A 51,819-nucleotide genomic window follows, 5' to 3' on the forward strand; every position below is an offset into this window, starting at 1 on the left:
TCGGCACAACGCGAACGAATGGCGAGCACAACTGGCACATGCCGAGCGGGACAATCCCGATCGTGGAAGCGCGTGTGCACGGCGAGCCCGAGGATCGGACGAAGATGGCAGTCACATGCATGGATCATGGAAAGCGAAGCCACGATGGCATCGATCTTTTCGTCCTGACGCTGAAGGTGCTCTTCGGCGGCGGCCGCGTTCACGTTGACGCGCTGTTCGAGAATCGAGAAGCGGCGGTCCCCCGCGGGCGGCTGTTGTGCGACGCTTTTGAACGGTCAGTACAACGGATACCAGGTCGCATTCACGCCCCGGCAGAGGTACCCGTGTCCTGCCCCTGCAGCGAGCGATGTCGCCGGAGCTGCAACTCTTCCGGATGCGGCAGTGAGCGAGAGTGCGGTAACGGCCTGCGTCGACGAGAACCGTGCGATCGAACCGTCGTAGCTCGACGTGCACGCCGGAAGAGTGATCGTCAGCGCAGCGAGTGTCGCGACCGGGTCGATCAGCGCCGTCTGCGTGCCCGATGCGATCGTCACGACCGCGCCGCTCGCCGGCGCGGAATATGTGTAGGCCTTGTCGATCTGCTGCTGGCTATTCGCGATCGACGTGCCCGAGATCGCGCCGCCAACATTCAGCGGGCCGAGCTTCACGTTGCGCGAGTAGTTCCCGAGCGTGTTCGACGCAACGTATTGCGACAGGCTGTAGATGTTGGTCGTCGGGACAGTCGCGTTCACGCCATAACCACCGTTGTAAGCGATGTGGCGCGTCGAATCGATGGTGATGATCGTGCTCGCGTCGTCGACGCGCATGCCGTCTTTCGTCGCGTTATAGAGCTGGCCCGGCCCGAGCGAGATGCGGCCGTTCGGCCATTTCTGCACGTAGATCTCGATCCCGTTCGGACCGCCTCCAAGCATGCCGGCCGATCCAAACGCGCCGTTCAGGACGATCGGCGCATTCGAGGTCAGTGAGTCGTTGATCCAGACGCCGTATCCGTACGAGCTGTCGGAAATGCTCTGGTCGCTGAAAAAGATCTCGCGGTTCAGGCGCGCGGTCAGCGAATTGTCGATTTGGTAGTTCGTGCCATTACCGTACGCGAGCACCTTGCCGAAATAGACGCCGCCCTGGCCGCCGCCCACGTGGTACCCGATGTTCGAGAAGGTCACGACACCGTCGTCGAGGAAGATGTCGGAGCCCTCGTCGCTGGTCGGCGCCCCGTTCATCATCAAGCCCTGGTTCCGGACCTGAATGTTGAACTTCGAGTACTTGAAAACGTTGACGTTGTCGAGCCAGATGCCGTTGTACAGCTTGCGCGACGGTTGCCCGAAGACGCCCGCGTCGACGTCGAACAGCTCACTGCCGTTCTGCATCCGTTTCAGATGCAGCGCGGCGCCGGCCGTCATCGTGGTGGTCGAGTCGAAGCGCAGTCCCGAGATCGACCAGCCGGTCATCGACGTCGTGCCATCGCCGACGGTCCAGAGGTCCGAGGTCGTATTCGAACCAGTGTACAGCAACACCGTCTGTCGCGCGCCCGCGCCGCGGATCGACACGTTCTGCACGATCGGGAGCGCCTTCGGCGTGCTGAATACGCAGGTGCCCGCCGGGAACACGAGCAGCTCGCCCGCGGTGAGGTTCGTCAGCGCCGCGTTCATCGCAGCGTCGTCGTTCGTCGTGCCGTCGCACTTGCCGCCGAAATCGCGGAAATTAACGACGTCCTGCAGCTTGTCGATGATCGTGCGCGAAACGCTGCCCGGCGCGGCGCTGCGGAACTGCGATACCGACGAGTACATGCTCTTCAGTTGCGCAGCCGTGGGGGCTTCGCCGGGCGCACTCTCTGCGCGTGCAACGAGCGATATCGCCAAGGCGAGTGCAAGCGCCGTGGCGGGTAGCAGCGCGAGTATTCGTTTCTTCATTGCTTCGGGTTCCGTGCGATGAATGGGAAGTCGGCGACAGTCATCGCGACCGCAACCATGTCGGCGAGTTCCTGTTGGTGCGTCAGCGCGGCAAGGATTGACGCCCTTCCATCCTGCCCGACATGCCGGATCTCCGCGACCCTTCGCGACTGAAACGTCCGAATGCCGTTCGTATTTCGGCGCAGTTTCTGAGTGCCCTTCTTGAAACGCCCCGGAATTCGCTTTCGCTGCCCGTGCAACATGCGTCGCCATCGCTACGCGACAGCAATGCCGATGAACGGAATGACAGCTGCTGCCTTTGCACGAAACAATTCGAGCACAGCACAGAGATATTTCCGATGACTTACGCGAAATGAATGAATGGCGAGCAGAACGCTCAGGAGATGGCGAGGCCCGAATCGGCGCTGTTGCCCGAATGGCTCGCACAAAGCAAAACAGGCGCCGAAGCGCCTGTTTTGTTCAAGAATTTTGGGGTGGCTGATGGGACTCGAACCCACGACGACAGGAATCACAATCCTCTCATCCATACATTCCCGGATGTTGACCGAAATTCCAGCCACAACGCAAGCCGTTGTCATCATTGAGTTTCCCCGGAAAATCGGTTACAGAATCCTGTTGACCTCTGTTGATTGATGTGCCAATAATGGGGTTACACGGCAGTTACATGGCTCTCATGTAACCCGAAACCCGGTGGGTGGCGCAGTGGCAAAGGTCAATTTCACGGCAGGTCGCGTCAACGGGCATAGCTGCCCGGCTGGCAAGTCGCAGGCGTTTCTCTGGGACAGCGGCGCGTCCGGCCTCGGCCTCCGTGCTACGGCTGCCGGCTCACTCGCTTACATCTTTCAAGGCAAGCTGAACGGGGCGACCGTGAGGGTCACGATTGGTTCGCCGAAGGACTGGAGCATTGACGCTGCTCGAGACGAAGCGCGCCGCCTGCAACGTCTGATTGACGCCGGCAAAGATCCGCGCGAAGAAGCCGCCGAGCAGCACAAAGCACGCGAAGCGCGTAAAGCTGAGGCGCGCCGCCAAGACGCGACGCTGGCAGACGCCTGGAAGGCGTACATCGACGCACGCCGTTCCAAGTGGAGCGACCTGCACTACCGTGACCATGTAGCACTCGCCAGTGCCGGCGGCCAGCCGAAAAAGCGCGGCAAGGGGCTAACGGAGCCCGGGCCCCTTGCCGCGCTAATGCCGCTGAGGCTTTCGGACCTGAACGCCGAGCGCGTCGGTGACTGGCTGGCCGAGGAAGCTTCTCACCGTCCGGCACGTGTCCGGCTGGCCTTCAATCTGCTGCGCATATTCGCGACGTGGTGCGAATCGCGAGCTGAATATCAAGGCCTCATCGACCAGCAAGCCGTCGCGACCCGCCTTTCTAAAGACGCGCTGCCAAAGCAGGCTGCCAAGACCGATTCCATCCAGCGCGAGCAGCTGGCCGCATGGTTTGATGCCGTGCGCCAGCTCAGCAACCCGGTGATGGAGGCGTATTTGATTGGCTTGTTGCTGACCGGCGCGCGCCGCGAGGAATTGGCCGAATTGCGCTGGGACGACGTGGACTTTCGGTGGCGCAGCCTGCGCTTAAAGGACAAGGTGGAAACCGAGACGGGGCGAGTAATCCCCCTCACGCCCTACCTTGCCGGTGTTCTGATGGAATTGAAGCGTCTCAATGACACGCCGCCGAATGTCCGCCAGATGCGCAGCCTGGAAGCCAAAGGTGAAACTTGGCAGCCGTCAGAGTGGGTATTTTCCAGCAAGACTTCAGGGGATGGCCGGCTCGCCGCGCCGAACAACGCTTTGCATCGCGTCTGCGGGATTGCCGGCATTGCACCCGTGACGTTGCACGGCCTGCGCCGTTCGTTCTCGAGTCTTGCCGAATGGACGGAAGTCCCGTCAGGCATCAAAGCCCAAATCATGGGACACAAGCCGTCTGCCATTGCTGAGCGCCATTACAACGTGCGCCCGCTCGACCTTCTGCGCAAGTGGCACGACAAACTGGAGGCGTGGATCCTCGATGAAGCCGGCGTTGAATTCACGCCGGAACCGGAGAGGCCGGGACTAAAGGCAATTACCGCAGCCTGACGGTATCAGGTAAAGCGGCGGCGCGGGTGCTGGAACACATCGCGCCGCCTGACCACAACCAAGCTGGAAGGAGCTTGAATCATGGCTGAAGTCGATTGTATCGCTCGCAATCAGGCAGCTACCGACGAGGAAGTCTCGCAGGTAGCGAACCGGATTGAACGTTTGCTCCACTCACTCGTGGCAATGCACGACCTTTGCGTCGAAAGAATCAGCAATCCGAGTCCCGACGAAACGTCGTCGTTCGTTCTCTTGCGGGAATTGCTGCGTTCCGCGGCGCGCGATACCGAAAACTGCGCGGAGATTCTCAACGGCGACCCAGGCGGCCTAGGTTATTTCGAAGGCCATTTCGGGCGCATCTAGTAACGAAGAGCGGCGGCCAAGGTGTTGGCGCACCAAGACCGCCTGACCACAGCACGACCTGTAAAGAAGGTTCGTATCATGGCTAACGCCGATTCTACCGAACGCGTTCTCATAGACGGATTTGTACCTGTGTCCGTCGACGACATCGAATACACCGCAAACATCACCTACGAGCAGGCCGAGGCGATGAGGGCAATCTTTCGCAGCATTTCCCGGCTGACGGATGACCGCGAAATCAAAGCTCTTTGTGAGCACGGTGCTCTGCAAGCAGACCTACAGGCGAACGACATCGACGGAATTCGTGAAAGAGCAGCAAAGGCAGGTTTCGACGCGCGCGGGGTTCGTCATGGCTAACAGCAATTCTACCGAGCTTGTCGCCACCGCTACACGAAGCGTGAACGATGCAGTCAGCAGCCTGCACACCTTATGGACCATAGTCGAAAAGTCGCTCGACAACGGAACGGACTGGGCTACTTGCGAAATGATTCATCAGTTGCTGCCGCTAATTGGTGGCAAGCTGGACGCAGCATTGGGAGCAATGGGCGGCAGCCCGTGCGGCTTGTTTGATGACGTGCTGGACAAACGCGGCATCAAAATCACGGCCCCCTCAACGGTGCGTACTGACGCCTTCCAACAATAACCCGTTACCTCGGCGCGATTGAGCGCCGTTTTTATTGAGGAGCCGGTTATGAGGCTCGAACAATACGAAATTCGCGACCGTGCATATGGTGTTTGGCACCGTGCACCGTCGATTAGCCGATATTTGCAGGCGGCTCAAGCTGAATCGCTCACAATGGTTGACCTCGATTCGGTGCTGTTCACGGAATACGACAACGGCGCCAAGGTTCCTTTGGCTCTCGTTGAAGTGGCTCGCGACATCGGCCAAGAGAAGCCAGCCGGCGTGATACAACATCTGGCGCAGCTTGCCGATGTGCCCGCCTATGTCGCGCTATACACACCATCCGATGCAGCGAATCCAGCCAACCCCAATTGGTCGGACATCATGGCTTTCCGCGTGAAGCGCTTGTGGCCCCGCCCCGAACCAGGCTGGCGCGTCCTCTCCCCGGCGCAATGGGCACGAGCGCTGGTGCAGATCCGCGGATGGCAGATGCGACGATTCGAAGTGCAAGCTGCGGCGAACGACGACCGTTATTGATGGCGCGTTAGCTGTAGCATCGTGGCTTGCTCCTGCCTAGCTCGACGGGGCGAAGAGCCGGATACCTTCACCGGCCTGGCAGGGGCTCCCAAATTGAAGGTTCGCACGTGAAGGTGTGCGGATGACAACGCCGAACTGGACTCACTGGGGGAGCCGGAACATGCAGTTCTGGACGCCCGAGCAAGCAATCTCCCTCTCGCTCCATATCGACCCTGACCAGCCAGTTCCAAAACACTTGCGCACGTCCTTCGCGGAGCGCCTGCGTGAGCTACAAGGCGCTATCGAGGAAAGAAACCCGCATCTCACGGTACGGCTCGGGAAGGTCGAGCGAAGCACCTTCGTTTTCTGGGCGAGCCAGTGCGAAGACCACGAAGATTGGAAAATACCGCGAGAATCACCCCTATACAAAATTGCGGTCGACGAACCGATTCCGGAGCAAGGCACACAAAATGCCGCCGAAATCCACGAGAACCGCTATCGGGCGGTCGGCGAGTATGCGCAAAGCGCGTCATTCGACGTGGCTGAATTGGATGCGTGGGCCGTGGCGAACCGAATCCCGGGCTCGTTTAGTACGCTGCTGACGCCGGACAGCGTAGGCGCGGATCTTCCTTCCGCACGCCGCTTTCAGCCCTGCTCATCCCTCTTGGTACTAATTGCATCGGCATTCGTGCCGGCAGACATGGAGCCGCATGAAGCGCAGGCGCAATTGCTGGCGGCCGGCGATACCGGCGAATACCCAAACGCGGTCAGCCGACTTCTCGACCTCGTCATGGGGCGTTACGAGCGCATGCTACTAAGCGCGGTCTTCGATGGTGAACTCGACCTGTACGACACGTTGACAGGTACAAAGATTGACGTGCATGCAGCCCGACTGGGCTACAAGGCGAATCCAGACGCCTATCTGCAAGCCGCAGATGAGCGTGTCATGGCTGCCCACGTTTACAGGATGGCCGAGCTCGTCAATAACAATGAGGAATTCATCGACTGGGATTACTGGGCCGGCAAGATGCCACGGTGGACAGCTAACCAGGCAGTACGTCTGATGGCAGCGCTCGACCCGGCGAAGCATACCGATTTGTCGTTTAAGCGGAATGAGACTGCGGGCGCTGCGAAGGAACAAGCTAAGCGCCTGGAAACGCTGGCTGCCTCGCATGAAATTACGGATGAGTCGCCGAGCAACTGGCTGAAATGGGCGGATAGCCTCCGCGAGCCGGTGCATGAGGGATGCCGTAATGCCGTATTCACGTCGGCTATCCCTGTCGCCTGGGCTGCCGGGCTTCCAGCAGAAACACCCGAACAACGTCAAAGGCGCCGGTTAGCCCGCTTCCGAGAATTGGGCGGGGATATTCGGAAGGCTGGCGGCGGCCAATGGCAACTGACGGGCACGCGCGGCGTGCTTGCAGCGTTGGCGCGTGAGGAAAAAAGCGCGGGACGTGCGCGCCACGACGCCAGCGACATACGCAAAGAACTCGAGAGGGCCGCTGCGGCTGAAAATCGGGAGCAAATCGGGAGTTGATTCGGGAGGCTCCCGAAATACGAATCTATCAATGCCGAAGCATAAAGCCGAACACGGCGGAACCTTGGGCGTTGAAACGAATTCGGCACGTTGTCAACGTCTCAAGGCCAGCCGCGCGAGGCTAGCAATTGGACGTTGATATGACCACCATCCATAGCACTCCCACCAGCCTCACCGCGCGCCATATCGAGGCAGTTCTGCCGACCGACGAAGCAGCCGCGGCGCTTAATCGCAAGCCACAGACCCTTCGCAAGTGGGCCTGCCTCGAAAATGGCCCACTCCGCCCCGTCCGTATCAACGGGCGCCTCGCTTGGCGTGTCTCAGACATCCAAGCATTGCTGAGCGGCGAGGTGGCGTAATGGAAAAGAAAAACGGCCGCCAACCGAAGCCGACGACCGCCAATACGCAGCGCGACTTTACCGGAACATCAAATCCACGTCACCTTCGGGTGCTGAACGCAGCACTGCACCGACCAATGTCGCGCGAAGAGGTCGACCGTGTGGCAGGCGCGTCAAACGGACCTGACTTGATTTTCGACCTGCGTGATAAGGGGCTGGATTTCCCCTGCCATCGCGTTCCGTGTTTCGACCGCGACGGCCTCGAGGTCAAGCGCGGTATCTACGCCCTTAGCGCACTTGACCGACGCAAAATCGCTCGGTGGCTCGCCCGCCGGGACAAGGGGGCAGCATGATGAATGGTCACGACGCCGCGCGCGCACGTGACGCCCTGTTCTCGCTCGATGCCGGGTGCCCGCGCAGTGAGTGGGTGAGTGCCGGCATGGCAGCGAAGGCAGCCGGCCTGTCCGAGGCTGATTTCCTCGAATGGTCGGCGACCGGTGCCAATTTCGGTGGAGAACGTGACGCCAAGTCCGCATGGAAGAGCTTTAACGAGGATGGCGGCATTGGCCCAGGCACGCTATTCAGGATGGCGATGGATGCCGGCTGGCGTGATACGCACCCGCGCAACGTCACGCCGGCGGCGCGCGTACCGGTCGCGAAGCCGACGAACGTCGACACTCCCCGGAAGCCGCGCACCGACCTGGCCGCGACGTTCGACAGCTATCCGCGCGCAAGCGCCGAACATCCCTACATCGTTGCGAAACGCGGCACGCCGGACGGCCTGCGTGTAGTGCCGAAAGATGACACGCTCGCCATCGGCGGGCAGCGCGTCGCCGGCTGGCTGGCGATACCGGTTCGCTCGTTCGACGGCATGCTCTGCACGGTCCAGTTCGTTCCACCCCCGGGTGCCGGGAAGAAGCTCAACGCACCAGGCGCGTCGTTCAACGATGGCTTGTTCATGGTCGGCGACATCACACCGGATGGAACGCTATACGTGTGCGAGGGCATCGGGCAGGCGTGGGCGTGCGCCAAGGCGGACTATCACGCCGCCGCTGCGGTCACGTTCGGCTCTGGCCGCACTCGCTCCATCGCGAAGGTGCTGCGCAAGCGGTTTCCGGCGGCGCGCATCGTCATCGTGCCGGACCGCGGCAAAGAGGCAGACGCCGAAGCTATCGCCCGCGAGCTTACCGGCGCGTGGGTCGAATTGCCCTCCGACAAGCCGGCGAACTATGACGCGAACGACTACGAGGCCCAGCACGGCATCGACGCACTGGCGGATCTTCTCCGAGCCGCCAAGACACCGCCGATGCGGTATCGGCTCCAATCGGCCGATGACCTGCTCACCGCGCCGCCGCTTCGCTGGATGCTTCAGGGCGTATTGCCCGCCTCCGGGTTCGCTGCCGTGTACGGGCCCTCTGGCTCCGGCAAATCATTCCTAGTGCTCGACCTCTGCACCGCCATCGCAACGGGCGCCGAATGGTTCGGGCGGCGTGCACATGCGGGTCCCGTGACCTACGTATGTCTCGAGGGCGAGGCAGGCTTAAGCAAGCGGGCACACGCATGGAACGCGCATCGCGGAATGCCGCTGCCGGACCGCTTGCACTTCGTCACCCAGCCGCTCGACTTGCGCCAGCCTGAAGACGTTGCCGACCTATGCGCGGCTATCTTGGCCGTCGGCGGCCGCAATGGATTGCTGGTCATTGACACGCTGAATCGTGCGGCCCCTGGCACGGACGAGAATTCGAGTGTCGACATGGGACACCTCATCGAAGCGTGCAAGGAAGCGCAGCGTCGGCTTTGCGGCGTGGTACTGCTCGTCCATCACACCGGCAAGGATGGCACGAAGGGGCTCCGCGGCCATAGCAGTCTGTACGCCGCTCTCGACGCCGCTATCGAGGTTTCACGCAATGACGGGCGCCGGGAATGGAGCGTCGCCAAGAGCAAGGACGACGCCGACGGTGGGCGCAATGCGTTCGCTCTACGCGTGGTCGAACTGGGTCACGACGAGCACGGCGAACCGGTTACCTCGTGCGTTGTCGAGCCCGACGAGAGCGCCAAGGAAGTGGCGCGAGTGAAGCTACCGCAGGGCGGCAACCAGCGCATCGCGTTAGACGCCCTCGCCGAACCGCTGCGCCAGTCCCAGGACTTCGGTAAAGGCGATGCGCCGCCGACCCATCCTTGTATCGAACTCGAGGCTGCTGTCCGCCTGGTGGCATCGAGCCTGACATGCGAGTCACGAAAGCGAAACGAGCGTGCCAGGGCGGCCGTGACCGGCCTTGTAGCGAACGGAATCTATGGTTCCAAGGACGGCTGGCTATGGCGCAAATGACCCACCTTCCCGCCCTTCCCGGAGTCCGTCCCGTTCCCGCCCGTATCTATATATACGGAGCGGGAAAAAACGGGACCCAGAAACTCCCGAAACGGGACAAAACGGGACATTTCGGGAATCAGAACCGCGAAGGATCCGCGCTAGCGTGGACGTGTATTGGCAACTCGGGCGGCGATAGCTGCCTACTGGAGGTGAAAGATGATTGATGGTCTGGTGAGCGGGAAGCTTCATGGGACAGCGGCAAGCCGAACGGGTCAGAGCGGCACGCAGTTTGTGACCGCCAAAGTGCGCGCCGCCGCGGGCGACGGCGAAGCGCTGTTCGTGAACGTGATTGCGTTCGCGGATGATGCGCAATCTGCCCTACTGGCGCTCAATGACGGCGATTCCGTGGCACTGGCGGGCACGCTGACGCCAAAGGTATGGACGGACAAGCGCGGTGACGCAAAGCCGGCGCTTGACATGGTGGCGCACGCGGTGCTGACCACATATCACGTGAAGCGCAAGCGCGCCGCCATGCAGGGCGAAGGTAAAGGTCCGGGGCGTACTGGCAGCCGGCCGGCGGATGGCAGCAGCCGGACGGCACGCGAATCCGAGCTGCCAGACGACGCAATCGACTTTTAACGGAGGTAAGTGAAATGGCAATCTTTGGCTTTGGAAACGACCCGACCGCTGGTCCCGGCGTTAGCGGGCTCAACGGCTTCTTCAACGGCCCCGCTGCCTATGGCGATACGGGTCTGACGGGAACCGTTACAGCGAACGGCTCAGGGCTCAACACGGGGATGAGCGGCAATCTCGGCGGCGCATTCGGTTTTGCGCCTACGGGGCTGTTCAGCGGCTTCCTACCGGGTGGCGGGATGAGCGCAACACAGAGCGGTGCGCTCGGCGGCGGACTCTCGGGTGCTGTAAATGGCGCTGCTCCGATTGGCGGCGCAACGATGGGCGGCTTCAATCCGGCGCCCTGGATGCTGGGTGCAGCCGGTCTAGCCGGTCTCGGCCTGTTAGCGGCGAGGGGAAATCAGCAGGGCACGATGGGCGGCGACCCAGTAGCGCATTTCGCCTACGGCAATCCGTCGGTGAAGTTCGCGCCGCCGCCCACCCAACTCCCTTACATGCACATCGGAGGGTGAGTTGCGCCACTAAAATAGGGAGAAATAGTGGTCGCGCTGCCTGAGAACAGGCAAAAAACAGGCAGCGCCCTGACTGCTTCAACAGGCGAAAACAGGCGGCGCGTTTGGCTGGTAACAGCCAAAAAACAGCCAAACAGCGGATGCTTTGAAATCAATCAGAGAAATTCAAACGCCGGACAGAGTCAGCCTGCGAAAAGCTATTGGCGTCAATTGGTTGGCACGACAGAACGGAATCATTCTCGGACAGATACGCGCGCGCGAGGGGCGAATTTTCCGAGTCCATAAAAAGGCCACGAGTTCTCGGACCAATACGCGCGTGCGTGCGCGAGGCGCATGGCCACGGTAAGTTATCGGTAAAAAACCGGTCGATACCGTGGGAGCGCCAATTAGTATTGGCCGGAATTGGCACCGAAGTTACGGCCCGATACGGGAAGCTACCCGCCTTTACCCGAATACGCGACGCAATAAGCCCGCGCGGAAGGATTCAGCATCGGGGCTGCGAGAGCACTACCCGGGCCTTTTGTTGCGGAATCCGCGGCGGATCCATCCGACCGCGAGGAAAAGAGCCCCGACCGTCACACTCACCCAGGCAACAATCGAAACAGACACGACTAGCGCGCCTCCCTTCGCCGTCGCAATCAAATCGTCACGCTGCTGCGCCTGTTGTGCGGCGTATTCGGCTCTTGGTTGCCTCGCAAAGTCACACGTCGCCGCTACCGCCGCTTCAAGCGTGGACACGAGGTCCGAAACAGGACCTGTATCACCCGGACGAGATTGCACACGCGGGGAGCTTGGCGCTGGTTGAGGGGGCGAGTTTCGGCAGTCATCGTAAGCGGAGAGTGCTTGCTGGTACGCCGTCGTCGCTTGCCGCTCAGCGTTTCGGACGGCGTCCGCGTAATTCACCACCGCAGCCACTCCGGCCAGAACGGTCACTACCACCCAAATACGAGTCCATCCGCCCATTTTGCTCCCCGCAGCTATCGTGTTTCACGGGGATGGTAGCGGATGTCGGGCGAGTTGCGTCAGTAGCTAGAGCTACCTCTCCGACGTTAGAGAAGAGTCATGCAGGGGCGCCAAGCTTTCCGACGTTAGACATGCCACCGAGAAACGCGGCAAGGTTAGATGCCTATTTGCCCATGCTTGCCTTTTCCGCCTCGCAAGGCTGGCATGGGGCGGCCCAGTCGAACCCGTCTCCCTTCTGGACAATCTTCGGAAATCCGTTGGAAGCTCTCACCGTGTTGCAGTTGGGCCAACGCTTATCGAACGTCCGCACAATCATCCGGTCAGGCGGTAAGAATTTATCTAGCCATTGTGGCCCGCCGTCCTTTTGTAGCAGGTCGATAGCCAGCACATGTACACCGGACAGTGGAATATCTGTCCAATTGCTTGGACACGAAGCCTCCAAAGCCTTCAATTCTGGCGTCGCGGCATACTCGGGATTCCCGCCGAATACATATCCCGCGTCAAACAACGCTTTCTTGGTCAGCGGTTCGCATTGAGCCCATGCCGTCGCCTCTGCCGCCGTCGTCGGAGCTTTGGTGTTGATTGACGCCCAACAGGTATCAAACCATTCCTGTCCCGTCTGGTAAAACCAGCCCCTACTTGCTCCCCATGCGACCACCGCCGCAATGACGATGACGCCCAACGCACTGCTTCCGCTATCGTTGCTGCTCACGTCGGCCCCCGCCTCTTTCTATTAATCGAAAGCATTATCGGAGTTGAGGAGGTAGTGAGCAATCGGACACCGGGTGGCGAAGCGACTGGGACGCAACGAGCCTAGTGACGAATTGACTAAATCCGGTTACACCAAGGTTACATGGAAACCAGAAAGCAAAAAGCCCAGTCGCAATGACTGGGCTAAGTGCTTGAATTCGTTGGGGTGGCTGATGGGACTCGAACCCACGACGACAGGAATCACAATCCAGTACTGAAAGTGCCATTTTTCCCGAAAAATCAATGCGTTAGGATTTAGATTTCGGAATAATTTGCATGTTTTGGGACCATATGTGGCAACGGTTTGCGAGCGGTCGTTCCGAAAATTTGGCGGCAGATTATGCGCTCCGGGGCGCCGGCTCGGATGTCATTTCGTCTGCCGGGTAGAGCTGCAGCATCGAGCGCGCAGCCTCGACGTCCGGTGTCGTCAACCATTCTTCCCAATCGTCGGGCCGCAGGATCACGACCGACCGCTTCTCGTCGGCCGGCTTGTGCATGCGCGACATCAGCGGATGGCCGTCGGCGTTGACCGTGATCATAGCCATCGCGCAGTGCTCGGTGCCGTCGCGGTTCGTCAGCGTGCGCCAGATGCCGGCAACGCACATCGTCGGCCGGTCATCCGCGCCGATCCTCTGCCACACGCATGGCCCATTGATCCATTTGCCTGCCGCGTCCTGCCGGGCGTCCGGATATGATGGCTCGATCACATATTCGGCCGGGATCAGACAGCGCCGACCGCTGCGCCACGCCGGCCCGTACAGAGGAGATTTCCCGACGTTGTCGTCGCGCGCGTTCATCGTGCTGCGCATGGGCGGCGACGGCCTCCCCTCCTCCTTGGCCTTCTCGATATTGGCCTTCTGGATTGCGCACGGCCAGTACCCGAAGCCGGCTACCAGGGGCGTGAACCGGCCGTCGACGTGCACGACGATCGGCGCGGGGTAGTCGGTGTACACGTCGAGCTTCCATGGCGTCTGTCGGAACAGGTCGCCGAAGCTGTCGATCTTCAGCTCGCTAAGGCCAGATTCCTCGCCTGGCGCGCGATAGGTTGTGCACATCTGCCGTCCCCTATTTTCGTTCTTGACGGCCCTATCTTACCCCGCGATACACTGTACATCCATACAGTATGTATTTCGATGCCATGCTCAGCAAGACCCTTCCCGCCTTCCAGTCTCCCAGCAATCACGAGCTTCGAGAAATGTGGCGACGCTACCCCGAGGACCACGAGGTGCGGCGCCTGATCCTCGAAATCGTCCGATGCCGACTGCAGTTCAGGGACGCGAACGACCTGCGCGAAACAGTCCAGAAAGTCTGGACCGAGGATGTCGGGGGCCACCTCGTGGCCCTCTACCAGCTACGTCTGATTTTGCAGGATGAGGCCAGATTGGCCAAAGGCTGAATGCGCGCGGATGCCGGCGCGTAACCCGAATGTTCAATCGAAATCGGCCGCCGGCCCGCGGCGAGGCCAATGCTCGGCGCCTCAAGTGGCGCCTCCGATATTACGAGACGTAAGACAGTTGATGCGGTAAACTCACGCGAAAATGTGATGGGTAAGGAATGAAAACTCGGCTCGAAATTCAACACCTCGTCAAGATCATCAAAGACGAGTTCAAGGGCGCTCCCCTCGAAACGCAATTGAAAGAATTGCGCCGCGGGGTCGAATTCCTGTCCTATGCGTTTATTGTGGCAGTGATTACCCTGTTCGTGATCGGCCCGTTGAATTTCCAACGGGACATCATCGAACCAATTAAGGCGATGCTCTAGATGACGTACGCCTTGATCCCTTCGTCGAACGGGTCTGCCCTCGGCAACTCTTTGAAGCCGAATCGCGACATCGTTTCCCGGATAGTCGACTCCGACTCTCCGGGGTTAAGTGCCCGAGTAACCGAAGGCTCGTCAGATGTTGCGATCTCCAAAACCGCGTCGCCTTCGATGCTGTCCCGGAAACGAAATACGCCGGCAAGGCAAGTATCGCTATCGTTCAGATCTTTTGTCATTTTCGTTTATCAAATAACGCTGCACCAAAAACAAAGACCCTTCAAATCAAATGGCCGAAATTGGAGATGCGCATGATCGATCAGGAATTTGACCACATCATCAGCCTCGGTGGTCATTGCCAAACAGCATACCAGATCCGACGACATTTCGGGACGGACAAGGCCTATCCCTTCGACTGGTGGGTTACGCCGACCAAGGCGCTTGTCGAGCTTCTTGAGAGTGGTTTTGTCGATATTTTCCGCGAAGACCACATGAAAATTGTGCAGGAGGACACCGGGCCTGCGGTAATGTGCGGCAAATACGGCCTGATGCACTATCATGATTTCGACGAGGCAAAAATCAACGGGGTGTACTCGCCCTACCTTGTCCGCAGCAAATGCGCGCAAAACAACAGCAAGTTTTCATACCTGATAACTCGGTTACTGAACCTATCGGGGAAAGTGCTATTCGTGCGATTCTCGCACGGGTGGGTTCAGAACTACGAGCACACGACCATGTTCGACGAGGAATTGCTCACGCGATTCATGGCTGCCATGCGAGCGATGCTTCCGAACGTCGAGGTCAACTTCCTGTTGCTGAACGACTACAACAACCATGCCGGCTTAGACGGCAACCCGTTTCCCGGCGTCTACACGTCCGTCGTAGACAATTACGACGAGAAGCTATGGTACGGGAGCAATCAAGGCTGGGACGAACTCTTCGAGTACCACAACCTCAGACTGCGTCAGCCTGGCGCGATCGATGAGCCGCCCTTTCACGCGGAGCACCAAGCGATCGACGACGGCCCGAAGGATGTGAGCCCACAACCTCAGGTCGAAGAAGCATCGCAGTAAGGGTTCGACGCACACTTCGTTATAAATAAGAAGACCGCTTATGCAAGCGGTCTTTTTGTTTATTCTGGCTCGACTCTGGCACTAACGTATCTGACCATCAGAAGTCCAGTGAACAATGTGACGAGATCAGCGAATATCATGTATTCGACGTCATAGTGTGGCTTTACTAAGGATCCGAAGTATCCCGAGCGAATCATTTCACACCCGTAAACCGTAGGTATCCACTTGACGACCTGCTGAGCCCGCTCAGGGAGCCAGTCCATCATGAACGCCGCACCGGATAGCGGGAAAAGCAAATACGCGACGGTGTGCCAAATTCTGTCATAGGTTTCGCTAATCTCGCTAAGCGATCCTATGATAAACCCAAGGCCAACAGCAAAAATCGCGAGATATACCCATCCCGTCAAGATGAGCAAGACATCTGCCGGCGGCTCCATCAACCCGATTGCGATGAAAAACACCGACAGGAACAGAAACGACATTGTTGCACCGGATGCCTCGAGAATCGCTCGGGACAAGAACAAATCAATCACGCGGACATTGCGGTGAAACAGCAAACTGTGATTTGGAAGAATTGCCAAAGCACATCGGTTCGCAGTATTACGCCACAACAGAATCGTGGAATATCCGGTCACCGCAAATGCAGTGATAGATAAGTTCGATCCGTGATTGAACTTCGCCACATTCCAAAGCGCCGTCACCCCGAGGGTGAACGACATGGGCTCGAAGAAAATCCACAAGAACCCGATGTTGTGGCGGCCGTACCGAGTGATGATCTCGCGCATCAGCAACGCACCGACTACTCGACACTGAATCTGAAGGGAACGGAACAACGATGTGTCGTGATTTGCGCCAAACATATCTGCGGTCAGTGTGTCGTGTTGCGCGCATTCTATCAGCTTGATGCGGCGCACGAACGCCATCAAGGCGTCGCGGCGCCGCTCACACGGCCGGACGGCAGTTCCGTCGAAGCAAGCGCTGCGATAACCCGCGCGATCGCATGATCCGTCACGTTCGCAAACGGCAGCGCCGCGCGGCCGACCTGCTGAATGACGCCAGCGTGGCGCCAGTCAGGCGGCAGATCCGGAACGATGTCGTTCCCGTTCTTGTAGAGGCTCAGGGGCACCTTCGCGAGCAGCGACGCGACGCTCCCGTTCGTGCTGACTCGCGGCGGCTCGAAGCCATAGACGGCCGCCGGCGGATTGCAGCCGACCACCATCGCCGCGGCGCCCATGATCGCGATCGCGGCGCCGAGCGAGTGCCCGACGAGCGTCACCGGACGGCCGCCGATCGCAGCGAGCACCGGCACCGAGATCGCTTCCCATGCAGACCAGAAACCATGGTGCACCTGCCCGACGCCGATCACGTCGATCGGATGCGCGTCCAGATCGGCCGCCACACAATCGAGGTTGTCCGTGCCCGGGAAGGCGACGACCAGGCCGGCCGCCGTCTGCCGTACGATCGCGCGCGAAGCGCTATCCGCTTTCCCGATGTCGGGTTTCGCGGAATACGCCTCCTGCGCGAGCAAAGCGTAGTCGCGCGGGGTCATTGCAGCGGCACTCCGGCGAGCGGCGTCGACGCCGCGACAGGCGCGGTTGTGGCGGTGATGAGCTGATCGATCATCCCCTGCACGAGCGGCCCGAACGTCTGGAGCGCGAGCAGCACGACCTGCTGCTGCGGGAGCGCCGGGACGGCCTGCACGATCGTGATAGCCATCGGCAGCAGGCTGTCGTGGATCGTTCGCAGATCCGTCACGTTGAGCTGCGCTCCGGCTGTGCAGATGGCTTCGTTCGAGGCGATGATGCCGGGCTTCGCGGCATCGCCTGGGACGCCGCTCAGCAGTTGCTGCTGCGCTGGCGTGAGCAGCGGCGAAGCGGCGATGATCTTCAGGTCCGCATTGACTATCGGGCAGGCCTGCGTGAACTGTTCCTGCAGCGTCGGCAGCGATTTGCAGCCGGCGACGAGTGCGACGGACGCGACAAGGCCTGCCGCGAGCAGCATGAGCTTCTTCATGGGATTCCTTCGGGAGTGATGCCGCGAGGCGCGGCGGACGGGTTACTGCTGAGCGATGGCTTGCGGGAAAAAGCGGTTGACGAGGGCATGACCGAGCGTGATCAGCCCTGCCGCGAGCTGCAGCTGTGCGTCGAGCGGAATTTTCACCCCCATCGCCGATGCAGCCCAATCGATGAGCGGGACAAACGACGATGCAGTGAACGTAACAGCACCGGTTTGCAGAATGGATTTCGGCATGGCTTACTCCTTCAGGGGCTGGACGAGTTCGTCCGGGGTGAAGACGAACCCGGCCTTGCGCGGGAACGCCTGAAACACGAAGGTCGGGAACGACCGGTGATGGATGCCGTGCGCCGGCGAGCGGTGGAACTTAGCCGACAGCGGCAGCATGTTCGTCATCGCGTCGACGAAGGTTTCGGGCTTGGCCGGGTCGAACGCATGCCAGTCGAAGCCGCGCAGTTCGACGAGCTTGCAGACGAGCCAGAGGAACGATTCCTCGACCGGGTACAGCTCCTTCGTCGGCCGATCGGTGACCGGGTCGAGCACCGGAATCTCCTTGATCTCGCCGAGCGCGACGCCGCGCACGGCCGCCCAATCGATCGCGTCGGAATCTGCCCACTCGCAGAACAGGTGGTGATACTCGGGCGACGGCTGGCCGCTGATCGAGCAGCGCAGGCCGGCCGCATGCCCTACTTTCTTCGTATGCCGGAACGTCGCCGACTCGGTGCGCGGCGGGTGGTCCGGGTAGTACTCGATCTCGACTTCTGTCACGCGCACAGCATGCTCGCCCGCGATCTTCGGCAGAGCGGCGAGGCCAGCGGCCGTGCATTTCTCGCAGCGCTGCTCGAGCGCGACGTCATGGCTGCATCGGGTCATATCTGGTCCGGAAATGAAAAAGCCCGGCGCGCGGCCGGGCGAGATTGCGAAATTTCGAAAAATCGAAAACTGATGGGTCAGGCGACGCCGAGCGCCTTCTTGCAGGAATCCCAGAGCGCCAGGCGGTCGGGCATGCCGTTCGGCGTGGCCGACGAGCGCGGGTTGCCGATGTTGATCGCGCGGCTGATCGACAGAAAGTCACCAGCGTCGGCGAGCGCGCTCAGGCCGTTGTCGACCCAGAACTGCGCCGATACTTCCGCGGAGATGCTCGGCTGAACGATCTGGCCCGGGTTGCCCTCGAGATCGACGCCGATCTTCTGACCCATCACCCGGAAGTTGTAGCGGCCGGTAATGCCGATCAGGCCGCCCGCTCGGAAATTGAACCCGTCTCCGGGCTCGGTATTACCGAGTTCCTTCGCCTTGGTCGAGGGAGGCTCATACGCCCGTTGCGCGGGCGTCGGCCCCCAGATCTCGCGGAGCCATTGGAGCCGGCCCGACTCGTGCCCGCACTGCGCGAGAAACGCGGCCTGCCGCGCGGGCGAGTCGATCGCATACATCGCCATGACGGCCGACAGCGGGTCGGCCCACGGCGTCGCGCGCGCGAGCGGGATCTGCAGCGCGGCGGAAAGAGTTTGTGGTGTCATGGTCATCCCAGAAGAAATTTCACGACTGCATGCGCCCAATCGGGAATGGGCTCATGTCGCAAGTAACGAAAAACGATCAGGACGACGGTGCCGAACGCGATCGTCGGACCGGCGACGTGCCGGACGAGGAAGCGCCACGCATCGGCGAGACGGCACAACGCGCGAACCGCGCGCGTGCCGCCCTCCCACGTGTCGACCATCGACTGCGTATTCGTCTGGATCAGAGATACCGAGGCAACGATGTCGTCGATCTTTTGGTCCTGACTTTGCAGGTGCTCTTTTGTGGCCGCGGCTGTCTCGTTGAGTCGCTGCTCCAGTTTCGAAAAGCGACGTTCTCCTGCGCGCAGGCGTTCCTCGACGCGCGCCGGCGCCGATACGTTGTCGGTCATTCATCCCCCGGAAATGAAAAAGCCGCCCCTCGGGCGGCTGATGTGTGACTCTTATGCTGGTCAGTACAACGGGTACCAGGTCGTATTCGCACCCCGGCAGAGATACCCGTGGCCCGCTCCTGCAGCGAGCGAAGTAGCCGGAGCTGCCACGCTCCCGGACGCGGCGCCGAGCGTGAGCGCGGTAATGGCCTGCGTCGACGAATAGCGCGCGATCGAGCCGTCATACGCACTCGTGCAGCCCGGCAGCGTAATCGTCAACGTCGCGAGCGTGGCGCTCGGGTTGATAATTGCCGTGCCCGTTCCGCTGGCCAACGTAACCGTAGCGCCCGTCGCCGGCGTGCTATACGCATACGACTTGTCGATCTCCTGTGCGCCGTGGCTGATGCTGCCCGACAGCGTCAGCGCGCCGGTTGCGCGCACGAAAAGGGCGTACGTTCCGAGATAGGTGCCGGTGTCACTGTAGGCGCCGAGCGCCATGTTCGAACCGCCGTTTGAACCTGAGCCGGGTTCAGACGAGCCATCCGTGAACCATTGCCAGCGCGGCACGCCATTTGCGGCCCATTGGATTGCTCGCTGGGTGCCGGGGGTATAAAACAGGCTGACACCGAAATTTCCTGTGAATGCTTGGCTCGTCACGTTCGCGGACTGGTTGCCTGATGCATTCGATGCCATGTACTGCGAATAGTTGTAGATATTCGAGTCCGGCACCGTCGCATTGACCGCATACCCACCGTTGTTCAGGATTTGCCGACCCTGGTCGATGCTGATGATCGTGCTCGCATCGTCGACGCGAACACTATCCGCTGTCGCGTTGTACAACTGCCCGGGCCCGATAACGATGCGGCCATTCGGCCATTTCTGCACATAGACGTTGACGCCAACGCCGCCCGTGCCGAACGTTCCGGCAGAGCCGATGTGTGCGTTGAGCGTGATCGGAGCATTCGACGTCAACGCATCGTTGAAATGGAAGCCGTAATTCGTGTTGCCATCGGAAACGGTTTGCGAGCTGAAGAAGATTTCTCGATTCTTCCGCGCGACAAAGCTGTTGTCGACCCGATAGTTCACGTTGTTGTAAAACGCAAGCACCTTGCCGAAATACACGCCGCCCTGCCCGCCACCGATCTGAAACCCAACGCCGGAGAAACTCGCGACAAGGTTGTCCAAAAAAATGTCAGAGCCTTCGTCACTGGACGCCGCACCGTTCATTGCGACACCAACCTCTTGCACTTGCTGATTGCCGATGTCGTATTTGAATACGTTGACGTTGTCCAGCCAGATGCCGCGCCACAAATTGATCGATGCCTGATTCAACGAACCCGCGTTCACGTCGATCAGGTTGTTTCCGTATTGCAAGCGACGCACGTGCAACGCCGCTCCGGACGTCATCTTCGTGCTCGACTGGATCGTGAAGCCCGAGAAGTTCCACCCCGTGAGTGACGTTGTTCCGTCACCGAGCAAGATCAGGTCGCTCGTGGTGTTCGTGCCGGTATAGAGCAACGTGGATTGCCCACTACCCGCCCCACGAATGCCGCCGTTGCTGATCAGAGGCAGCACCTTTGGCGTCGTGAACGTGCAGGTTCCGGAAGGCAGCGTCAGCGTCAGGCCGGGCGCAATCGCGGCGAATGCGCTCGTCATCGCCGCGTCGTCGTTGTTCGTGCCGTTGCAAGTGTTCGGACCGCCGAAATCCTTCAGGTTGATGGTGTCCTGAAATTTGTTCGTCAGCGTGCGTGCAACGCTGCCCGCAGCACCTTGCAGGTACTGCAGTTGGCTTGTCGCGCCGGTGGCAGTCGCCGCGCCGGTGCCGCCCGATGCAATTGCGATCGGCGCGCCCGTTACGGTCAGCGTCGGGACCGTAAGCGGGCCGGTGAGCGCACCGCCTGACAGAGCGAGCACGTTTTCGAAAGCTGAATTCAGTTGCGCCGCGGCCAGGATCTGGCCGGGAACGAACTGAGCAAGAGCCGACTGCCCGAAGACGAGCGACAGCGCAAATGCGGCGAGGGACAGTGCCGCGAGGATTCGATTCTTCATGTTGTCAGCTCCACACCACTGCTTGAATTGCTGCGAGCGTCGTCGCTGCAGCAACCTGATTGACCAGGTTCTGCTTCTTCGTGAGCGCAGCCAGGATCGCAGCCTTCCCGTCTTGGCCCGCTTGCTGAATTTGCGCAGCCGTGTGCGAGACGTATGCCCAGACACCGGTCGAGTCTTCGCACCAAAACGGCGTCGTCCATCCCGCAGGCAAGCCCGGATACATCGATGCAAGCACCGAGGCCGTCAGGTTCTGCTGATCAGTGATCGACGCCGGATAGGTGTGCACGGCCCCCAAGGCAGACGACTCAAAGCCGGCCGTGATCGCGTTCGAACACGCCGTCATCAGCGCGGCAATCTGCATGGCGCGCGCGGCCTCAAGCTGCGCGTTGATAGTTGCCGCCGGCACGGTCTGCGTGAGTGCGCCGGACACCACGTACCACATGCCAGTCTGTGCTGCGGCGTGTTGCGCGTCGGTCAACTCGAGCAGGGAGGTCGCCGGCGGCAATTCCGCATAATTCAGCGCATCCGTGTCGAGGAGTTGCAGCACGAGTGCGCTGCTCGGATCGAAGTAGGCGTATTTCATATTTTCAGCACTCAATGATTGCAAGACCCTGACCACCGGATCCGCCGTTGCCGGCGGTCCCTGCGGCACTCCCATAGCAGCCACCGCCGCCGCCGCCGCCACCGCCAAATGCAGCGCCGGTGCCCGCTTGACCAGCCCCCTGAGCCGCCCTGCCACCAGCGCCACCGCCGCCGAATAGCGACGAAGCACCGAAGCCGCCATTGCCCATGTAGTTGCCGTCGTAACCGGTTTGCCCCCCGGGGTTTCCGGAACCGCCGACGCCACCGTTGCCGCCCCCGCCAATCGCGTTCACGCTTGCCGCGCCGCCAGCACTACCGGCACCACCGCCCGTCAGAGTTGCGAGCGTTCCGATTACCGTGTTGCCGCCTGCCGTTGCTGCTGCCCCGCCAACAACGCCACCAAGACCGCCGGCGCCGATCGAGATATTGATCACCTGCCCGGGGGTCACTGCGAACCGAACGCGAACCAGATATTGGCCACACCCACCGCCGCCACCGCCGCCACCTCCGACGATTGCGGAAAGCCCGGAAGTGCTTGCTCCAGCGCCCCCACCCCCACCAGCCGCCACAGCACTCACCCAGATCGCAGTGACCGTCGGAGGAACCGTGAACGATCCGTTCGACGCGAACGTCGCGACCGTCTTGATCTGTTGCAGTTGGCCGAGGCTCACGGCCTGATTCGGCGTTACCGCGCTCGCGACCGCAAAGGCCTGCGTCTGGTCCCCGTTCACCGCCGCGGCGGATGCGAGCAGGTTCGCCAGCAGCGTCGCAGTGGTGCCGTCGTCGATTGCCGGCTGGCCGGTCCGCGTGACGATGAACTGCGCGAGCACGGCGCTCATGATGGTCGACTGCCGCCACGCCTTGTTACAGGCAGCGGATTGAGCAGTGCCTGACTGGAAACCCTGCGAGATCGCCGCGAGAGCAGCGTATGCGGCCTGAGAGAGCACGTTCGCGCCCGCACCTACCGCGAACGGCAGGAAGTCGTTTTCGATTGCCATGTGAAGTCCAGAAAGTGCCGCGACGACGCGTCAGGCGAGCGTCGATACGTCGAGGGAGAAGGTGTAGTCGAGAAGGTTTTGAGGAGTGAGGCTATCCGTCGACCACGAGCCTGCGTCGAACCCAGCGACGTACTCGTTGTCAACGTCGAAGCCGAATACCGGCGTCCCGTCAAGCGATGTGAAGGCGTAATTGACGTGGACCGCCTCCGGCTTCAGAGACAGAAAACCCTTCGTCAGAAGCGCTGCATACAATGCATTGGGTTGCTTTCCAGCAATGCCGATCGTGATCGACATATCGCAGTGATCCTCGATGAAAACCAGTGTGCCGGGGGGAGCCAACATTTCAAGGATCTCGCCGGCGGCATCCGGCGTTCCGTCCCAGTGGTTCGCCGCGATCTTCGCGCGCAACGCCATTCGATACGTTTCGTCGTCCAGCGATACGAGGCCAGAATCCGGGTCATACGGGCCTTTCCACGCACCCTGATCAAAGCCGAGCCCGTAGATGTCGAAGGCGAAGTACACGCCAACCAGTGGCGTGCTTACCTGCCGCGCAAGGCCGATCCATTGCCCCAGTGTGTCGAGCTGGTCACCCACTGCCGAATCGAGATCAAAGAGCGCCGGCATGCCGCCGAGCAAGTTGATCTGGTCAACGATCGGAGACACCCATGCTGCGACGACCGCCATGAATATCGGGCGCGGCTGGTGCTCCGAGGTGATCAGCCCGGTGTAATCGTCCAGTTCTGCCATGCTCACCCCGTCGTGATCGTCACCTGGTTAGCCGTACAGGAGGCCGATTCGTTGAACAGCAGCCCGACGTCCGGCGACCCGACACCGCGCGGACCTGTAAGCACGAGGCTCGCGATCTTGAACGTCGATGCGCCGCTGATGGATTTCGCCTGCGTGACGCATTCGTCCCATTCGACGCTCTGCGCTGCGCCTCCGCCGATCACGACGCTGTTGATGTACGCCGCGATCGCATTCTGCATGGCGATTCCTGTAGCGGTCGTATAGCTAGGCAGCGCACGAATCGCGACTGCGACAGCGATCGGCGCGTCAGTGGGCCGGAAGAATTTGATGGTCACCGGCATGCCGTATCGGTTCGTCGTGTTGATCTGCGTCGTGCCGTACGTGCCGCCGCCCGGGGTCTTCTTCATCGCGATCGCGTTAGCGATTGCCGTGGCGTCACCGCCTTCGACGACGAGCGAAATTGAGTGCGACGGGATGCCGTTAGCATCCGTTACGCTGGTGTCGTTCTCGTAAGGCTGGCATCGCGTCACGCCAGGCAGGTTTGCGACAGCGCCGGTGATGCCGTCGAGCACCGTTTGCGACGGCAGAGCCGTCGACACGCCCTGCCGAACGCGCAGTGCCGGGTCCGGCTCGACCGGTGCGCCCGGAGCCGCATCCGACGCGTTCGTAACCGTCTGCCAGCCGCGCGTCGGCGTGCCGATCTGGTTGATCGTGCCTGCCAGCGCCGCGATCGCGCCAATTGTCGTGCACGTCGCCGTGACCGTAATCGCACCGGCAGGCGGAATCGTGACCGTGGCCGGGAGCGCCCATTGGTAGTTGTTTCCGTCCTTCACGATCCCGTTCGTGATGGTCGTGCCGGCCTGCCCGACCAGCGTCAGATCGGCGCTCGAATAGGAAGCAGCCTCGCGCTCAATCCCGTTGATCTTCACGTTGCTCGACAGCGCAGCGCCGACCGCCTTCGACGGGCTGAACGAGTTGTAGACGCCGATGGTGACCGAGTTGCAGTCCGCGATCGCCTCCGCGACCACGGCGAGTAGCTGGCCGTCCTGGCTGTCGGGATCGATATACACGTCGGCCCCATAGATCGCCTGGTACTTCGCTTGGAAGTACGCGTATACGTCCGCGTACGTCGGCGCGGTGATGCCGTTCGCGTCGATGGTCGCCGCGACAGTGGTAAGCGTCGTCGTCACAGGGTGGTCTCAAATGTGGTGGTTCCGTAGAGCGTCGTGATCGTCGCGGTAACGGTCAGCTTCCGCGTTTCACTATCCAGCGCGCTCGAATATGCGGTGATCTCGACTACGCCGGTCGTGCCAAGAATGCATGCGCGGATCGCAGCGTCGGCAGTGCCCTGCGTGTTCTTGCCGATCACCGCCTGTTCCCACGGCATCCCAACGGTCGTATCGAGGAACCACTCGCCTTGCAGGAGACGCAGGCGCGTCAAGACCGCTTGAGCTACAGCATCCGGCGTGTTCACGAGGAAGTCGTTCGCTGACCCGCCGAAGACGTAGTCGCCGTCAGCGTCGAGTTTTCGGTATCTCATGGGTGTCTCAGTTGACCGGGCCGGTCTCGCCGCCTTCGCCGTTCGGATGGGTGTGCGTGTCGTCGATCGTCTTGCCGTTGGCGGTCAGCCGGCCGATGAAATTGATCGTGCCGGTGATCACTGCGGCAGCGCCGCTCACCGCGCTGCCGATCATCCCGCCGAGGAACGAGAACAGCCCCTGCACGATCACCGCGCCGCTGAAACCAGACTGCGGCGAGTTCACGGTCAGCGACGTCGAGGCGGTCAGAACCTGCGTGGGCGCGATCACCTCGAAGCCGCCAGGCGCGACGATCTTCACCTTCTGGGTGCTCGGATTCAGATCGAAAAAGGTCGAGCCGTCGTCGCTGCGTAATTGAGCCGATGACGTGTTAACACCGGCAAGCGCGCGCGGCCGCGATCGGAAGCCGAGTAGCGCGAACCCGTCGGACAGGTCGTGCATGCGTAGCGCGGCCTGTTCCTGAACCCCGCCGGACTGCCACCATGCGTCAATGCTGCGTGACGCAAATACGAGCAAGCATTCGTTGCCCTGAGCGACCGGAAAGGTAAGCGTACAATTGCCGCCAGACGGGAACTGCACCGGACAGTCGACGACGGGAGGCAGTTCGATGGTCGTGACTGTCCCATCGCTTGCCCGGACAGGGATCTTGATCGCCGGCTGCACGACGCAGGTCTGCGCCTCGGCGTTGAATGATTCGATCTCGCCGGGCAGCGCCGTCCAAATGCCGACCTGCCATCCACGCAGCGCCGCGCGCAACGAAGCCAGCTCGTCGTCGACTCGCTCTTTTCGATCCATGGGGGGAAGAAGTGAAGAAATTGACCATAGCCGCTGTCATTGCCGCAGCACTCGCAAGCGGCACTGCCGCGGGAGCCGATCCAGAGGCCTACATCCTCGCGAGCAAGCCCGCCGAATCCGGGGTAATTCCAGCGTCGAGCATGATCTATGCGTTGATTTTGCATAGCCCATGCACGATGCCGATCGCAAACGCACGAAACCTAAAATCGGCCCGAATCTTTAACAACCGATCGCATCCAGAGCGTTACGATGTCGGTTGCTGGGGCATTACCCTCAACCCATCGCACGCCGAGGTGGCAGTGATTGGTCCGACCGGAGACGTCTCGACCGATTTGTCGCTTACCCAATTCACACGCGCGACGATCAACAAAGCCGGAGACGGTTCGGAGCTGGGCCCCGCGATGACGCAGGAAGAGTTCAGGCGAAATCTCGAGACCTACGCGAAGTCCAGAGACTAGCCGTAGGGGTTGATGACGCCCAGTTTGGCCGGAGCGGGAGCGCTAACTCCGCTCGCTTTCGTTGACAGATCGAGACCGGGCGTTACGTCGACCGACAGGCAAATCACCTCGGTGTACCAGTCGTTTCCGCGCGTGTCTCCCCAGAGTTCGTTCGACATCACGTAGTAGAATCCGTCGCCGTTGACTTGGTTTTGAAGCGCGATCCTGCGATTCTCGGCCTGCTGATCAGTTTGCAAGCTGAACTCGTACCGCTGGATACTCGAATTGTCGAGTTGGATCAACCGGCCGATCTTCACGGCCGGGTTGAGCAGCATGCGCACAGTGATGCCGTTCTGCGTCTGCTCGGGCAATCCGACCATGCCCGTTTTCGCGTTGATCACCGGAATTTCACCGGGAACATACGACGTCTCGGGCACGATCTGCAACTGCCCGTCCTGAATCGACCAGAGCGTCTGCGTCGAGCGCGCGACCGTCTCGAGATGATCGCGCGCCATTCCAAACAGCACTTGTCCGCGCGGCATCGGGTTGGACGGCATATCAGCGATGTAGCCAGCCGTCACACCGAATTTCCCCATCGCCTTCAGGCACGCGTCGACGACGTCTGCATGCGTTGAGCCCGCCGCGAGCGTCGTGTTCACCACGGCGAAGTTGTACGCCATGTCACCGTCGGCAGCCGTGATGTCAATGTAGGTGTCGGTCGGGCTCTCGCGCCCGCGCCGCACCTGGATGATCGAGCCATCGAAGATGATCCCGTAGTTGCCCTCGTAACCGGCCTGCAGAACCACGCGCGTGAACTCGGCAGCCGCGCGCTGCGCCGTGTTGTCGGATACGTTGTACACCCGGATCCGCGCCGAGTTTGGAGTCTGGAGATCGCCACGCTGCACCCGGAATACGATCCTCAACCCGGATAGCTCCAGTGCATCACCGGCATCCGGGCCGATGATCAGTGAAACCTTGCGGCCGAATTGCGTTGCCATCAGTCAGTCACCCAGAAAACGTGGGAGCCGATCCCCAGATCATCGAACGTCGGAACGTCATCAGGATCTGCCGAACCCTGCACCCACAGACGGCCCCCGAAGCCGAGATACGAATATTGGCCGAGCAGATCGACGCCGGTAACGAGCGGGATGCCTGAGACCAACGGGTTGCCATTCGCGTCAGCGATGTCGAGAATCCAGCCCGTGCCGCCGGCCGCGCGATACTGGACGGTCAGCCGATAGATGAGGCTACTGAGCGTGATCGTGAATGTCTGCGGATCAGGCGTCAGCGGGATTTCATAGAACGTCGTCATCACATGCTCGTAGGTGAAACCGAGCCGCCCGGCGCCGGCGTCGCCGGCACGGCCGACTTCGCTCCCGCGTTCTGCGTCTCGGCAGTGGCGGCCGGATTCGCCTGGTTCGCGCGCGGCGGAAGCTTAGTCGCCTGCGTGCTCACGATGTTGACCTGCTTCAACGATGCCGTAAGCATCAATGCCGACCCGGACTTCTGGTCGGTGACTACCGAGATCGTGCCGATCAGCATGTTCGAGTACTTCCGCCGCGTCGAGACGATGTCGATCGGTTTGCGAATGCTCTGGATCTGCAGAAGTTGGCTGTACACCGCATCAACATATGTGCCGGTTGCCATAGAATTAGCACCGGTATCGTCGAAAGGCACGACGGCCGCGCCGAGCAGTGCCTCATAGTCAGCATTGCTCCATCCGCACTTAATCACATACTCACGCGGCCGCATGTACGCGTGGTCGTTCACCGGAGCGCCGGTTTCAACCGGATGCTCGGTGACGACCACTTCGTCGCTGTACACCTCTTCGATGGTCGCCGCGATCCTCACGCTGCCGATCTTCTTGCTACCGACAAGCGTGACGTCGAGGATGTCGGACTGTGTCGTCACGAGAATGCCCCCTTCATGTTGCGCACCGTGGCATCGGCGACACCCTTCTGTTCGCGCGCTACCGACCGCGCGGTCGCGTCAGGATCGCTCGACCCGTTCACTTGGATCTTGACGTCCTGGTTGATCTCGACGCGGTTCGATGCGCCGCCCTGACCGGAAGCCGGAGCCAGCCATTCAGGGTTCTGCAACGCGTTCGACATGATCTTCTTGAGCTTCGTACCGTAGTTGCGGTCCTCGGCATACACACCGGTCAGCGCATCTGCAAATGAGAACGCATTGCCCATCACCTTCCGAGCGTTCGCATACGGCTTTCCCTTCACCAGCAACTGCGCGTGCGCGTCGAACGCGTCCTCAAGCGTCTTGAACCGGCGAAACTTCGCCTGATACGGCGTGCCGTCGGCTCGGTGATCGAGGCCCCATACGAAGTCCTGCCCCTTCCCCGCTTGAATGCTGAACGGGTTGTTGCTTCGTTTCGACAGGCCGCTGCTACCGAACCCACTTTCGAGGGCCCACTGAGCAAACGTCACCAGCCAAGGGACGCCGTATTTGCGTTCCGATTCCTTCGCGGCTGCAATCGCAGCGCGCACGCGGTCGAGAAACCCGGGCGCGGATAGATTGCTGCCGCCGCCAGACGTCGCGGGCGCGCTGGATGCTGGTGCCGCGGGAGCGGGCCCCGACGCGCCGTCGATAGTCGGCCCAAGGGCCTGACGCCGGCGAAGCTCCTCATCCTCGCCGCTGTTCAGATCGCCGCTGTGCAGCAGCAGACCCAGCCCACCGGCCAGCCGCGCAGCAAACGGCAACAGCCTGCCGAGCAGGCCGCCGGTACCCGCTGCAGCGCCGGCCGCCGACGCGGCCGCCGTAGCGCCTCCCATCGCGCGCAGCGCCGCGACCATTTTCCAGATACCGCCGATGAGTTGGAACCCGCCGAGCACCTTGAAGATGCCGACAAGCAGCAGCAGCTTTGTCGACCAGCCGTCGGTCGACTTGTCCATCTCGACAAACTCGTCCGCAAGCCATTTCAGCATCGGCGCGATTGCTGTTGCCGCGTCGGCGAACGCATTCGCGATGTCGCCGACCCGGCGCGCGATTTCATCGCCGTGTTCATCCATCCACTTCTGGAAGTGATCGAGCTGCGGCCCGATCCTCTGCAGCATCACGCCTTCGATGCGGATGCCGAGGTTCTCGAACGTCGTCCCGATCTCGCGCAGTCGCACCATGAACTGGTGCGAATCGTCAGCCGCCTTATCGAGCCCGGTCGTCGCCGACATCTCGCGATATTGCTTCAGGAACTTCTCAAAGTCCCCGTTGCGCATCGCGAGCATCAGGTTCTCGTCGATCCCGAAGATGTTCGCGTACTGGCTCGCGCGCCACGTCGGCATCTTGGAGAGCGCGCCGCCAAGGTCCGACATGATGTCGACCGTGTCGCGCAACTCGCCGTTCGCGTTCCGCGTCTGCACGCCGAGGCTGCCGAGATAGCTTTCGCCGGCCGGGTTGTTGCGCAGGAACCTCGCGAGGTTCTCGATCGTCCCGAACGCAGAATCCGTCGAGACGCCGAGGTTGCGCGCGGCGTAATCAAATGCTCGAAGATTCGTCGCCGCGGAATTCGTGCGCTGCGAGACGAAATACAGCCGCTCTAGCTTCGAGGCGAATGCCGAGACGCCGGCGCCCAGCGTCAGCGCCGCGCCGGAGATCGTAGCGATCAGGCGCGTGACACCCTTCGTCGCGCCATCGACGCCTTCCTTGAAGTTCTTCAGCCCCTTCTCGTCGACCTTGAAGCCGAGCGCGACCAAGAACTCGCGGATGACGACGGAATCAGCCATTTTCTCTTTCCATTCTGCGGCGCGCGGCCGCTTCGTTGTCCGCCCGGACGGCGAGGTAATCGTTCATCAGCGCGACATCGGCCAAGCCGAGCGTCCCGTCAATCAAGGATTCGTACTTGCACATTTGTGCGCGCGCTGGCTCGAGCAGCCAGTCCTCGCCCCCGGGCAGCGTCTTCAACCAGCCGTAGTCGCCGCCCCCGGGCTGCTCGCTCGGCTGATAAGCAGCCCGTTGATAAAAGGGCCGAGGTTCTCGACCACGACTCGCACAACGAGCGGCAGCATCGAGCCAATGTCCATGTCATCGAACATTGAGGTCTTATGAGCTGCTGCCCAGACCTTCGCCCAGCCGTTCATGTGCTGGCGCTCGACTACCGACAGGCACGTGCCGAACACGTACTCGGCATCCTCGTCCTTCAGGCCCGCGAGCGCGTCGGCGAACGGCTGCAGCACCGGCGCGATCGAGTCGACCAGGCCGAGTACGTCGCGCTGTTGCGCAGCGGGAGCATTCTCGCCGGAGGCGAGCGCCTCGAGCGCCGCATTCGCGGCCACGTTTCGTCCACGCTCGATCTCGGCGTAGAACTTCATCAGCACCGGGATCATCGACGGGATGATCGGCGCGATGCGGCGGCTCACGTGGAACTGCTGCATCGCGCTCAGGCGACCGATCTGGTACCGCTTACCGCTCAGTTCGATTTCGGTCGCCATGATCAGTACGTCCCAAGCAGGCTGTCGATCTTGATCGAGTCGAAGACCCATTCGACGATGTCGCCGTCTTCTGCATAGGTCAGGTTCGGAGCCTTCTTGAACGCGCAGCTACGCGCGGTCGCAATGTCGCCGGCCGCCGATTGCGTCACCTCGATGAGGTTCTTTCCCCACAGTGCACTCGACAGCGACTGCGCGTCGTACATCGCCATAAGCTTGGCGTTCACGGGCGAAGTCTTCAGATAGCGGAGCGTGACCTGGCCGGATTTGTCGGCATGCAGGCTGTGCATGCCTTCCCCGTCAGAACCGACCGTCATCGTGTTCTTGTCGTTGGCGCGCGCGATCGTGATGCCCTCTTTCGCGGTTGCGTTTCCGTAGCCGAGTTCGAAAGCGCCGGTCGGCCCGATAATCGTGGCCGTGACGTCCTGAAACGAATAGGTGCTCATATTGCTTGGTCCTCTTTACCGGTTGACGGTGATCGCGATGTCGCAGTCGCCGATAGCTCCCGCTTCCTTAGCCGCGACTTGGAAGGACACCGACTTGCGCGCCTCCCGGTCAGCCTGCGATTGCGACGAGATGGGCGGCGTATAGACGTAGTAGCCCTTCGACAGCGTCTGCCCCTGCACGATGGCGCCGAAGCCGGCTGAGTTCCAGACACCCGGCGCGAGATAACCGTTCGTCACGGCCTGATCGCACTCCGCCGAAATCGCGCCCGCGATCAGCGCGTTGCCCGCGTCCGTCTGCGGGATCTTCGTCGGGCTCTGATACTGCAGGTTGTACACGCGCGTCTGGATAGCGTTTTTGAACCAGATCGCGTTGTAGATCGAGTCGACGAACACACCGCTCGGCGTGACGCCGTACTGCAAGATCGCGGTGTTGTTCTGGTACGAGACGAACACGTTGCAGTTCTTCGCCTGCAGGGCGTCGGCCTGCGTCGTCGACAGCGTCTCGGCAACGATGCCCGGCTCCTGCTTGTAGTCCATCGTGATCGTCGTGCTGTTGCCGTTGAAATCGACGGTCAGCAGGCGGCCGAGGAACGAGCTGATCGCGTACGGGCTCGCGCTCGAGTACTGGATCGTGGTGTACTGGACCTTCAGTGCCTTCAACCGGCTGGCGAGGTCCGTCGTCACCGTGGGGTCCAGCGACTGCGGATTCTGCGTCGTGATGCCGTAGATGTGAGCCTGATCGGCCTCGATCATCTGCGCGACCGCAACGTGCTGGTCATCAGTCACCGAGGTGTCCGCGAACTCGAACCCGAGGAACTGATTTGAGAAGCGGTCAAGGAAGATCGCTACTGCGGCCGTCGGCTGCTCGGCGGCGATGCCGTTCACCGGCGCCGATGCGAGCGAACTCGTCAGGCCGAGCATCGCCGAGATGTCGGTGCCGGCGCCAGGCGCGGTCGCGTAACTGAGCGTCGATGCAGCGACCCCGCCGGCGAGCGTGGCACCCGACAGAGTAATGGCCGCGCTCGATTTCGCGAGCGTGATCGCATTGCCGGCGTTGCCAACCGCGATCGCGGTGACTGTCGTGACGGCGCCGGTCGTCGAGTAGCTGCACTGCGACAGGTTTGCGTCCGTCGATGCTGCGAGGAACGTCTGCAGGTTGACTGCCGTCGCGCCAGCGTTGGCGCCGATCAGCACTTGGCTGCCCACCGGGGCGGCCGCAACGAAGGTAACCGCGGTGCCGTTGATGGTGACCGTATCGTTTGCTGCGGGGTTCGCCGTCAGCGTGATCGTGCCGTTCGCGGCGACGCCCGTCCCGCTGGACTTGCTCGTCACCAGGAACTGGCTTCCGGTCCACACGACCGTCGCATACGATGCGAGCGCCGCCTGAACGATCGCCGCCACGCCGTTGAGGTTCGATGCAGCCGAGAAATTCAGCGCGGTCACATTGCGCGCCGTGCCGTCGATCGTGATGTTGAAGGCGCCATTCGTGATCGCCTGCCATTGCGCGAGCAGCTGCTGTGCGGCCGACAGCGCACCGCCCTTCAACGAGCCCGACGTCGCCGTCTTCGCCCATCGACCGATGCACAGGCTCTGAGGCTGCGGAGTTTGGCCAAAATACAGCTGAGCCGCCAGATACTCCGGATCGACCGTACTGTAGTCGGCCCCCACTTCGGTGATGCCCGAATACGAGCGCATCCGCTCGTTCGTGTCGATCACCGCGGATGCGCCCAGAAAGAGCGCGGTGTTCATGTTCGCGCCCTGCGCCGCGAGCGCCGCGAGGCTGAGCGTCACGTTGATGCGACGCGATACCGGCAGTCCGTTGGACATGCTGATCCCCTACAGGTTGACGTTTATGGTGGAAGTGACGGGCGGCGACGCGTCTGTCGTCGTCGACGCCTGCACGGACTTCAGATTCAGTACTGCGTAGGTGCGCGAGATCTTGCGGCGCAGCCTCACGGTCATGTCGTAACGCCGCACCCATTGCTGGTTGACCAGGTCCGGCGCGGCGCGGATTTCCGAGACGCTGACGAAGGCCATGTCGAGCAGCTTGAGCTGCTCGCGGTTCTGTGGGAGCGCGAGCCCGTCGGCGAGCCGCTGCGCATAGCCCTTGGCCGCCGGCCCGTAGAACGTGCAGAGCACGTCGAGATCCTGGTGGCGGATGTAGGTGTCGCTGCCTTCGTTCGCGCCGTTGTGCACGATCGCGGGGCTCGCGTCCGGCGTCTGGGTCTGGATCCCGAACGCGCACCAGTTGATGCCCGGCTCGGGCTGCTTCTGCACGGTCGGCTGCCATCGCGGCCGCACAAGGTCTGGCGGCAGTGACGTGATGCCCGCGATCAGGTCGTGAATCAGATCGTCGAGGCCATCGTCCTCGGCCGGCGGCGCATCGACGGCTGGCGCCAGGTATCCGCCGGTCGAGCTGTCGTTCATGGGGTTCCCGTCAAGGGTTTGAGGTCGCAGGTGGCGCAGACGAAGCCGCGACCGAAATGCGAGTAGTCGTTCACGTTCACAACCGTGTAGGTCGCGCCCTGCCAGGCGATCTCGTCTGCGTCCGCCGTCCCATCTGGACCACCGTCACGCAGCCGGAGCGGCGTATGCAAGGTGATCGAGCCGACGATTCGACTGCCGTCGGCGTTCCGATGCAGGATGTCGCCCTTGTCGCTTGTCACGACTGCGGCGAATGGGATCGCCGCCGGAGTGTTCAGTGCACGACCATGAACGTCGATTGTTTGTGTCATGCGGTTGCAGACGAGGCCCGTGTCCATGAAATCGGGATCGAGCAGAACGTCAACGACGTCGAGTTGCGCCATGTCGCGAGCACCAACGAAAAAGGGCCGCGCATGGCGGCCCTTGTGAACGGGAGTCGGGTATTTACTTCTTGCGGATCACGTACTTTATCGAATTGCGATACTGGCCGGAAAAGACCAGCGTATTCTCGCGCGTGACGCCGAGACGGCGCCGCGCTTCGAGCGTCGATTCAGCGAGCTGCGGCGCGATGTTGCTGTTGACCTTCGCGCGGACAGAATTCTGCGCAGCGAGACCTGCCATGTTCAGCCGGCGATCGACCTGCTCAAGGTCGCCGTCTAGCGCCGATTCGACGCTCTTCTGCAACTGCGGCTCGAACTTGGGTCGCGCATCCTGCACGCCCGGCACGAGGTGCGGCCGCGCCGGAATGTTATTGGCTGGCGAGCCGTTCTCCATGATGTAGCCGATTTCAGCGTTGCTGATTGGCTGGTCGTCGTCCTTACGGCCTGCGGTGCTGTCGGGCACGCCGACGAGCACTTCCTGACGTACGAGGCCAGAGATCGACTTCAGAATCTCGTCGAGGCGGTCAATCTTCATGCTGCTCATAGGGTGTCCCGATGAGCAGCAATTCGGCTATACCTGCAAGCCGCCGGCGCCCATCATTCTCGCGAGAGTGAGGAAACGGATGCCATACATGGTGCCGTTCCAGAAATCGCCGTCTTTTACGGCGACAGCGCCCGTGTCATAGCTTGCGCTGACCTTGTCGACCGACTTGGACGACTGGGGGGCAGCAATCTGCCCCGGCACGCCGCCGACGGCAGCCATGTTGATGTCCCGCGTCGCGAGCGCGACGTGATGCGCGGTAACCAGGCCGATACCGATGTCCGTCAGTTCCATCCACCGAGTCGGATTCACAAGCGAAACCGCGACCGTCAGCCATATCTGCACGAGCGAGTCGGGATATTTCGTGGCGTCCGAAAATTCGGAGAACGTTTGTCGAAAGCCTGCGATGTCCACTGGTCACCTGAATAGGAGTGCGCGCGCGGCTCCGGATTTTCCGGACAGCCGCGCGCGGGGCGAGGTAGGCGCACCTCAGTGCATCATACCTCCAATTGCGACTAGCGCTTCCCGCTTTGCTGCTTCGACTGGTTGCCGCCGGCGCTTTGCTGCGCCGCATCACCCTTGTCGCGCCCTGCTGCGCGCTGCGCCTCTTCGAACGCGGTCACCCGCGCGTCGAGTTCGCGCTCTCGCTCTGCCAGCGAGGCGCCGAGTGCATCGAGTTCCGCGGCCCGCTTGTCCAGGTCAGCCAGTCGAGCATCGAGCGCTGCCTTTTCGCCACGAAGGAACTCCTCGGCAACCCGCAACGCCGCCTCTCGCTCGGCGGAGCCACCGTCCGCGTCGACGCGCTCGATGCCCTCCTGCGCTCCCGGCTCGCGCGTATGGTGCTTGACGTACCAGTGCGCGGCAGTGGCCGCCGGGAAGCTGTGCTCGCCGATGCCGAACTGCTCGGTCGAGCCGTCGTCGTGACGCAGGGTGAACGCCGTATGGACGTGAAGTTTCGTCATGTCAGATCCCGTCACGATAGGCCGCGGTCACGCCGTAGCGCCATTCGATCTGGCCCAGACGCGACCAGTAGGTCGTGATCTGGAACAGCGAACGGTACTCGGGCGGCGTACGCTGCAGGTCCGTCATCGGGAACTGGACGTACTTCTTGTCGTTGTTGTACGCGACCATGCGGTCGACAGTGCCGAGCTGACCTTGCGTGCCGCCAACGCCGGCGCCGATCAGCCACTTGAGCGGCATGATCTCGAGCTTCGTGCCGCCCTGCGTGCAGATGTTGTTCTCGAGCACGTATTTCAGCAGCGACTGGTTACCAGCGGTGCTGACGATCGTCGATGCGAGATAGCCGTACTGTGCCGGCGGCAGCATCAGTCGGTTCGGCAGCACCTTCCAGCCCGATGCTGCCCATGCGGCCGTGAGGATCTCGTTGACGTCCTTCAGGATTTCAGCCGGCGTCTTCGTCACCCACTGCGGCGTGGTGCTGGCGCCGTTCGCGACGTTCATCACGCTGCCGACGGCGCTGACGGCATTCACCAGACCAGCGAAGCCGAGCGTCGAGTCGCCGATGTACACCAGCTGATCGACGTCCATGTTGCGCTTGAGGTTCATGCCCTCGACCTTCTGGCTGTCGATCGGCATGCCCAGCTTCTGCGACTTCACGAGTTCGGGAACCGTGTACTTGACTTCCGAACCCCACAGGCGCATCGGCTGCGGCGTCTTGCCGATGTCGACGGACGGCCCCGGGAGCGCATTGCCCTCGTTCGAGATCCAGTTCACGCCGTTCGGATTGATACCGCCGCTCTGGGCAAATGCCGAGTTCGTGAACGACGCGACCTCGTCCGCTGCCGAGACATCGGTGCGGATGTAGACATCGCGCGACCAGGTGTATTCGACGAGCGGCTCGTTCAGCGTCTGGTCGAGGCGTTCGAGCTGACCGACGAGGAACGCGCCGGTCGAATCGACCGTTGCCTGGTCGTACGTGTACTGCTGATCAGCGGTACGTGCGCGCACAAGACGGCGCGAGGCTTCGGCGGATGCCGATGCGACGGCGATAGCCGCCGCCGCGGCAAGCGCAGTCGGACCGACCCGGCGCAAATACTTCTGTTCGGACATGTTCATGCGATTTCCTCTAGAAATGCAAAAGCCCCGCATCTGCGGGGCCTTTCAGGGGATGCGCTTATTCAGCGCCGGGTCAGTTGTTGACGGCGATTTCCGTGACACCGTAGGCGTCGGCCGGACCGGTGAAATACCAGTTGGCCGGCATTGCGACGGTATTCGCCGAGGTTGCATCGGCAGCGGCTTCGAATCCGCCGATCGGCTTCCCGGCGGATGCGCCAGCGACGCGCACGTACACCGTGCCACCCTTGGCGGCCGCAGCGGTGCCGTTGAGCTGCACGTTGACGTAGCCGCGGCGCAGGATGTCGGTAACGCCGGAAGCCGGCGGCGTCGACGTGCCGAGCGGGTCGGTGCCGTTGCCTTGGATCGGGTACGGGCGCAGATTCACGCCATATACGAGCGCGGCGGTGTCGGCTGAGTTGTTGATCGGCTGGATCTTGCCGCCAACGAGTTTGACCGGTACACCGAACGACAAGGGCGGAGCCGACGCGTCGATCAGTTGCGGCTCGACGACCGCTGCTTCAGCGCGCTGCAGGTCGCCAGCGAAACCGGCCGGCATGCGGAATTGATAGGCTTGGTACGAGGGCATTTCGGCTCCTTACTTGCGGTTCGCCCAGAATTCGGCGTGAACTTGGTTGATGTCCTTGCGCTCGACGGGTGCGCCGTCGTTCGTCTTGCGCTGCATCACGGTCGAGTTCTTGCCGCGCACCAGCTCGGACGCCGCGTTGAAGAACGCTTTGACCGCGTTGCACGGCATGCCGCCGATCTCCGCACCGCCGGTCACGGCCTTCACCGAGTCGGCATTCTCGTTGTCCATCGCTGCGCGCAGCGCGCGCCGGCGGAGAACGCAGATCGAGTCGACCGTCTTCTTGCGCACGGCCTTGGCGTCGAACGTCGGCAGGCGCACGCCGGGCGCGAGGATCTCGGCGCGCGACAGCGCGTCCTGAAACTCGTCGCGGAGTGCGGTGCTGTCGCCGGTTCGGGCCGAGCCCTTGCCGTCGTCACCATCACCGTCACCATCGCCGGTCATCAAGCCATCGTCGTCGTCACCATCACCGTCACCATCGCCATCGCCATCGCCGGTTTTCGTGCCGCCCCCTTCGAGCTTCGCGACGCGCTCGGCGAGGGCGTTCAGTTTGCCGTCGACGCCCTGCACTGCGGCGAGCACCTTAGCGAGCGGATCGTCTTCGCCGCCGCCATCATCGCCCGTTGCGGACGTCGCGGTCGGCTTCGCCTCGGCCGCACCGGGCATGTGGATGTGGATCTGCGGCTGACCGCCAGCGGCTTCGTCGCCACCTTCGTCACCGGTCATCTCGGTCGCGGCTTGTTCGAACGCGTCGGAGTCGCGCGTCATGAACGCCTTGCGCAGCTTCTCGAGCAGAGTCGACGACTGCGCGGGCTTCTTGTTTGCCATGCTTGAATCTCCTGTCGGAGTGGTTGGATTGCTATCCCCGATGGAGCACACGGGGCCACAGCGGGCGTTTTTCACGAGTGCGACGTGGTTGCCCACAATCACCACCTGTCGCGCCCGCCCAGGCGCAATCTGTTCGTAGTCGGCGTCGTAGCCGTTGCTGACCTGGTCGAGCGCGTCGTCGCCGTCGCTTTGCACGCGGCGGATCGCCTCGGCATCCGTGATCAGCAGATCAGCCAGCATCAGGTCGGCCTGCGCGCCTTCGCCGCGGCGCACGTTGCGCACGGTTCCGCGCGCGACCGACATATAGTTCGCCGGCGTCACGAAATCAGGCGGATGGTCGATCGTGATCGGCTTGCCTTCGAAGCTCGCGAGCGTCTCGGGGCTGAACAGCACGACAGCATTTCGCTCGACAACGATGACGCCGTCTTTCGCCTCGAGACCGGGAAGTTCGAAATAGGCGTAGTCCTGCGATCCGATGCGCGCGATCGGCACCTCTTCGCAGAGCAGGAAGCCCTCCGGCGTGAGCGATTGCCGCGCGCCGATCTTCTCGGACGTGAACATGCCGGACGCCGTGATGCCGTCGCGCGTGTGCGCCGTGGCGCGCGCAGCAGCGCCGCCACACGAGCAGGCGTGGTCTGTTGTGAAAATGCGCATGTCAGCTTTCGAAGCTCGTTCGAACGGCGCGCCTGACGATTCGTTCGACGCGGCCGTAGTTCGGTTGTATCCGCGTGAGTCGGCACCATGCGATGAGGCCGCGCGCGTACAGCGGCAGCCACCACGCGGTCTTCACGCGGATCGTGATTTGCGTCTTCATTCTCATCCCCTCGGCAGAACAACTTCCTGCCAACAGCGACAGCCGTAAATGCAGCCCGCATGTGCGCGGCGCCCGGTGCGCCGGTCCGCGATCGGCGGCTGATCCCATGGGATGAAGCGGCCTTCGAGGATGCGGTGATCGATGCGCACGTCCGAGTCTTCCGAAGTGCGCCAGAAGTACCCGGGGCTACCGACATGTAGCGCGCGAGCCTCCGTCAAGTTCGACGCCGCGCGACTTACCTCGGTGCGCGCGATGAGATCGGCCCGGCTTTTCGCCACGTCTCCCGAGGCTTGGATCATCTTCGAGATCTCGGCAGCCCGGCCGCCGCCCTCCATCCGCTCGATGGTCAGACGGTGCACCCGCTGTGCAGCCTCGAGCGGGATCGACTTGATCAGCGTCACCTGCTCGGTCATCAGGGCGCGCATCATCTCGCCGGTCGGGGCGCCGCGGATCTCATCGCGCATCGCCTTCGACATGTCGGCCGCGCGGCGCATCCACGCCTGCTCATCCTTGCGGTTCAGGTCGGCGATCATCTGCGCGGCCGTGACCTCGGCCCACGGGGTAAGCGCATCGGCGTATCGGCGCAACATCTCCTCGATGAAGGACGCCGACGCCGGGTCGCCGGCCGGGAATCCATCAACAAGGACGCCGACCTGTCCGCCGATCTTGCGCAGCTGCGCCCTGTATCGACGCTCGGGGCCGCTCAGGCGCACCGGATTCTCTGGCCGGCCGCGCCGGCGGTCGAGTGTCAGTGTCATCGTCGTCGTAAGAGTCTGCGGATGATGGAATCGCTCGTTCGCGCTCCCGCGGCCGGCAAAAGGTCAGCCGGCAGGGAAGCATCGATCGGCGGCGGATCGGCGCTTTGATCGTCGCTCTCTGCCTGCGCGATCTGCTCGTCGCTGATGTCACCGAACAAACCGGTGTCTTCAGACGACGCCTTCAGCTCGCGCATGCCCTGGCTGCGCGTGATCAGTTCGGCCTCGACTGCCTTCGTGACAGAGTCGACCGTCTTGTTGCCGATCTCCGACTTCTCGGCGGCCGACATTTCCTGAAGCGGGCGGAAGGTGAAGGTGAAGTCCTCGGGTAGAGGCTCGCCCAAGACCGATCGCGAGAGAATATCGAGCAGGCGCCCAAGCGGCCGACGAAGCTTGCGCTCCTGCCGCGTGTTGACCTTCTCGTGGTATTGCTTCATCTCCCCTTCGCCTGTCGTACCGAGGCCGCCAGGCGATTGCCCGAACAGGCGCGTGAGTGGGATGCCCAATGCGCCGCTCAATTGCTCGGCGAAGCGGATCAGCACGTCGGACAGGCCCGAGAACGAATACTGGTGCGTCTCGAACTTGTCCGTCGAGTCGAGGACCGTCATGCCCTCGTTGGTCTGCGCGAGGCGCGTGAACTCGATCTGCGCTTTCAGGCCGGCGAGCGCCGGGCCGCCCATCGCGATGATTTCGCGAAGCTTCTCGACCTGCAGGACGCGGAGATGCGCCTTGTAGACGAGCTGCCCGGTACCGACCGATGCGCTGTCAAACGCGATCAAGCGATCCCACATCGGCTCCAGGATCGAAAGCCCCCAACCGTTCTCGCTGATGCGCTGGTAGAACGGCAGCGCTTCGCCATCCATGCGGATCACGCGCGAGTAGTGGATCTTCCCCTTCGGCAACCCAGCGGTGTTGGCCAATACGTTGTAAAACATCGGCATGCCCATGTCAGGGCCGAACTCCGTCACGATCTCGCCGACCGGCGGCGCCACCATCCATCGGTCGAGCACGACGAGGCCCTTGAACTGCCCCACGCCGATCGTCTCGCGCCGAAGCGGCGTCGCCATATCTTGGCCGTCGATCAGCATCACCGCGATCGCGCCGCCGTAGAGCTGCGCCCACTTGCCGGTGTCGCAAAGCTGATCCCAGATCGCCAATTCGGTCATCGCGGTGTCGAGCTTCGCGATGGCAGTCGGCTTGAGGCCGGACATCGCAATGCCCTTGCGCGTCATGTCCTCCGGAATCGCATCCACCGCAGCGCGCACGATCCACGAGCCGCGATACGCCGCCTCCAGCCAGATGCGATTGCGGCTCTGGTACGACAGCGTGTACTGCGACGCAGACGACTGATTTTCCGCGCCCCAGCCAAGCCGCGACTGGAAGTTGGCGAACGAGTCGGTCGTGCGGTGCGCCGGTGCAGCGGGGGCCGGCGCTGGCGGCCGGGACTGTCTCTTTCGCGACATTCTGGGAAATCCTGTCGTACTCAACCGGCAAGCCGCTTCCAGACCGACAGGTCTTTCGCGCCTCCCAGCATGTCATTGATGGCGTCGACCATCGGATCGATCTGGTCGTCGTGCATGTGCGTGTCGTCCGCAGTGAACGAATCGCACTCCGTGATGAAGTCGTTGACGAACGGCGCGTCGGCCGGCACGGCCACGTTTCCGACGTCGATGTGGCTGACGACGTCCATGACGCGCGTGAGCTTGTCCTTGACACGCTCGATCCCCTCGATGGGAATTCCGCCCTCCGCCTGAATCTCTTGAATCAGGCCGGTGCCGCTCGACTTGTCCTCTACCTTCATCTGCCGCAGCACAGCTGCGCTCGGATCGTCCGCGCCGACTGCCGCGTGCTTGTTCCAGAAGTCGATCGCGCGCTGCTTCAGCTCCGGCGCCTTCCATTTCCCGCGGATCTGGTCGATCAGATACAGGCGGTTGTCGTAACCAAGCCCCCAGCACTGGAACACGCTGTAGTCGTTGCGCTCGGCCGTCTTCTGCGCCGTATCGGCGAAGATCTTCCGGTACTGCAACTGCGGCAGCGCGCCGTAGCGGAGGAACTTGCCGCTCTGGATGATCCCGCCACCGAGCGGCGCGGGCCGTTGCATGTACTGCCCGCTGAACACGTAGGCATCGGCCTTCTCCGATGCGAGCAGGTCTTGCAGCGGCTCCTTGTACGGCCAGTAGCTGAACCGGCCGTCTTCGTCGCGCTCCTCGCTGTCGACCATCGCGCGGATGTGCTCCGGCAGCGCAGCGACGTAGTCGTCTGTGATCAGCGCGGGGATCTCGATGAATTCCCACTCGCCAGGCAGCTTGCCCGACTTGATGAAGCCGGTCGGATCCTCTTCGGCGAGCCGCTGCATGATCACGATGATCGGCGTGTCAGGATTTGCCTTCCGGCTCTTCACGGTCGACATCAGCTTCCGATTCGCCTTATCGCGATTCGTCTTGCTGTATGCGTCCTCGACCTTCAGCGGATCGTCGATGATGATCGCGCCCTGCCAGCCTTCAGCCATGTGGCCGGCACGGAAGCCGGTGATCTGGCCGCCGAGGGATACCGCATACACGCCGCCGGCCTTCTTGCCGTTGACGACCACGTTCCATCGCTTCTTCGACTTCGCGTCGGCCGCGATCGCCATCGGCCAGATAGCCTGAAAGTCGTCGGAGCCGACGATCTCGCGTGCCGTCTCGCTGTTGAGCAGCGCGAGGTCATCCGAATACGAAATGTGCAGGAAGCGCGCGCGCGAGTTGACAGCGAGTCCGCGGGCAATCAGGTTGATCGCGACAAGCTCAGTCTTCGACGAGCCCGGCGGCACGTTGATGACGACGTTCTTCGACGTGCCATCCATCACGCGCTGCACGATGTCGCAGATCAACACGTGGTGCCAGTTCACGCGGAATTCGATACCCTGCCGCGCGCGGAAAAAGTACTTCGAGAACTCAAGGTGGCTGTCTTCGAGCCGCTTGCGCGTCTCTTTCAGCTTTTGCTGCCTCCGCTCCTCTTGCTTAGCCCGGATTTGCTCCAGGCTGACGCCGAGCAGCGATACGCTCGAGGAGTGCGAGTTCGTCATCGGTCAAATCGTCCAAATCGACCGGGATGGCCGCGGTCTTGATCGGTGCGCCGTCCTTGCCTGTGTGCTCCAGCTTCTGCCGGTTCGTGAACGCGCCGCCCGCTTCCTTCGCGGCCTGCTCGAGCAATTGCGCAGCGACCACCGTGTTACCGGAGCGCGACGTGCGATCGAACAACCGGCCGAGCTGACGCAGCCGGTACGCCTGATCGGCGATGGGAATCTCGGCGACCTCGCGGCGGAATCGCTCGCGCGTCGAGTGGAACAGGTCAACCCACTTCTTCCCGACCTCCTTCCCGGCAACCTTCGTCGGGTCGTACTGGGCGACCTGCACCCGGTGAACTTCGATGCCGAATTCGGCTTTCACCGATTCCGATACCTCGGTGGGGGTGTCGTAGCAGGCAAGCGCTTGCACAATGAAGCGCTTGACCGCCTCATTGAGCGTTGCCATGGCGTATGTCCTGTAGCGGCTGAGTAGCGGTTATGCGGCGCGCAGCATGCACGTTCCGCACGCGTGTGCGATGTTGATTCGCCCGATCTCGGGCGCCTTCTGTGCGGCAGCGACAAACTTCGCTGAGTCGCCCGCGCCGGCGTCGATGCCGTAGCGCCGGACGATGCCGACGAACTCCTCGACGTCGTGCCCGCGGATGCCGAGCTTCGGCATTCCGTCCTTCGTGAAAGCCGGAGCGCCGAACCCGTCGTCGCGTTGGCCGATGTGATACAGCTCATGCTCGACGAGCGCGCACCATTGGAGGTCTGAGCACTCCCGTGCGTACATCGCGTCGAATGTGATGAGGAAGTCCGGCACGCGGCCGAACCACTCGTAGAACTGTTGCTCCTGCCGTGCCTTCTGCCACCCTCCGGCGCGGATCATCACCTCCTCGCATTGGCCGACAACGCGGCGCATCTGCTTGGTGTAGTCCACGGCGGCCCAGAGGTAGGCGATGTCGGCATTCCACAGGTGTCGATGGTCGTCGTTGTGAAGCGGCGCCCCGTCGCGGAAGATCGACTCGTAGACCCAGTCGCTCACGTCGCGCGCGGGCATGATGCGGGTCGTCATGCTCTCGTCGGCGAACATCTCACCAGGCGCCATCGGCCGCGCACTCGCCGCGTCAGTTACTGCGGCGTCGGCTCTCTTTCGGCGCGCCATCTGACCTCCAGCGATGCGTGTTGTTGGGAATCGGTCACGCCCGGCGCTTGGGAAAATCCCGCCGAAGCGGGCAAAGGCCCAGCACGTACCCCGTCGTGACCTGCGGCGGTTACTCATAGATCGGCGCCACTCGTCCGCTAGGCGCCCCGGCGTGCAATGAATAGGTGCGCGCTCTCCAGCCGGCGCCGTCCTCGCATAGCGTTAGATCGACGGTGGCCGGGAGCGGCGCGAGAGAGCGTGCGCGCCGGTCTGTATCCCGGCATATCTCTGTGCGCATTCACCCTCACGGCTGGCGACTGGCTTCCCTATACGACCGGGGCGCAGAGTCGAACTGCACCCCTACTCCTAACCCGGAAGTCGCTCGCGGTAGGTTCCGCAGCCAATCGCCATGCGTGAAGATGCCGGGTGATCCGCATTCCGACCGGCCCGGCGCCAGTCCTCATAGCCGCTGCGGTTCAGCGTTCCCGAGCCTTTCGGCCTCTTTACGGGGCAGTCGCGCGATCGTGCAGGATTCCTCCTGTCGTTCTTCGCGCCATTCGCTCTCACTGAAGCAACCCAACCCGTTCGACGATCTGTCGCGTTCGACGGCCCTCGGCCGCAGTCTGGTTGCTTGAGTGAAAGCGCGGGCTCTGCACCCACTTGCCGGCTTGCGTACCGGGCCCCTCCTCTGGCGGGCAGTGAAGGAATCGAACCTCCGCGGCTCGGATTTGGAATCCGTCCCGCTCCCTGAGCTACCACCCTCAGGCATGGCCACTGTCCGTGCGCGCTACTTCCTCCAAGAGGGATTGAGCGGCCATGCCTGAGAATGTGTAGAGACCCGCTCGCGGCTCATGCCTATCCGGAGTCCGGAGATCGGGTGGCACTGAGCGGTCCCTTGTTTGCGCGCGCCGCGGGCGGTAAGCGGCGCACCTAGCCCGAACAGGGCCATTTCGTTGAATCGAATCAAGCGCGGTCGCGCATGTACTGCTGCCGGTTACGTATCCGGCGGCATGCCACTGCCCGTTACTTGACCTTCGCGTCGCTTGGCAGGCGCAGATTCAACAGGTCGCGGCCGACTTCTTTAACACTCGCTCGACGGGCGAACCCCACTCTTTCGCGGCGGGGGGAGCAGTACCAGCAGCATCCGGTTGGCGTTATTTCATGTCACACCTCGTCAGTAGCCCGTGTTTGCGAGCGACAGCGCATTCCACGCGGCCGCAGCCTCGACGTGCTCGGGGTTGTCGGGATTCAGCGGTTGCGCGTGCGGGCGCATGTCGACGACAGCCAGCTCGAGGCCAGCATGCTCGGCCATCACCCGGCGCGCGACCTCGATCGCTTTCGTCAGCGTCATTCGCTCTCCGCGTAGTCGAGCAACTGGCCGATCGTCTCGTCGAGCGCGAGGCAGGCATCCGACATCGCGTCGCCGAACGTCGCGGCGCACCACATCAGGCCGAGCAGCGGCCAGCATGACAACCAGGCGGCCGCTCTCATGCGGCACCCGTCAGGCGTCGGCGGCTGTCGGCCGCCAGATCGGCGCGGCGCTCGATTTCTCGGAACCGAGCCTCTTCGATCGCTTGACGGCGCCGGTTCGCCCGGGCCCGCTCGTCGCCCTCGCGAATGCGGCGGATCAGGCGACCGAAGACGCCTCGCAGCGTGACCGTTAGTAGCGCCACGCCACAGAACAGCAGGCAAATGACGGCCGGATAGGCATTCGGACTCACTTTCCCTCCTCTCTCCCGGCGCGACGGGCCGCGGAACTGACTGTCACGGAAAATTCCCTTGCACAAAGCGATACCATGTTGGTATCCTTTAATTGCACTCGAACACCGACAAAACAGGAGCAAGCCATGTCGCGCAGATTCGAAATCTCACGCGATGCGCACCTCGATCGCGCGGCGGCACGCCACTACGCCGAGTACGACGAACTTGACGATCTCAACGAGTTCGCCGGCGAGCTGATCAAGGAAGCACTGCAGACGCTGCCGGCCCAAGACCTGGTCGCCGGTCTGCAATCAGTAGAACTATCGGACGCGGAACAGATCCGCGCCGCGTATCACGATGACAAGGCGCTTGCCGCACTTGTCCGGGAACTGGTGAGGAAGTCGATCACCGATAGCGCGTCAGAGAAAGCGCGCAAGCATTTTGCTGAGCATCACTGACCACGATCAATCAGGGAGGATTAACCGATGAAATGCATACTCAGACGTCTAGCGTTATTACGGCCGCCGATCGGCAGAAATCAAGCCGATCGGCCGAAACCGGCACACGGAGCGTGACGAAGCCATGTGCTCGCGCGCGCAGCGAAACCCAGTGCTGAGGTTATAGCCCATGACGTTACGAGAATTACGATGAGCCCGCCGAGCGCGGGCTTTCGCTTTTCAGTGCGCCAGAAACACAACAGCCGCCGCGCGATCTAGTCGGGCGACGGCCGAAGAATAAAAAACCGCCACGGCATCCGTTCGGCGGAAGCATCCCATGAGGGACACGGAAGGAACCGACACTGATGCGCCCTCTCAGCGCGCACCAATGACACGGTACAGATATAGTACCGAAAGCTATGCGGTATCGTCAAGCGGAAACTGACACCATGTTGGTATCCGTTTTGGACGCAAAAACGAGCGCCCTCATCTTTTCCAAAACCTCCTGTCGGCGGTCTGCCGGGATGGCGCTTGCCATCGCGCGCATCGCCTCGATCTCCCCCCACCCCGGCGATAACGCAGACGCCGCGCGCACAGCGGAATCTGCATCGCAGGACACGGCGGTGCGCAGTGAAGTACCTTCCATTTGTTGCCCCCAAGGGTTTGCTTTTGTTTCGAAGTGCGCGGCCTAACGTTCCGCAGGCATTACCTCTGATTACATTTTGACACAGTTTTTTTCCGCGCGCACAAATTTAAATGCGCGCAGAAAAGGTAATTTTTACGTGATTTTGTCTAGGGGTTTTCCAGCAACAAGCGCGGAAAATATCTTGAGAAGGGCCGACTTCGAAGCCTCCGGCGCCTGGGCATACAGTGCCATCACCGCCTCATTGAACGAGCGCGCATCGTCGTTATCAGCAAGGGCCTCTATAGAGTGATCCGTATCCATCCAACCCGGATCAAGCTTTAGCACCTTCTCTATCTTGTCTGCTGTTTCAGTTCCAATGACTTTGCGCTGATTGTTCACTTGAGAGACATAGACGCGATTCATTTCGAGGCGCTCTGAAAAGGCCTTCAGCATCCCTCTGTCTTTAGCATCCGGATCGGCGCGGCGTACCTCGTCCTTGAACTTCTGGAAAAGAAACTCAAAGTTTCTCCAGCGTATTTGCTCGATAGTGTCAGCCATGATTTCGGTTCCAATGTGTTCGCCAGCTCTCGCCCCCGTAGCTGGGGCCTCGCTGCGTTTATTCGTGAGCGGGCGCGCCGCTCCAGTGCGCCAAGATAGTGGTCTCTATTGGGCGAATAGTGAAGCGTTTTTGTCCGAAACGCAACCTTAGAAGTATCTTTTTTATGGTTATCAATGGCTTACGAAAGTAGCAACTGCCCTCACGCAAGGATACTTTCGAAGGATCGGATGCTATACTGGTATCCGATCTACCAACCAAAGGAGCCAGCCCTTGAACGCCAAGGAATTCCACGACCACTACGGCTTGGACGTCGTGCGCCGCATCGTCGACCGCCTCGAAGTCAGCATGATCTACTGGAACGGCATCAAGAACGGCCACAAGGCCGTCAGCAGCGCCCGCGCGCTCCAGTTAGCCCATCTCAGTTCCGAGTACATCGGCCCGAACGATGAACCGATGACCGTGATCGATCTCCTCGGGCTGCGCGATGTGCCTGGCCGCATTACCGGCATGGGCCGCGGCAAAGACAAGCCGGAAACGCCGAGGCCGAAGATTGAATGTCACGCGCAGGCTGCGCAGTAAGGAGCCTACGATGACGACCAAAAACTTACCCTGGTTCCGCATGTACACCGACTCTGTCGACGACGAGAAGCTTCGCCTGATCGCGCCGAGTGACCGCTGGTATTTCTTCGCAATCCTCTGTTGCAAAGGCAAAGGAATTATCGACGAGGCGGGCCCCCTCCTCAAGCGCAAGGTCGCAGTCAAGCTCGGACTGCAGGTCGACGAACTCGAAGAGGTCGGCCGCCGGCTCGCGGAGGTCGGGCTCGTTGATCGCGAAACGCTGCAGCCCTTCGGATGGGAGGATCGCCAGTTCAAGAGCGACGCCGATTCGACGGCGGCAGAGCGCAAGCGCCGGCAGCGCGAGCGCGAGCGCGGCGCCCCCTCCTCCGAACCCGATGGAGAAGGTCACGCACATGTCACGCGTGACAACCACCGTGACGTCACGGGAGATGTCACGGATGTCACGCGTACAGATACAGATACAGATACAGATACAGATACAGATACAGAAGCAGAGGGAGATAAAAACACTGCGCGCAGGCGCGCACCGTCGCGCAAGCGCTCCGTGAACAAAAAAGACGCCGAGGACCATGCCAATGCTGAAAAGCTGATCGCAGAGGGTGTCGATCCGCAACACGCGGCAGACTGGCTCAAGGTGCGCCGGGACAAGAACCTGCCGTTCACGCAGACCGCATGGGATGCGATGAAGACCGAAGCCGAGAAGGCGGCCCTCACGCCGGGCGCCGCCGTGCATTACGCCGCGGTGAAGGGCTGGGCCGGATTCAAGGCGAGTTGGTACGTGAACGAGCAGGCGAAGGATGGAGCGGCGTCGGGGCCCGGCGCGGTGCCGTCGCTCAATCGACAGGAAGCGCTCGAAGCTCGCAACCGTGATGTCGCCGCCCGCGCTGCTGCGCGGTTCCAGTCCCAGCAGGGAGGAATGCCGCAATGAACCCGAAAGACCATGGCGCGTTCGTTGCACTGATCGCCGACGTGCACGCCTTCTATCGGCGCGATTTCTCGGACTTCAGCGCGGACGTATGGTGGAACGCGATGAAGGCGTTCGACCTGTCTGCAATCAAAGACGCGTTCGGGCGTCACAGCGTCAACCCTGACACCGGCCAGTTCATGCCGATGCCAGCCGACATCGTGAAGATGGTAGACGGCTCGACGCAGGATGCCGCATTGGTGGCATGGGCGAAAGTCGACAACGCGGTCCGCTCGTGCGGCACGTACAACAGCGTCGTGTTCGATGATGCGCTGGTCCATCGCGTGATCGTCGAGATGGGCGGCTGGGTGTTAGTCGGCTCGAAAGATGAAAAGGATTGGCCGCACGTGCGCAACGAGTTCGTCAACCGGTACCGCGGCTATCGAATGCGTAGCGAGACGCCCGAATACCTGCCCGTGCTGATCGGCGCCGCGGAGGCTCAGAACAATCGCACCGGCCACCAGAGCCAGCTTCCGGTGATGATCGGCGACACGCGCGCGGCACATCAGGTGATGCTCGGCGGCCAGGATAAGCCGTTGCTCGGCTTCGTGCGCATGAGCCCCGGGGAGGCCGCCAATCGACCTGCGCCGCAGCTCGGCGCCGGTCGCAATCCACCGAAAATTGGCGCATAAAAAACAGCGTGACTTTTTTCCGACTATATCGGATACTTTGTTAGTATCCGATACCGGAATTCACGTTTGTCGGATTTTGACAGTGTTTTGTGTGAAGAATTGAAAACCAATACCATGAAAGGTCTTTAAATGGGCACGACAAAAGCTTCTTTATCTGCCGCGGCGGCGAAGCCTGCATCGAAAGTTGCGCCGGAGTACGTCATCGAAAAGGGCCTGCCGATCCCCTCTTCCACGCGAGGGCGCCCGCAGCGGTATCCGTTCTCGAAGATGGAGATCGGCGACTCGTTTTTTGTCAGCGGCGAGCCGGCCGCTCTGCTCAAGGAGCTGAGCAATTGCGCGAACTATCACCGCCGAAACCATGGCGGCAATTTCGTCGTGCGCTCGGTCAAGGGAGGCGTTCGCGCATGGCGCATTGCCCCCACGGATGCGGCTAAATCTTCGGAGTCCGTATGATGACGTCAAACCAAACCGTATGCATCAAGAAGGATAGCGGCGAAATCGAGGCAGTGGCGAGCGCCGCATCCCCTGTCGAGCAGCCCGCACCGCTGACGGCGCGAGCCGCCCTCGCCGCAATCGAGACGTTCGAAATCGTCGGCGAAAACAACGATTCGCGCGAACCGAACGCTGACGATCGCTTCATCTTGACCGAGTTCATCGCGCATCTGTTCGATGGCTTCACCATCGAGCGGCCCGCAGCAGCCCCGATCGACGGCAATAGCGAGTGCGGGTGTACCGGGAAATGCCTCGACCAGATTGGCTGCCCGAGCAAGGCGTGGAAGCCAGCGCAACTCGCCCCCGCATCGACCGACGAGCGGGCGGCGATGGCAGACACCTACCCTGCGCGACTGCTCAACGAATCAGACGCGTCGCTCGCGTGGCGCGTCGATTCGTGGCACGCACGGCAAGCCCGCGCCGCATCTGCCAGTGAGACGGCGGCGGAAGGGGTGAAACTGCCTCGATACGCGCCGGGCATCGCACTGGACAAGGTTCGAGGTGGCGACGTTGCCGTGATGTATAGCAGGGACGATGGCGAGTACGTGAAGCTGTCGGACGTGCTTCGCTCGCCCGCTATGGCGGCGGAAGCGGTGGCGATCCCGGCCGACGTGCATGCTGCGCTCGACCGCATGTGTTCGCCACTCGACGAATCGCGGCTGAGCGGTCTGACAGCGCAGCTTGACGCGAACTGCATGAAGGTGATCCGCGACTACGTGCTAAAGACCACGCCGACGTCGTTTCAGCAGCGCGTTCAGCCGTGGATGCTGGCTTGCTTCGGCGCCACGATCGCGGCCGATCGCGCGGAGCGCAATCACCGGTTCTACGAAGAGGCCGGCGAGCTTGTGCAGGCGCACGGCATGACGCGCGAGGAAGCGCACGCGCTGGTCGACTACACCTGGTCGCGGCCGGCCGGCGACCCGGCGCAGGAGGCCGGCGGCGTCATGGTAACGCTCGCCGCGCTCTGCCTCGCGAACGGGATCGACATGCACGCGGCCGGCGAGACGGAACTGGCGCGCATCAACGTGCCCGAGACGATCGCGAAGATCCGCGCAAAGCAGGCGGCGAAACCGAAGCACTCACCCCTTCCCGTCGCCACGCCGACTGCCGACCGCGAGTCGTACCAATGGCGCGATACGGGTGCGCTTGAAACGGGGGATGCGTGATGACGGCTATCGGATTCATGTTGATGGTGTTTGGCTACGTGACCGTCGCAGTGATCGGCCATCGTCCGCCGCCAGGCCTGAAGGAGAAAGTGCAGATGGCTGGCGCTGTCTGCATGCTCGTTGGTGCGTTCCTTCTCTGCGGCGTCCTTGCGGCATGGCTTTGGAGGACATTCCCGTGACCTCGCACGAATTCAATCCCCTGTTTGCTCTTCGCATTGTCGAAGACGCCAGCCTCGACGACGTACCGCGGATGAAGGTTTCGCTGCGGTTCGCCGAATTGATGCCCGCTGAATTCGTCGCCGACCTGAATGCGTGGATGCGCGACTTCTTCGGGACCGAGAACCTGATGTACCAGATCAGCGGGGGCACTGTCGTGATGGGGCCCAAGTCGATCGCGGCATTGACCGATCAGATCGCACGAGGTGCCGCATGAACGTCCCGACTTTATGGGAAGGCTCGCCCCTGCTCCCTCCGATTGGCGCGCTCGTGCTGATCTCGCACGGCCGCGACGATCTCGACCACGTCTGCGAAGTCACGAGCTACGAAGTGAAGCCAGGCATGGTCGATCGTGAATCGCATCACCGCGTTTTCGTGAACGTCGTCTATCGCGGCTCTGATACGAAGAACCAGAGACTGCTCAACGAGATCCGGCCGCTGACTCGTGCGAGATCCATTGCGGGAAGTGATGGATGGCGCCCGATCGAATCCGCGCCGAAAGACGGTAGCGTCATCATCCTGTTCGCTCGGGCGAAAGATGCAATCGCGAGCGTCGTCCTGGTCGGCTACTGGCTGGAGCACGG

At 61.9% G+C, this 51,819-nt stretch carries 67 protein-coding genes and 1 tRNA gene (1 of these 68 running past the window's edge); 23 read left to right on the plus strand and 45 right to left on the minus strand.

Annotated features, from left to right (window positions below):
* Positions 1 to 275: 275 nt before the first annotated feature.
* Together ACTRWB_RS19730 and ACTRWB_RS19735 are read right to left on the minus strand one after the other, a co-directional pair.
* On the minus strand, positions 276 to 1,907 hold the full coding sequence (locus ACTRWB_RS19730) for a glycosyl hydrolase family 28-related protein (protein WP_446902960.1): 1,632 nt from the start codon (positions 1,905 to 1,907) through the stop codon (positions 276 to 278).
* Between the two features lie 469 nt (positions 1,908 to 2,376).
* Positions 2,377 to 2,467, minus strand: a tRNA-OTHER gene (locus ACTRWB_RS19735).
* 142 nt (positions 2,468 to 2,609) lie between these two features.
* Between ACTRWB_RS19735 and ACTRWB_RS19740 the strand changes: the two genes are divergently transcribed.
* The 11 genes from ACTRWB_RS19740 to ACTRWB_RS19790 all read left to right on the plus strand — a co-directional run bounded on the left by ACTRWB_RS19740 (position 2,610) and on the right by ACTRWB_RS19790 (position 10,809).
* Positions 2,610 to 3,983: a tyrosine-type recombinase/integrase gene (locus tag ACTRWB_RS19740; RefSeq protein ID WP_446902961.1), complete on the plus strand. Its 1,374-nt coding sequence runs from the start codon at positions 2,610 to 2,612 to the stop codon at positions 3,981 to 3,983.
* 81 nt (positions 3,984 to 4,064) lie between these two features.
* Complete coding sequence (locus tag ACTRWB_RS19745; protein WP_446902962.1) at positions 4,065 to 4,343, plus strand: hypothetical protein; 279 nt, start codon at positions 4,065 to 4,067, stop codon at positions 4,341 to 4,343.
* Between the two features lie 78 nt (positions 4,344 to 4,421).
* A complete protein-coding gene (locus ACTRWB_RS19750; protein ID WP_446902963.1) occupies positions 4,422 to 4,697 on the plus strand; it encodes a hypothetical protein in 276 nt (91 codons plus the stop codon).
* Positions 4,690 to 4,983 (plus strand): hypothetical protein, encoded by a 294-nt coding sequence (locus tag ACTRWB_RS19755; protein WP_446902964.1) that lies wholly within the window; start codon positions 4,690 to 4,692, stop codon positions 4,981 to 4,983. The genes ACTRWB_RS19750 and ACTRWB_RS19755 overlap by 8 nt, the downstream gene beginning before the upstream one ends.
* Before the next feature lie 48 nt (positions 4,984 to 5,031).
* Entirely contained in the window at positions 5,032 to 5,499 is a 468-nt protein-coding gene (locus ACTRWB_RS19760) for a hypothetical protein (protein WP_446902965.1), read from the plus strand.
* Between the two features lie 160 nt (positions 5,500 to 5,659).
* Complete coding sequence (locus ACTRWB_RS19765; protein ID WP_446902966.1) at positions 5,660 to 7,015, plus strand: hypothetical protein; 1,356 nt, start codon at positions 5,660 to 5,662, stop codon at positions 7,013 to 7,015.
* 140 nt (positions 7,016 to 7,155) lie between these two features.
* Positions 7,156 to 7,374 (plus strand): helix-turn-helix domain-containing protein, encoded by a 219-nt coding sequence (locus ACTRWB_RS19770; RefSeq protein ID WP_333985489.1) that lies wholly within the window; start codon positions 7,156 to 7,158, stop codon positions 7,372 to 7,374.
* A complete protein-coding gene (locus ACTRWB_RS19775; RefSeq protein ID WP_446902967.1) occupies positions 7,374 to 7,706 on the plus strand; it encodes a hypothetical protein in 333 nt (110 codons plus the stop codon). The genes ACTRWB_RS19770 and ACTRWB_RS19775 overlap by 1 nt, the downstream gene beginning before the upstream one ends.
* Positions 7,703 to 9,682 (plus strand): AAA family ATPase, encoded by a 1,980-nt coding sequence (locus ACTRWB_RS19780; RefSeq protein WP_446902968.1) that lies wholly within the window; start codon positions 7,703 to 7,705, stop codon positions 9,680 to 9,682. Before ACTRWB_RS19775 ends, ACTRWB_RS19780 begins: the two co-directional genes overlap by 4 nt.
* A 198-nt stretch (positions 9,683 to 9,880) precedes the next feature.
* The gene (locus ACTRWB_RS19785) at positions 9,881 to 10,303 is read left to right on the plus strand and encodes a single-stranded DNA-binding protein (RefSeq protein ID WP_446902969.1); all 423 of its coding nucleotides are present in this window, start codon (positions 9,881 to 9,883) and stop codon (positions 10,301 to 10,303) included.
* A 14-nt stretch (positions 10,304 to 10,317) separates the two neighbouring features.
* Complete coding sequence (locus tag ACTRWB_RS19790) at positions 10,318 to 10,809, plus strand: hypothetical protein (RefSeq protein WP_446902970.1); 492 nt, start codon at positions 10,318 to 10,320, stop codon at positions 10,807 to 10,809.
* 1,126 nt (positions 10,810 to 11,935) lie between these two features.
* On the opposite strand, the gene ACTRWB_RS19795 is transcribed toward ACTRWB_RS19790, so the two are convergent.
* Together ACTRWB_RS19795 and ACTRWB_RS19800 are read right to left on the minus strand one after the other, a co-directional pair.
* Positions 11,936 to 12,484: a hypothetical protein gene (locus tag ACTRWB_RS19795; RefSeq protein ID WP_156441841.1), complete on the minus strand. Its 549-nt coding sequence runs from the start codon at positions 12,482 to 12,484 to the stop codon at positions 11,936 to 11,938.
* Positions 12,485 to 12,860: 376 nt separating this feature from the next.
* Positions 12,861 to 13,577 carry an SOS response-associated peptidase family protein gene (locus tag ACTRWB_RS19800; protein WP_446902971.1) on the minus strand — a complete coding sequence of 239 codons (717 nt, stop codon included), beginning with the start codon at positions 13,575 to 13,577 and terminating at the stop codon, positions 12,861 to 12,863.
* 68 nt (positions 13,578 to 13,645) lie between these two features.
* On the opposite strand from ACTRWB_RS19800, the gene ACTRWB_RS19805 reads away from it, so the two are divergent.
* Entirely contained in the window at positions 13,646 to 13,918 is a 273-nt protein-coding gene (locus ACTRWB_RS19805; RefSeq protein ID WP_446902972.1) for a hypothetical protein, read from the plus strand.
* A 158-nt stretch (positions 13,919 to 14,076) separates the two neighbouring features.
* Positions 14,077 to 14,283 carry a hypothetical protein gene (locus ACTRWB_RS19810; protein ID WP_446902973.1) on the plus strand — a complete coding sequence of 69 codons (207 nt, stop codon included), beginning with the start codon at positions 14,077 to 14,079 and terminating at the stop codon, positions 14,281 to 14,283.
* On the opposite strand, the gene ACTRWB_RS19815 is transcribed toward ACTRWB_RS19810, so the two are convergent.
* A complete protein-coding gene (locus tag ACTRWB_RS19815) occupies positions 14,280 to 14,516 on the minus strand; it encodes a hypothetical protein (protein ID WP_446902974.1) in 237 nt (78 codons plus the stop codon). The genes ACTRWB_RS19810 and ACTRWB_RS19815 overlap by 4 nt on opposite strands.
* Before the next feature lie 72 nt (positions 14,517 to 14,588).
* Here ACTRWB_RS19815 and ACTRWB_RS19820 point away from each other — a divergent pair, with 72 nt between their 5' ends.
* Positions 14,589 to 15,350, plus strand: a complete 762-nt coding sequence (locus ACTRWB_RS19820; protein WP_446902975.1) for a DUF1796 family putative cysteine peptidase — start codon at positions 14,589 to 14,591, stop codon at positions 15,348 to 15,350.
* 59 nt (positions 15,351 to 15,409) lie between these two features.
* Here ACTRWB_RS19820 and ACTRWB_RS19825 read toward each other — a convergent pair whose 3' ends face one another.
* The 14 genes from ACTRWB_RS19825 to ACTRWB_RS19890 all read right to left on the minus strand — a co-directional run bounded on the left by ACTRWB_RS19825 (position 15,410) and on the right by ACTRWB_RS19890 (position 25,957).
* Positions 15,410 to 16,210 (minus strand): ABC transporter permease, encoded by an 801-nt coding sequence (locus ACTRWB_RS19825; protein ID WP_446903117.1) that lies wholly within the window; start codon positions 16,208 to 16,210, stop codon positions 15,410 to 15,412.
* Positions 16,211 to 16,272: 62 nt separating this feature from the next.
* Complete coding sequence (locus tag ACTRWB_RS19830; protein WP_446902976.1) at positions 16,273 to 16,899, minus strand: alpha/beta fold hydrolase; 627 nt, start codon at positions 16,897 to 16,899, stop codon at positions 16,273 to 16,275.
* Positions 16,896 to 17,351 carry a hypothetical protein gene (locus tag ACTRWB_RS19835; protein ID WP_446902977.1) on the minus strand — a complete coding sequence of 152 codons (456 nt, stop codon included), beginning with the start codon at positions 17,349 to 17,351 and terminating at the stop codon, positions 16,896 to 16,898. The genes ACTRWB_RS19830 and ACTRWB_RS19835 overlap by 4 nt, the downstream gene beginning before the upstream one ends.
* 54 nt (positions 17,352 to 17,405) lie before the next feature.
* A complete protein-coding gene (locus ACTRWB_RS19840) occupies positions 17,406 to 17,600 on the minus strand; it encodes a hypothetical protein (protein ID WP_446902978.1) in 195 nt (64 codons plus the stop codon).
* Positions 17,601 to 17,603: 3 nt separating this feature from the next.
* Positions 17,604 to 18,236 carry a hypothetical protein gene (locus ACTRWB_RS19845; RefSeq protein WP_446902979.1) on the minus strand — a complete coding sequence of 211 codons (633 nt, stop codon included), beginning with the start codon at positions 18,234 to 18,236 and terminating at the stop codon, positions 17,604 to 17,606.
* A gap of 77 nt (positions 18,237 to 18,313) precedes the next feature.
* On the minus strand, positions 18,314 to 18,880 hold the full coding sequence (locus tag ACTRWB_RS19850; protein WP_446902980.1) for a glycoside hydrolase family 19 protein: 567 nt from the start codon (positions 18,878 to 18,880) through the stop codon (positions 18,314 to 18,316).
* Between the two features lie 2 nt (positions 18,881 to 18,882).
* Positions 18,883 to 19,269, minus strand: a complete 387-nt coding sequence (locus ACTRWB_RS19855) for a hypothetical protein (protein ID WP_446902981.1) — start codon at positions 19,267 to 19,269, stop codon at positions 18,883 to 18,885.
* Positions 19,270 to 19,329: 60 nt separating this feature from the next.
* Positions 19,330 to 21,297 (minus strand): hypothetical protein, encoded by a 1,968-nt coding sequence (locus ACTRWB_RS19860; RefSeq protein ID WP_446902982.1) that lies wholly within the window; start codon positions 21,295 to 21,297, stop codon positions 19,330 to 19,332.
* Between the two features lie 4 nt (positions 21,298 to 21,301).
* A complete protein-coding gene (locus tag ACTRWB_RS19865; RefSeq protein ID WP_446902983.1) occupies positions 21,302 to 21,880 on the minus strand; it encodes a DUF4376 domain-containing protein in 579 nt (192 codons plus the stop codon).
* A 4-nt stretch (positions 21,881 to 21,884) separates the two neighbouring features.
* Entirely contained in the window at positions 21,885 to 22,877 is a 993-nt protein-coding gene (locus ACTRWB_RS19870) for a glycine-rich domain-containing protein (RefSeq protein WP_446902984.1), read from the minus strand.
* Between the two features lie 30 nt (positions 22,878 to 22,907).
* Positions 22,908 to 23,624: a DUF2612 domain-containing protein gene (locus tag ACTRWB_RS19875; RefSeq protein WP_446902985.1), complete on the minus strand. Its 717-nt coding sequence runs from the start codon at positions 23,622 to 23,624 to the stop codon at positions 22,908 to 22,910.
* 2 nt (positions 23,625 to 23,626) lie between these two features.
* Positions 23,627 to 24,814: a baseplate J/gp47 family protein gene (locus ACTRWB_RS19880; RefSeq protein ID WP_446902986.1), complete on the minus strand. Its 1,188-nt coding sequence runs from the start codon at positions 24,812 to 24,814 to the stop codon at positions 23,627 to 23,629.
* On the minus strand, positions 24,811 to 25,164 hold the full coding sequence (locus tag ACTRWB_RS19885; RefSeq protein WP_446902987.1) for a hypothetical protein: 354 nt from the start codon (positions 25,162 to 25,164) through the stop codon (positions 24,811 to 24,813). Before ACTRWB_RS19885 ends, ACTRWB_RS19880 begins: the two co-directional genes overlap by 4 nt.
* Before the next feature lie 7 nt (positions 25,165 to 25,171).
* Positions 25,172 to 25,957 carry a Gp138 family membrane-puncturing spike protein gene (locus ACTRWB_RS19890; protein ID WP_446902988.1) on the minus strand — a complete coding sequence of 262 codons (786 nt, stop codon included), beginning with the start codon at positions 25,955 to 25,957 and terminating at the stop codon, positions 25,172 to 25,174.
* An 11-nt stretch (positions 25,958 to 25,968) separates the two neighbouring features.
* Between ACTRWB_RS19890 and ACTRWB_RS19895 the strand changes: the two genes are divergently transcribed.
* Positions 25,969 to 26,415 carry a hypothetical protein gene (locus ACTRWB_RS19895; RefSeq protein ID WP_446902989.1) on the plus strand — a complete coding sequence of 149 codons (447 nt, stop codon included), beginning with the start codon at positions 25,969 to 25,971 and terminating at the stop codon, positions 26,413 to 26,415.
* On the opposite strand, the gene ACTRWB_RS19900 is transcribed toward ACTRWB_RS19895, so the two are convergent.
* The 25 genes from ACTRWB_RS19900 to ACTRWB_RS20020 form a co-directional block, all read right to left on the minus strand.
* Positions 26,412 to 27,392, minus strand: coding sequence for a phage protein (locus ACTRWB_RS19900; RefSeq protein ID WP_446902990.1), 981 nt, complete (start codon positions 27,390 to 27,392; stop codon positions 26,412 to 26,414). The two genes, ACTRWB_RS19895 and ACTRWB_RS19900, sit on opposite strands and share 4 nt — an antisense overlap.
* Complete coding sequence (locus tag ACTRWB_RS19905) at positions 27,392 to 27,706, minus strand: phage baseplate plug family protein (RefSeq protein WP_446902991.1); 315 nt, start codon at positions 27,704 to 27,706, stop codon at positions 27,392 to 27,394. The genes ACTRWB_RS19900 and ACTRWB_RS19905 overlap by 1 nt, the downstream gene beginning before the upstream one ends.
* Positions 27,706 to 28,305, minus strand: coding sequence for a phage baseplate protein (locus tag ACTRWB_RS19910; RefSeq protein WP_446902992.1), 600 nt, complete (start codon positions 28,303 to 28,305; stop codon positions 27,706 to 27,708). The genes ACTRWB_RS19905 and ACTRWB_RS19910 overlap by 1 nt, the downstream gene beginning before the upstream one ends.
* Positions 28,302 to 30,125 carry a glucosaminidase domain-containing protein gene (locus ACTRWB_RS19915; RefSeq protein WP_446902993.1) on the minus strand — a complete coding sequence of 608 codons (1,824 nt, stop codon included), beginning with the start codon at positions 30,123 to 30,125 and terminating at the stop codon, positions 28,302 to 28,304. Before ACTRWB_RS19915 ends, ACTRWB_RS19910 begins: the two co-directional genes overlap by 4 nt.
* Positions 30,118 to 30,303: a DUF6889 family protein gene (locus ACTRWB_RS19920; protein WP_446902994.1), complete on the minus strand. Its 186-nt coding sequence runs from the start codon at positions 30,301 to 30,303 to the stop codon at positions 30,118 to 30,120. The genes ACTRWB_RS19915 and ACTRWB_RS19920 overlap by 8 nt, the downstream gene beginning before the upstream one ends.
* A complete protein-coding gene (locus ACTRWB_RS19925) occupies positions 30,300 to 30,830 on the minus strand; it encodes a phage tail assembly chaperone (protein WP_446902995.1) in 531 nt (176 codons plus the stop codon). Before ACTRWB_RS19925 ends, ACTRWB_RS19920 begins: the two co-directional genes overlap by 4 nt.
* A 2-nt stretch (positions 30,831 to 30,832) precedes the next feature.
* Complete coding sequence (locus ACTRWB_RS19930; protein WP_446902996.1) at positions 30,833 to 31,273, minus strand: phage structural protein; 441 nt, start codon at positions 31,271 to 31,273, stop codon at positions 30,833 to 30,835.
* 15 nt (positions 31,274 to 31,288) lie between these two features.
* Positions 31,289 to 33,100: a DUF3383 family protein gene (locus tag ACTRWB_RS19935; RefSeq protein WP_446902997.1), complete on the minus strand. Its 1,812-nt coding sequence runs from the start codon at positions 33,098 to 33,100 to the stop codon at positions 31,289 to 31,291.
* Between the two features lie 9 nt (positions 33,101 to 33,109).
* Positions 33,110 to 33,700, minus strand: coding sequence for a phage neck terminator protein (locus ACTRWB_RS19940; RefSeq protein WP_446902998.1), 591 nt, complete (start codon positions 33,698 to 33,700; stop codon positions 33,110 to 33,112).
* Positions 33,697 to 34,080 carry a hypothetical protein gene (locus tag ACTRWB_RS19945; protein ID WP_446902999.1) on the minus strand — a complete coding sequence of 128 codons (384 nt, stop codon included), beginning with the start codon at positions 34,078 to 34,080 and terminating at the stop codon, positions 33,697 to 33,699. Before ACTRWB_RS19945 ends, ACTRWB_RS19940 begins: the two co-directional genes overlap by 4 nt.
* A gap of 61 nt (positions 34,081 to 34,141) precedes the next feature.
* A complete protein-coding gene (locus ACTRWB_RS19950; RefSeq protein WP_446903000.1) occupies positions 34,142 to 34,621 on the minus strand; it encodes a hypothetical protein in 480 nt (159 codons plus the stop codon).
* A 27-nt stretch (positions 34,622 to 34,648) separates the two neighbouring features.
* Complete coding sequence (locus tag ACTRWB_RS19955; RefSeq protein WP_446903001.1) at positions 34,649 to 35,032, minus strand: DUF4054 domain-containing protein; 384 nt, start codon at positions 35,030 to 35,032, stop codon at positions 34,649 to 34,651.
* Positions 35,033 to 35,133: 101 nt separating this feature from the next.
* The gene (locus tag ACTRWB_RS19960) at positions 35,134 to 35,580 is read right to left on the minus strand and encodes an STY1053 family phage-associated protein (RefSeq protein WP_446903002.1); all 447 of its coding nucleotides are present in this window, start codon (positions 35,578 to 35,580) and stop codon (positions 35,134 to 35,136) included.
* A 1-nt stretch (position 35,581) separates the two neighbouring features.
* Positions 35,582 to 36,694: a DUF2184 domain-containing protein gene (locus tag ACTRWB_RS19965; RefSeq protein WP_446903003.1), complete on the minus strand. Its 1,113-nt coding sequence runs from the start codon at positions 36,692 to 36,694 to the stop codon at positions 35,582 to 35,584.
* 73 nt (positions 36,695 to 36,767) lie between these two features.
* Positions 36,768 to 37,280 (minus strand): structural cement protein Gp24, encoded by a 513-nt coding sequence (locus ACTRWB_RS19970; RefSeq protein WP_446903004.1) that lies wholly within the window; start codon positions 37,278 to 37,280, stop codon positions 36,768 to 36,770.
* Positions 37,281 to 37,289: 9 nt separating this feature from the next.
* Positions 37,290 to 38,759, minus strand: a complete 1,470-nt coding sequence (locus ACTRWB_RS19975) for a DUF2213 domain-containing protein (RefSeq protein ID WP_446903005.1) — start codon at positions 38,757 to 38,759, stop codon at positions 37,290 to 37,292.
* 1 nt (position 38,760) lies between these two features.
* Positions 38,761 to 38,919 (minus strand): hypothetical protein, encoded by a 159-nt coding sequence (locus ACTRWB_RS19980; protein WP_446903006.1) that lies wholly within the window; start codon positions 38,917 to 38,919, stop codon positions 38,761 to 38,763.
* 2 nt (positions 38,920 to 38,921) lie between these two features.
* On the minus strand, positions 38,922 to 39,677 hold the full coding sequence (locus tag ACTRWB_RS19985; RefSeq protein WP_446903007.1) for a phage head morphogenesis protein: 756 nt from the start codon (positions 39,675 to 39,677) through the stop codon (positions 38,922 to 38,924).
* Positions 39,674 to 41,137 (minus strand): DUF1073 domain-containing protein, encoded by a 1,464-nt coding sequence (locus ACTRWB_RS19990; RefSeq protein WP_446903008.1) that lies wholly within the window; start codon positions 41,135 to 41,137, stop codon positions 39,674 to 39,676. Before ACTRWB_RS19990 ends, ACTRWB_RS19985 begins: the two co-directional genes overlap by 4 nt.
* A gap of 20 nt (positions 41,138 to 41,157) precedes the next feature.
* A complete protein-coding gene (gene terL, locus ACTRWB_RS19995) occupies positions 41,158 to 42,738 on the minus strand; it encodes a phage terminase large subunit (protein ID WP_446903009.1) in 1,581 nt (526 codons plus the stop codon).
* Positions 42,674 to 43,186, minus strand: a complete 513-nt coding sequence (locus ACTRWB_RS20000) for a DUF2280 domain-containing protein (RefSeq protein WP_446903010.1) — start codon at positions 43,184 to 43,186, stop codon at positions 42,674 to 42,676. The genes terL and ACTRWB_RS20000 overlap by 65 nt, the downstream gene beginning before the upstream one ends.
* 30 nt (positions 43,187 to 43,216) lie before the next feature.
* The gene (locus tag ACTRWB_RS20005) at positions 43,217 to 43,885 is read right to left on the minus strand and encodes a putative metallopeptidase (RefSeq protein WP_446903011.1); all 669 of its coding nucleotides are present in this window, start codon (positions 43,883 to 43,885) and stop codon (positions 43,217 to 43,219) included.
* A gap of 1,153 nt (positions 43,886 to 45,038) precedes the next feature.
* Positions 45,039 to 45,215 carry a hypothetical protein gene (locus ACTRWB_RS20010; protein ID WP_446903012.1) on the minus strand — a complete coding sequence of 59 codons (177 nt, stop codon included), beginning with the start codon at positions 45,213 to 45,215 and terminating at the stop codon, positions 45,039 to 45,041.
* A complete protein-coding gene (locus ACTRWB_RS20015; protein ID WP_446903013.1) occupies positions 45,212 to 45,355 on the minus strand; it encodes a hypothetical protein in 144 nt (47 codons plus the stop codon). The genes ACTRWB_RS20010 and ACTRWB_RS20015 overlap by 4 nt, the downstream gene beginning before the upstream one ends.
* Positions 45,352 to 45,585, minus strand: a complete 234-nt coding sequence (locus tag ACTRWB_RS20020) for a hypothetical protein (protein WP_446903014.1) — start codon at positions 45,583 to 45,585, stop codon at positions 45,352 to 45,354. Before ACTRWB_RS20020 ends, ACTRWB_RS20015 begins: the two co-directional genes overlap by 4 nt.
* Positions 45,586 to 45,711: 126 nt before the next feature.
* Here ACTRWB_RS20020 and ACTRWB_RS20025 point away from each other — a divergent pair, with 126 nt between their 5' ends.
* Positions 45,712 to 46,023 (plus strand): hypothetical protein, encoded by a 312-nt coding sequence (locus tag ACTRWB_RS20025; RefSeq protein ID WP_446903015.1) that lies wholly within the window; start codon positions 45,712 to 45,714, stop codon positions 46,021 to 46,023.
* A gap of 757 nt (positions 46,024 to 46,780) precedes the next feature.
* Here ACTRWB_RS20025 and ACTRWB_RS20030 read toward each other — a convergent pair.
* Positions 46,781 to 47,185 carry a hypothetical protein gene (locus tag ACTRWB_RS20030; RefSeq protein ID WP_446903016.1) on the minus strand — a complete coding sequence of 135 codons (405 nt, stop codon included), beginning with the start codon at positions 47,183 to 47,185 and terminating at the stop codon, positions 46,781 to 46,783.
* Positions 47,186 to 47,456: 271 nt separating this feature from the next.
* On the opposite strand from ACTRWB_RS20030, the gene ACTRWB_RS20035 reads away from it, so the two are divergent.
* The 7 genes from ACTRWB_RS20035 to ACTRWB_RS20065 all read left to right on the plus strand — a co-directional run.
* Positions 47,457 to 47,765, plus strand: a complete 309-nt coding sequence (locus tag ACTRWB_RS20035) for a hypothetical protein (protein WP_446903017.1) — start codon at positions 47,457 to 47,459, stop codon at positions 47,763 to 47,765.
* Between the two features lie 10 nt (positions 47,766 to 47,775).
* Positions 47,776 to 48,693 carry a hypothetical protein gene (locus ACTRWB_RS20040; protein ID WP_446903018.1) on the plus strand — a complete coding sequence of 306 codons (918 nt, stop codon included), beginning with the start codon at positions 47,776 to 47,778 and terminating at the stop codon, positions 48,691 to 48,693.
* A complete protein-coding gene (locus tag ACTRWB_RS20045; protein ID WP_446903019.1) occupies positions 48,690 to 49,361 on the plus strand; it encodes a DUF6475 domain-containing protein in 672 nt (223 codons plus the stop codon). The genes ACTRWB_RS20040 and ACTRWB_RS20045 overlap by 4 nt, the downstream gene beginning before the upstream one ends.
* A gap of 129 nt (positions 49,362 to 49,490) precedes the next feature.
* Entirely contained in the window at positions 49,491 to 49,814 is a 324-nt protein-coding gene (locus ACTRWB_RS20050; RefSeq protein ID WP_446903020.1) for a DUF7303 family protein, read from the plus strand.
* On the plus strand, positions 49,811 to 51,019 hold the full coding sequence (locus ACTRWB_RS20055) for a hypothetical protein (RefSeq protein ID WP_446903021.1): 1,209 nt from the start codon (positions 49,811 to 49,813) through the stop codon (positions 51,017 to 51,019). Before ACTRWB_RS20050 ends, ACTRWB_RS20055 begins: the two co-directional genes overlap by 4 nt.
* A gap of 175 nt (positions 51,020 to 51,194) precedes the next feature.
* Positions 51,195 to 51,452 carry a hypothetical protein gene (locus ACTRWB_RS20060; RefSeq protein WP_446903022.1) on the plus strand — a complete coding sequence of 86 codons (258 nt, stop codon included), beginning with the start codon at positions 51,195 to 51,197 and terminating at the stop codon, positions 51,450 to 51,452.
* Positions 51,449 to 51,819 carry the 5' portion of a hypothetical protein gene (locus ACTRWB_RS20065; RefSeq protein ID WP_446903023.1) on the plus strand. 124 nt of this gene lie beyond the right edge of the window, so the window shows 371 of its 495 coding nt (coding positions 1-371); it begins with the start codon at positions 51,449 to 51,451; its stop codon lies off the right edge, out of view. Before ACTRWB_RS20060 ends, ACTRWB_RS20065 begins: the two co-directional genes overlap by 4 nt.

This window comes from Burkholderia sp. YIM B11467 (assembly GCF_052952715.1).

What these genes read in the sequence shown, in the direction of transcription:
- ACTRWB_RS19730 (WP_446902960.1), bottom strand. Translation starts at nt 1,907, where the DNA reads ATGAAGAAACGAATACTCGCGCTGCTACCCGCCACGGCGCTTGCACTC.
- ACTRWB_RS19745 (WP_446902962.1), top strand. Translation starts at nt 4,065, where the DNA reads ATGGCTGAAGTCGATTGTATCGCTCGCAATCAGGCAGCTACCGACGAG.
- ACTRWB_RS19750 (WP_446902963.1), top strand. Translation starts at nt 4,422, where the DNA reads ATGGCTAACGCCGATTCTACCGAACGCGTTCTCATAGACGGATTTGTA.
- ACTRWB_RS19755 (WP_446902964.1), top strand. Translation starts at nt 4,690, where the DNA reads ATGGCTAACAGCAATTCTACCGAGCTTGTCGCCACCGCTACACGAAGC.
- ACTRWB_RS19760 (WP_446902965.1), top strand. Translation starts at nt 5,032, where the DNA reads ATGAGGCTCGAACAATACGAAATTCGCGACCGTGCATATGGTGTTTGG.
- ACTRWB_RS19765 (WP_446902966.1), top strand. Translation starts at nt 5,660, where the DNA reads ATGCAGTTCTGGACGCCCGAGCAAGCAATCTCCCTCTCGCTCCATATC.
- ACTRWB_RS19770 (WP_333985489.1), top strand. Translation starts at nt 7,156, where the DNA reads ATGACCACCATCCATAGCACTCCCACCAGCCTCACCGCGCGCCATATC.
- ACTRWB_RS19775 (WP_446902967.1), top strand. Translation starts at nt 7,374, where the DNA reads ATGGAAAAGAAAAACGGCCGCCAACCGAAGCCGACGACCGCCAATACG.
- ACTRWB_RS19780 (WP_446902968.1), top strand. Translation starts at nt 7,703, where the DNA reads ATGATGAATGGTCACGACGCCGCGCGCGCACGTGACGCCCTGTTCTCG.
- ACTRWB_RS19785 (WP_446902969.1), top strand. Translation starts at nt 9,881, where the DNA reads ATGATTGATGGTCTGGTGAGCGGGAAGCTTCATGGGACAGCGGCAAGC.
- ACTRWB_RS19790 (WP_446902970.1), top strand. Translation starts at nt 10,318, where the DNA reads ATGGCAATCTTTGGCTTTGGAAACGACCCGACCGCTGGTCCCGGCGTT.
- ACTRWB_RS19800 (WP_446902971.1), bottom strand. Translation starts at nt 13,577, where the DNA reads ATGTGCACAACCTATCGCGCGCCAGGCGAGGAATCTGGCCTTAGCGAG.
- ACTRWB_RS19805 (WP_446902972.1), top strand. Translation starts at nt 13,646, where the DNA reads ATGTATTTCGATGCCATGCTCAGCAAGACCCTTCCCGCCTTCCAGTCT.
- ACTRWB_RS19810 (WP_446902973.1), top strand. Translation starts at nt 14,077, where the DNA reads ATGAAAACTCGGCTCGAAATTCAACACCTCGTCAAGATCATCAAAGAC.
- ACTRWB_RS19815 (WP_446902974.1), bottom strand. Translation starts at nt 14,516, where the DNA reads ATGACAAAAGATCTGAACGATAGCGATACTTGCCTTGCCGGCGTATTT.
- ACTRWB_RS19820 (WP_446902975.1), top strand. Translation starts at nt 14,589, where the DNA reads ATGATCGATCAGGAATTTGACCACATCATCAGCCTCGGTGGTCATTGC.
- ACTRWB_RS19825 (WP_446903117.1), bottom strand. Translation starts at nt 16,210, where the DNA reads ATGTTTGGCGCAAATCACGACACATCGTTGTTCCGTTCCCTTCAGATT.
- ACTRWB_RS19830 (WP_446902976.1), bottom strand. Translation starts at nt 16,899, where the DNA reads ATGACCCCGCGCGACTACGCTTTGCTCGCGCAGGAGGCGTATTCCGCG.
- ACTRWB_RS19835 (WP_446902977.1), bottom strand. Translation starts at nt 17,351, where the DNA reads ATGCTGCTCGCGGCAGGCCTTGTCGCGTCCGTCGCACTCGTCGCCGGC.
- ACTRWB_RS19840 (WP_446902978.1), bottom strand. Translation starts at nt 17,600, where the DNA reads ATGCCGAAATCCATTCTGCAAACCGGTGCTGTTACGTTCACTGCATCG.
- ACTRWB_RS19845 (WP_446902979.1), bottom strand. Translation starts at nt 18,236, where the DNA reads ATGACCCGATGCAGCCATGACGTCGCGCTCGAGCAGCGCTGCGAGAAA.
- ACTRWB_RS19850 (WP_446902980.1), bottom strand. Translation starts at nt 18,880, where the DNA reads ATGACACCACAAACTCTTTCCGCCGCGCTGCAGATCCCGCTCGCGCGC.
- ACTRWB_RS19855 (WP_446902981.1), bottom strand. Translation starts at nt 19,269, where the DNA reads ATGACCGACAACGTATCGGCGCCGGCGCGCGTCGAGGAACGCCTGCGC.
- ACTRWB_RS19860 (WP_446902982.1), bottom strand. Translation starts at nt 21,297, where the DNA reads ATGAAGAATCGAATCCTCGCGGCACTGTCCCTCGCCGCATTTGCGCTG.
- ACTRWB_RS19865 (WP_446902983.1), bottom strand. Translation starts at nt 21,880, where the DNA reads ATGAAATACGCCTACTTCGATCCGAGCAGCGCACTCGTGCTGCAACTC.
- ACTRWB_RS19870 (WP_446902984.1), bottom strand. Translation starts at nt 22,877, where the DNA reads ATGGCAATCGAAAACGACTTCCTGCCGTTCGCGGTAGGTGCGGGCGCG.
- ACTRWB_RS19875 (WP_446902985.1), bottom strand. Translation starts at nt 23,624, where the DNA reads ATGGCAGAACTGGACGATTACACCGGGCTGATCACCTCGGAGCACCAG.
- ACTRWB_RS19885 (WP_446902987.1), bottom strand. Translation starts at nt 25,164, where the DNA reads ATGAGATACCGAAAACTCGACGCTGACGGCGACTACGTCTTCGGCGGG.
- ACTRWB_RS19890 (WP_446902988.1), bottom strand. Translation starts at nt 25,957, where the DNA reads ATGGATCGAAAAGAGCGAGTCGACGACGAGCTGGCTTCGTTGCGCGCG.
- ACTRWB_RS19900 (WP_446902990.1), bottom strand. Translation starts at nt 27,392, where the DNA reads ATGGCAACGCAATTCGGCCGCAAGGTTTCACTGATCATCGGCCCGGAT.
- ACTRWB_RS19905 (WP_446902991.1), bottom strand. Translation starts at nt 27,706, where the DNA reads ATGACGACGTTCTATGAAATCCCGCTGACGCCTGATCCGCAGACATTC.
- ACTRWB_RS19915 (WP_446902993.1), bottom strand. Translation starts at nt 30,125, where the DNA reads ATGGCTGATTCCGTCGTCATCCGCGAGTTCTTGGTCGCGCTCGGCTTC.
- ACTRWB_RS19925 (WP_446902995.1), bottom strand. Translation starts at nt 30,830, where the DNA reads ATGGCGACCGAAATCGAACTGAGCGGTAAGCGGTACCAGATCGGTCGC.
- ACTRWB_RS19930 (WP_446902996.1), bottom strand. Translation starts at nt 31,273, where the DNA reads ATGAGCACCTATTCGTTTCAGGACGTCACGGCCACGATTATCGGGCCG.
- ACTRWB_RS19935 (WP_446902997.1), bottom strand. Translation starts at nt 33,100, where the DNA reads ATGTCCAACGGACTGCCGGTATCGCGTCGCATCAACGTGACGCTCAGC.
- ACTRWB_RS19940 (WP_446902998.1), bottom strand. Translation starts at nt 33,700, where the DNA reads ATGAACGACAGCTCGACCGGCGGATACCTGGCGCCAGCCGTCGATGCG.
- ACTRWB_RS19945 (WP_446902999.1), bottom strand. Translation starts at nt 34,080, where the DNA reads ATGGCGCAACTCGACGTCGTTGACGTTCTGCTCGATCCCGATTTCATG.
- ACTRWB_RS19950 (WP_446903000.1), bottom strand. Translation starts at nt 34,621, where the DNA reads ATGAGCAGCATGAAGATTGACCGCCTCGACGAGATTCTGAAGTCGATC.
- ACTRWB_RS19960 (WP_446903002.1), bottom strand. Translation starts at nt 35,580, where the DNA reads ATGACGAAACTTCACGTCCATACGGCGTTCACCCTGCGTCACGACGAC.
- ACTRWB_RS19965 (WP_446903003.1), bottom strand. Translation starts at nt 36,694, where the DNA reads ATGAACATGTCCGAACAGAAGTATTTGCGCCGGGTCGGTCCGACTGCG.
- ACTRWB_RS19970 (WP_446903004.1), bottom strand. Translation starts at nt 37,280, where the DNA reads ATGCCCTCGTACCAAGCCTATCAATTCCGCATGCCGGCCGGTTTCGCT.
- ACTRWB_RS19975 (WP_446903005.1), bottom strand. Translation starts at nt 38,759, where the DNA reads ATGCGCATTTTCACAACAGACCACGCCTGCTCGTGTGGCGGCGCTGCT.
- ACTRWB_RS19980 (WP_446903006.1), bottom strand. Translation starts at nt 38,919, where the DNA reads ATGAAGACGCAAATCACGATCCGCGTGAAGACCGCGTGGTGGCTGCCG.
- ACTRWB_RS19985 (WP_446903007.1), bottom strand. Translation starts at nt 39,677, where the DNA reads ATGACACTGACACTCGACCGCCGGCGCGGCCGGCCAGAGAATCCGGTG.
- ACTRWB_RS19990 (WP_446903008.1), bottom strand. Translation starts at nt 41,137, where the DNA reads ATGTCGCGAAAGAGACAGTCCCGGCCGCCAGCGCCGGCCCCCGCTGCA.
- terL (WP_446903009.1), bottom strand. Translation starts at nt 42,738, where the DNA reads ATGACGAACTCGCACTCCTCGAGCGTATCGCTGCTCGGCGTCAGCCTG.
- ACTRWB_RS20000 (WP_446903010.1), bottom strand. Translation starts at nt 43,186, where the DNA reads ATGGCAACGCTCAATGAGGCGGTCAAGCGCTTCATTGTGCAAGCGCTT.
- ACTRWB_RS20005 (WP_446903011.1), bottom strand. Translation starts at nt 43,885, where the DNA reads ATGGCGCGCCGAAAGAGAGCCGACGCCGCAGTAACTGACGCGGCGAGT.
- ACTRWB_RS20010 (WP_446903012.1), bottom strand. Translation starts at nt 45,215, where the DNA reads ATGACGCTGACGAAAGCGATCGAGGTCGCGCGCCGGGTGATGGCCGAG.
- ACTRWB_RS20015 (WP_446903013.1), bottom strand. Translation starts at nt 45,355, where the DNA reads ATGAGAGCGGCCGCCTGGTTGTCATGCTGGCCGCTGCTCGGCCTGATG.
- ACTRWB_RS20025 (WP_446903015.1), top strand. Translation starts at nt 45,712, where the DNA reads ATGTCGCGCAGATTCGAAATCTCACGCGATGCGCACCTCGATCGCGCG.
- ACTRWB_RS20030 (WP_446903016.1), bottom strand. Translation starts at nt 47,185, where the DNA reads ATGGCTGACACTATCGAGCAAATACGCTGGAGAAACTTTGAGTTTCTT.
- ACTRWB_RS20040 (WP_446903018.1), top strand. Translation starts at nt 47,776, where the DNA reads ATGACGACCAAAAACTTACCCTGGTTCCGCATGTACACCGACTCTGTC.
- ACTRWB_RS20045 (WP_446903019.1), top strand. Translation starts at nt 48,690, where the DNA reads ATGAACCCGAAAGACCATGGCGCGTTCGTTGCACTGATCGCCGACGTG.
- ACTRWB_RS20050 (WP_446903020.1), top strand. Translation starts at nt 49,491, where the DNA reads ATGGGCACGACAAAAGCTTCTTTATCTGCCGCGGCGGCGAAGCCTGCA.
- ACTRWB_RS20055 (WP_446903021.1), top strand. Translation starts at nt 49,811, where the DNA reads ATGATGACGTCAAACCAAACCGTATGCATCAAGAAGGATAGCGGCGAA.